58 protein-coding genes are annotated in these 57,671 nt (G+C 41.6%); 16 read left to right on the top strand and 42 right to left on the bottom strand.

Annotated features, from left to right (window positions below):
- Positions 1–55 precede the first annotated feature (55 nt).
- Positions 56–451, bottom strand: a complete 396-nt coding sequence (locus ACFWMP_RS10825) for a VOC family protein (RefSeq protein WP_042189851.1) — start codon at positions 449–451, stop codon at positions 56–58.
- A 42-nt stretch (positions 452–493) separates the two neighbouring features.
- Positions 494–970 carry a DinB family protein gene (locus tag ACFWMP_RS10820; RefSeq protein WP_339242456.1) on the bottom strand — a complete coding sequence of 159 codons (477 nt, stop codon included), beginning with the start codon at positions 968–970 and terminating at the stop codon, positions 494–496.
- Between the two features lie 183 nt (positions 971–1,153).
- Between ACFWMP_RS10820 and ACFWMP_RS10815 the strand changes: the two genes are divergently transcribed.
- The 3 genes from ACFWMP_RS10815 to ACFWMP_RS10805 are packed head-to-tail and all read left to right on the top strand — an operon-like array spanning position 1,154 to position 5,990.
- Positions 1,154–2,281, top strand: coding sequence for a helix-turn-helix domain-containing protein (locus tag ACFWMP_RS10815; protein ID WP_379423675.1), 1,128 nt, complete (start codon positions 1,154–1,156; stop codon positions 2,279–2,281).
- A 41-nt stretch (positions 2,282–2,322) separates the two neighbouring features.
- A complete protein-coding gene (locus ACFWMP_RS10810) occupies positions 2,323–4,164 on the top strand; it encodes an ABC transporter ATP-binding protein (RefSeq protein WP_379423673.1) in 1,842 nt (613 codons plus the stop codon).
- A complete protein-coding gene (locus ACFWMP_RS10805; RefSeq protein WP_379423671.1) occupies positions 4,161–5,990 on the top strand; it encodes an ABC transporter ATP-binding protein in 1,830 nt (609 codons plus the stop codon). Before ACFWMP_RS10810 ends, ACFWMP_RS10805 begins: the two co-directional genes overlap by 4 nt.
- A 42-nt stretch (positions 5,991–6,032) precedes the next feature.
- On the opposite strand, the gene ACFWMP_RS10800 is transcribed toward ACFWMP_RS10805, so the two are convergent.
- On the bottom strand, positions 6,033–6,968 hold the full coding sequence (locus ACFWMP_RS10800) for a LysR family transcriptional regulator (protein ID WP_379423669.1): 936 nt from the start codon (positions 6,966–6,968) through the stop codon (positions 6,033–6,035).
- Positions 6,969–7,124: 156 nt separating this feature from the next.
- On the opposite strand from ACFWMP_RS10800, the gene ACFWMP_RS10795 reads away from it, so the two are divergent.
- On the top strand, positions 7,125–7,742 hold the full coding sequence (locus ACFWMP_RS10795) for a histidine phosphatase family protein (RefSeq protein ID WP_042189861.1): 618 nt from the start codon (positions 7,125–7,127) through the stop codon (positions 7,740–7,742).
- Between the two features lie 64 nt (positions 7,743–7,806).
- Here ACFWMP_RS10795 and ACFWMP_RS10790 read toward each other — a convergent pair whose 3' ends face one another.
- Entirely contained in the window at positions 7,807–8,052 is a 246-nt protein-coding gene (locus ACFWMP_RS10790) for a hypothetical protein (protein WP_042189863.1), read from the bottom strand.
- Positions 8,053–8,190: 138 nt separating this feature from the next.
- Positions 8,191–8,742 carry a polymer-forming cytoskeletal protein gene (locus ACFWMP_RS10785; protein WP_341124612.1) on the bottom strand — a complete coding sequence of 184 codons (552 nt, stop codon included), beginning with the start codon at positions 8,740–8,742 and terminating at the stop codon, positions 8,191–8,193.
- A 311-nt stretch (positions 8,743–9,053) separates the two neighbouring features.
- Here ACFWMP_RS10785 and ACFWMP_RS10780 point away from each other — a divergent pair, with 311 nt between their 5' ends.
- Together ACFWMP_RS10780 and ACFWMP_RS10775 are read left to right on the top strand one after the other, a co-directional pair.
- The gene (locus ACFWMP_RS10780; protein WP_042189867.1) at positions 9,054–9,965 is read left to right on the top strand and encodes a LacI family DNA-binding transcriptional regulator; all 912 of its coding nucleotides are present in this window, start codon (positions 9,054–9,056) and stop codon (positions 9,963–9,965) included.
- A 49-nt stretch (positions 9,966–10,014) separates the two neighbouring features.
- On the top strand, positions 10,015–11,280 hold the full coding sequence (locus tag ACFWMP_RS10775; protein WP_339242469.1) for an MFS transporter: 1,266 nt from the start codon (positions 10,015–10,017) through the stop codon (positions 11,278–11,280).
- 23 nt (positions 11,281–11,303) lie between these two features.
- On the opposite strand, the gene ACFWMP_RS10770 is transcribed toward ACFWMP_RS10775, so the two are convergent.
- The 11 genes from ACFWMP_RS10770 to ACFWMP_RS10720 form a co-directional block, all read right to left on the bottom strand.
- On the bottom strand, positions 11,304–12,056 hold the full coding sequence (locus ACFWMP_RS10770; RefSeq protein ID WP_339242470.1) for a hypothetical protein: 753 nt from the start codon (positions 12,054–12,056) through the stop codon (positions 11,304–11,306).
- The gene (locus ACFWMP_RS10765) at positions 12,053–12,541 is read right to left on the bottom strand and encodes a GNAT family N-acetyltransferase (RefSeq protein ID WP_379423665.1); all 489 of its coding nucleotides are present in this window, start codon (positions 12,539–12,541) and stop codon (positions 12,053–12,055) included. Before ACFWMP_RS10765 ends, ACFWMP_RS10770 begins: the two co-directional genes overlap by 4 nt.
- Before the next feature lie 14 nt (positions 12,542–12,555).
- Positions 12,556–13,587: an aminoglycoside phosphotransferase family protein gene (locus tag ACFWMP_RS10760; RefSeq protein WP_339242474.1), complete on the bottom strand. Its 1,032-nt coding sequence runs from the start codon at positions 13,585–13,587 to the stop codon at positions 12,556–12,558.
- A gap of 23 nt (positions 13,588–13,610) precedes the next feature.
- Positions 13,611–14,375, bottom strand: coding sequence for an ABC transporter ATP-binding protein (locus ACFWMP_RS10755; RefSeq protein WP_379423662.1), 765 nt, complete (start codon positions 14,373–14,375; stop codon positions 13,611–13,613).
- Positions 14,376–14,390: 15 nt separating this feature from the next.
- A complete protein-coding gene (locus ACFWMP_RS10750; protein WP_339242479.1) occupies positions 14,391–16,730 on the bottom strand; it encodes an ABC transporter permease in 2,340 nt (779 codons plus the stop codon).
- A gap of 45 nt (positions 16,731–16,775) precedes the next feature.
- A complete protein-coding gene (locus tag ACFWMP_RS10745) occupies positions 16,776–17,399 on the bottom strand; it encodes a TetR/AcrR family transcriptional regulator (RefSeq protein WP_339242482.1) in 624 nt (207 codons plus the stop codon).
- Positions 17,400–17,551: 152 nt separating this feature from the next.
- Positions 17,552–18,514 (bottom strand): permease prefix domain 1-containing protein, encoded by a 963-nt coding sequence (locus ACFWMP_RS10740; RefSeq protein ID WP_379423659.1) that lies wholly within the window; start codon positions 18,512–18,514, stop codon positions 17,552–17,554.
- A 6-nt stretch (positions 18,515–18,520) separates the two neighbouring features.
- A complete protein-coding gene (locus tag ACFWMP_RS10735) occupies positions 18,521–18,847 on the bottom strand; it encodes a PadR family transcriptional regulator (RefSeq protein ID WP_042189881.1) in 327 nt (108 codons plus the stop codon).
- Positions 18,848–19,002: 155 nt separating this feature from the next.
- On the bottom strand, positions 19,003–19,569 hold the full coding sequence (locus tag ACFWMP_RS10730) for a 5' nucleotidase, NT5C type (protein ID WP_339242486.1): 567 nt from the start codon (positions 19,567–19,569) through the stop codon (positions 19,003–19,005).
- A gap of 87 nt (positions 19,570–19,656) precedes the next feature.
- The gene (locus ACFWMP_RS10725) at positions 19,657–19,854 is read right to left on the bottom strand and encodes a cysteine-rich CWC family protein (protein ID WP_197071231.1); all 198 of its coding nucleotides are present in this window, start codon (positions 19,852–19,854) and stop codon (positions 19,657–19,659) included.
- A 123-nt stretch (positions 19,855–19,977) separates the two neighbouring features.
- Complete coding sequence (locus tag ACFWMP_RS10720) at positions 19,978–20,865, bottom strand: phosphotransferase (protein WP_341124608.1); 888 nt, start codon at positions 20,863–20,865, stop codon at positions 19,978–19,980.
- Positions 20,866–20,984: 119 nt separating this feature from the next.
- Between ACFWMP_RS10720 and ACFWMP_RS10715 the strand changes: the two genes are divergently transcribed.
- The gene (locus ACFWMP_RS10715) at positions 20,985–21,533 is read left to right on the top strand and encodes a MepB family protein (RefSeq protein WP_341124607.1); all 549 of its coding nucleotides are present in this window, start codon (positions 20,985–20,987) and stop codon (positions 21,531–21,533) included.
- On the opposite strand, the gene ACFWMP_RS10710 is transcribed toward ACFWMP_RS10715, so the two are convergent.
- Positions 21,503–22,033 carry a hypothetical protein gene (locus ACFWMP_RS10710; RefSeq protein ID WP_052404355.1) on the bottom strand — a complete coding sequence of 177 codons (531 nt, stop codon included), beginning with the start codon at positions 22,031–22,033 and terminating at the stop codon, positions 21,503–21,505. The two genes, ACFWMP_RS10715 and ACFWMP_RS10710, sit on opposite strands and share 31 nt — an antisense overlap.
- A 107-nt stretch (positions 22,034–22,140) precedes the next feature.
- Here ACFWMP_RS10710 and ACFWMP_RS10705 point away from each other — a divergent pair, with 107 nt between their 5' ends.
- Both ACFWMP_RS10705 and ACFWMP_RS10700 read left to right on the top strand, forming a co-directional pair.
- Complete coding sequence (locus ACFWMP_RS10705) at positions 22,141–22,749, top strand: methyltransferase family protein (RefSeq protein WP_339797232.1); 609 nt, start codon at positions 22,141–22,143, stop codon at positions 22,747–22,749.
- 128 nt (positions 22,750–22,877) lie between these two features.
- Positions 22,878–24,143 (top strand): alkaline phosphatase, encoded by a 1,266-nt coding sequence (locus tag ACFWMP_RS10700; protein WP_339797234.1) that lies wholly within the window; start codon positions 22,878–22,880, stop codon positions 24,141–24,143.
- A gap of 105 nt (positions 24,144–24,248) precedes the next feature.
- Here ACFWMP_RS10700 and ACFWMP_RS10695 read toward each other — a convergent pair whose 3' ends face one another.
- On the bottom strand, positions 24,249–24,779 hold the full coding sequence (locus ACFWMP_RS10695) for a hypothetical protein (protein WP_339797236.1): 531 nt from the start codon (positions 24,777–24,779) through the stop codon (positions 24,249–24,251).
- Positions 24,780–24,833: 54 nt separating this feature from the next.
- Complete coding sequence (locus tag ACFWMP_RS10690; RefSeq protein WP_052404357.1) at positions 24,834–25,367, bottom strand: PadR family transcriptional regulator; 534 nt, start codon at positions 25,365–25,367, stop codon at positions 24,834–24,836.
- Positions 25,368–25,543: 176 nt separating this feature from the next.
- Between ACFWMP_RS10690 and baiCD the strand changes: the two genes are divergently transcribed.
- The gene (gene baiCD, locus ACFWMP_RS10685; RefSeq protein WP_379423653.1) at positions 25,544–27,469 is read left to right on the top strand and encodes a bile acid Fe-S flavoenzyme BaiCD; all 1,926 of its coding nucleotides are present in this window, start codon (positions 25,544–25,546) and stop codon (positions 27,467–27,469) included.
- Between the two features lie 210 nt (positions 27,470–27,679).
- Here the strand turns inward: baiCD and ACFWMP_RS10680 are convergent, their stop codons facing one another.
- The 6 genes from ACFWMP_RS10680 to ACFWMP_RS10655 all read right to left on the bottom strand — a co-directional run bounded on the left by ACFWMP_RS10680 (position 27,680) and on the right by ACFWMP_RS10655 (position 32,601).
- Positions 27,680–28,774, bottom strand: coding sequence for a winged helix DNA-binding domain-containing protein (locus ACFWMP_RS10680; protein WP_379423651.1), 1,095 nt, complete (start codon positions 28,772–28,774; stop codon positions 27,680–27,682).
- A gap of 393 nt (positions 28,775–29,167) precedes the next feature.
- Positions 29,168–29,734, bottom strand: a complete 567-nt coding sequence (locus ACFWMP_RS10675; protein WP_042189896.1) for an NADPH-dependent FMN reductase — start codon at positions 29,732–29,734, stop codon at positions 29,168–29,170.
- A gap of 15 nt (positions 29,735–29,749) precedes the next feature.
- A complete protein-coding gene (locus tag ACFWMP_RS10670; RefSeq protein ID WP_197071232.1) occupies positions 29,750–30,811 on the bottom strand; it encodes an LLM class flavin-dependent oxidoreductase in 1,062 nt (353 codons plus the stop codon).
- 32 nt (positions 30,812–30,843) lie between these two features.
- Complete coding sequence (locus tag ACFWMP_RS10665; RefSeq protein WP_379423648.1) at positions 30,844–31,815, bottom strand: ring-cleaving dioxygenase; 972 nt, start codon at positions 31,813–31,815, stop codon at positions 30,844–30,846.
- 96 nt (positions 31,816–31,911) lie between these two features.
- Positions 31,912–32,379, bottom strand: a complete 468-nt coding sequence (locus tag ACFWMP_RS10660; protein WP_042189900.1) for a MarR family winged helix-turn-helix transcriptional regulator — start codon at positions 32,377–32,379, stop codon at positions 31,912–31,914.
- Positions 32,380–32,475: 96 nt separating this feature from the next.
- Positions 32,476–32,601 carry a hypothetical protein gene (locus ACFWMP_RS10655; protein WP_269321764.1) on the bottom strand — a complete coding sequence of 42 codons (126 nt, stop codon included), beginning with the start codon at positions 32,599–32,601 and terminating at the stop codon, positions 32,476–32,478.
- 307 nt (positions 32,602–32,908) lie between these two features.
- Between ACFWMP_RS10655 and ACFWMP_RS10650 the strand changes: the two genes are divergently transcribed.
- Both ACFWMP_RS10650 and ACFWMP_RS10645 read left to right on the top strand, forming a co-directional pair.
- Complete coding sequence (locus ACFWMP_RS10650) at positions 32,909–33,256, top strand: PadR family transcriptional regulator (protein WP_042189902.1); 348 nt, start codon at positions 32,909–32,911, stop codon at positions 33,254–33,256.
- Complete coding sequence (locus ACFWMP_RS10645; protein WP_379423645.1) at positions 33,243–34,238, top strand: HAAS signaling domain-containing protein; 996 nt, start codon at positions 33,243–33,245, stop codon at positions 34,236–34,238. The genes ACFWMP_RS10650 and ACFWMP_RS10645 overlap by 14 nt, the downstream gene beginning before the upstream one ends.
- A 224-nt stretch (positions 34,239–34,462) precedes the next feature.
- Here the strand turns inward: ACFWMP_RS10645 and ACFWMP_RS10640 are convergent, their stop codons facing one another.
- The 12 genes from ACFWMP_RS10640 to ACFWMP_RS10585 form a co-directional block, all read right to left on the bottom strand.
- Positions 34,463–35,737: an alpha-L-fucosidase gene (locus ACFWMP_RS10640; RefSeq protein WP_379423643.1), complete on the bottom strand. Its 1,275-nt coding sequence runs from the start codon at positions 35,735–35,737 to the stop codon at positions 34,463–34,465.
- Positions 35,738–35,786: 49 nt separating this feature from the next.
- Positions 35,787–36,737 carry an ROK family protein gene (locus ACFWMP_RS10635; protein ID WP_143764145.1) on the bottom strand — a complete coding sequence of 317 codons (951 nt, stop codon included), beginning with the start codon at positions 36,735–36,737 and terminating at the stop codon, positions 35,787–35,789.
- 27 nt (positions 36,738–36,764) lie between these two features.
- The gene (locus ACFWMP_RS10630; protein WP_076300524.1) at positions 36,765–37,457 is read right to left on the bottom strand and encodes a copper homeostasis protein CutC; all 693 of its coding nucleotides are present in this window, start codon (positions 37,455–37,457) and stop codon (positions 36,765–36,767) included.
- 24 nt (positions 37,458–37,481) lie between these two features.
- The gene (locus ACFWMP_RS10625) at positions 37,482–38,936 is read right to left on the bottom strand and encodes a leucyl aminopeptidase family protein (RefSeq protein WP_379423640.1); all 1,455 of its coding nucleotides are present in this window, start codon (positions 38,934–38,936) and stop codon (positions 37,482–37,484) included.
- A 41-nt stretch (positions 38,937–38,977) separates the two neighbouring features.
- Positions 38,978–39,970: an ABC transporter ATP-binding protein gene (locus ACFWMP_RS10620; RefSeq protein ID WP_379423638.1), complete on the bottom strand. Its 993-nt coding sequence runs from the start codon at positions 39,968–39,970 to the stop codon at positions 38,978–38,980.
- Positions 39,967–40,968, bottom strand: a complete 1,002-nt coding sequence (locus ACFWMP_RS10615; RefSeq protein ID WP_042189916.1) for an ABC transporter ATP-binding protein — start codon at positions 40,966–40,968, stop codon at positions 39,967–39,969. The genes ACFWMP_RS10620 and ACFWMP_RS10615 overlap by 4 nt, the downstream gene beginning before the upstream one ends.
- A gap of 13 nt (positions 40,969–40,981) precedes the next feature.
- Positions 40,982–41,893, bottom strand: a complete 912-nt coding sequence (locus tag ACFWMP_RS10610; RefSeq protein WP_042189918.1) for an ABC transporter permease — start codon at positions 41,891–41,893, stop codon at positions 40,982–40,984.
- Positions 41,894–41,962: 69 nt separating this feature from the next.
- On the bottom strand, positions 41,963–42,886 hold the full coding sequence (locus tag ACFWMP_RS10605; protein WP_379423635.1) for an ABC transporter permease subunit: 924 nt from the start codon (positions 42,884–42,886) through the stop codon (positions 41,963–41,965).
- A 113-nt stretch (positions 42,887–42,999) separates the two neighbouring features.
- The gene (locus tag ACFWMP_RS10600) at positions 43,000–44,604 is read right to left on the bottom strand and encodes a glutathione ABC transporter substrate-binding protein (RefSeq protein WP_339242518.1); all 1,605 of its coding nucleotides are present in this window, start codon (positions 44,602–44,604) and stop codon (positions 43,000–43,002) included.
- An 89-nt stretch (positions 44,605–44,693) separates the two neighbouring features.
- Positions 44,694–45,698 (bottom strand): asparaginase, encoded by a 1,005-nt coding sequence (locus tag ACFWMP_RS10595; protein WP_339242520.1) that lies wholly within the window; start codon positions 45,696–45,698, stop codon positions 44,694–44,696.
- Between the two features lie 28 nt (positions 45,699–45,726).
- Positions 45,727–46,890: an ROK family transcriptional regulator gene (locus tag ACFWMP_RS10590; protein ID WP_341044248.1), complete on the bottom strand. Its 1,164-nt coding sequence runs from the start codon at positions 46,888–46,890 to the stop codon at positions 45,727–45,729.
- A gap of 502 nt (positions 46,891–47,392) precedes the next feature.
- Positions 47,393–48,055, bottom strand: a complete 663-nt coding sequence (locus tag ACFWMP_RS10585) for an MgtC/SapB family protein (RefSeq protein WP_042189928.1) — start codon at positions 48,053–48,055, stop codon at positions 47,393–47,395.
- A 208-nt stretch (positions 48,056–48,263) separates the two neighbouring features.
- Between ACFWMP_RS10585 and ACFWMP_RS10580 the strand changes: the two genes are divergently transcribed.
- The gene (locus ACFWMP_RS10580) at positions 48,264–49,229 is read left to right on the top strand and encodes an NAD(P)H-dependent flavin oxidoreductase (RefSeq protein ID WP_339242522.1); all 966 of its coding nucleotides are present in this window, start codon (positions 48,264–48,266) and stop codon (positions 49,227–49,229) included.
- Between the two features lie 109 nt (positions 49,230–49,338).
- Here the strand turns inward: ACFWMP_RS10580 and ACFWMP_RS10575 are convergent, their stop codons facing one another.
- The gene (locus tag ACFWMP_RS10575) at positions 49,339–49,554 is read right to left on the bottom strand and encodes a hypothetical protein (protein ID WP_234532155.1); all 216 of its coding nucleotides are present in this window, start codon (positions 49,552–49,554) and stop codon (positions 49,339–49,341) included.
- Between the two features lie 349 nt (positions 49,555–49,903).
- Between ACFWMP_RS10575 and ACFWMP_RS10570 the strand changes: the two genes are divergently transcribed.
- Both ACFWMP_RS10570 and ACFWMP_RS10565 read left to right on the top strand, forming a co-directional pair.
- Positions 49,904–50,302, top strand: a complete 399-nt coding sequence (locus ACFWMP_RS10570; protein WP_379423631.1) for a DUF2871 domain-containing protein — start codon at positions 49,904–49,906, stop codon at positions 50,300–50,302.
- Between the two features lie 189 nt (positions 50,303–50,491).
- On the top strand, positions 50,492–50,920 hold the full coding sequence (locus tag ACFWMP_RS10565; RefSeq protein ID WP_339242528.1) for a VOC family protein: 429 nt from the start codon (positions 50,492–50,494) through the stop codon (positions 50,918–50,920).
- 87 nt (positions 50,921–51,007) lie between these two features.
- Here ACFWMP_RS10565 and ACFWMP_RS10560 read toward each other — a convergent pair whose 3' ends face one another.
- From ACFWMP_RS10560 to ACFWMP_RS10545, 4 genes are all read right to left on the bottom strand, one after another.
- A complete protein-coding gene (locus ACFWMP_RS10560) occupies positions 51,008–53,350 on the bottom strand; it encodes an ABC transporter permease (RefSeq protein WP_339242529.1) in 2,343 nt (780 codons plus the stop codon).
- Between the two features lie 2 nt (positions 53,351–53,352).
- On the bottom strand, positions 53,353–54,126 hold the full coding sequence (locus tag ACFWMP_RS10555; RefSeq protein ID WP_042189939.1) for an ABC transporter ATP-binding protein: 774 nt from the start codon (positions 54,124–54,126) through the stop codon (positions 53,353–53,355).
- A gap of 165 nt (positions 54,127–54,291) precedes the next feature.
- On the bottom strand, positions 54,292–55,560 hold the full coding sequence (locus ACFWMP_RS10550) for a HAMP domain-containing sensor histidine kinase (RefSeq protein WP_339242532.1): 1,269 nt from the start codon (positions 55,558–55,560) through the stop codon (positions 54,292–54,294).
- A 2-nt stretch (positions 55,561–55,562) separates the two neighbouring features.
- Positions 55,563–56,246 carry a response regulator transcription factor gene (locus ACFWMP_RS10545; protein ID WP_076300532.1) on the bottom strand — a complete coding sequence of 228 codons (684 nt, stop codon included), beginning with the start codon at positions 56,244–56,246 and terminating at the stop codon, positions 55,563–55,565.
- Between the two features lie 66 nt (positions 56,247–56,312).
- Here ACFWMP_RS10545 and ACFWMP_RS10540 point away from each other — a divergent pair, with 66 nt between their 5' ends.
- The gene (locus ACFWMP_RS10540; protein WP_339242534.1) at positions 56,313–57,575 is read left to right on the top strand and encodes a serine hydrolase domain-containing protein; all 1,263 of its coding nucleotides are present in this window, start codon (positions 56,313–56,315) and stop codon (positions 57,573–57,575) included.
- The last annotated feature ends 96 nt before the right edge of the window (positions 57,576–57,671 follow it).

Genomic DNA, 57,671 nt, shown 5'->3' with positions numbered 1-57,671 from the left:
TTTCGTTCCAATATATAACAAAAGATATCGATTGAACTCGATATCCTTAGTGAGGCTAATAAACCAGTTCACAATCATGGTGTTCCCAAACATCAAATAAATTACCATCCAGATCTTCAAATACAAAAAACTTACCATACTCACCTTCGTCACTAATGTTTCCGACTTTCACATCTTCACAACTCAAATTGTTATGAAGTGATACGACATCATTAGTAAAGAAAGTGATCACCCATCTTTTCTTATCCCTTACCTCGAACACAGCTCTTGAATCATGATCACTTTGTGTTAAACATAGGATCGGTCTATTCTCTCTAAATAAGCTTAGATTGCCTTCTCTTCGATCCCTAATATTAAAACCAAAATGTTTCACAAACCAAGCTGCAGATTTCTCCAAGTCTTTAACTGGGATCACATTATATGCAATACCTAAAATTCTTCCAACTTCCATCGAATACCTCCTTGACCTTAGACTTTTGTCTACTAAAGATCTCTAAAGACTTTTATCAGCAAATCGATTTAATAGTTTGATTGTATTAAAATGCATCCCTTCATGGTAAAGCGTGAAATTTATGAATTCTCCGATTGTATTTAAGGTTAATCCACTTCCGGTTGTAAGCGGTGTTGCTTGCTCACTTAAGCGATTGTGCATTGCTTCCTGAATACGTTTGGGTTGCTCCGAAAGCATCTTAATTAACACTTCAAGTGTTGGTGGTTTCTCGCTCCACTCTGCAGGTTTAGTACCTTTTGCAAATAATCGTTCAAAGCTTTCCGGCAATTGCATAAGCTCCCTAGCGGAATGAAAAGCGAACTTCTCTTGCACCAAATAAATATGTCCCAAGTTCCATCTAATGTTGTTATTAAAGCCCTGTGGAATGATATCTAGTATTTCCTCGGAAAGTTCTTCAACTGCACGAACAGTAACACTACGTACAAATTCAATTTGTTTGAACACGATTTGCTCCATCATAGCCCCTCCTATTTTTTATCCATAGTTTACCATGCACGACAACCGAATCCCAGCAGTTAGTACGAATTGTAAAATATCCCTTTACAAAAGAAAGCGAATGGTTTATTTTAACATTAAGTAATTATTAAATATTACTTGTATTATCCCAACATTTAAATTCTATAACAAGAAATATCGGAGGTTATGATGGAAGATAACATGAAAGATACCTTACTATCGAACATAAAATTTGCATATAACGAAGCTTTGGAATTCATTGTTTCTATGGGAATGATTGCTTGTGAAGAGCAGTTGCTTAAGGCAGCAGAGGATTACAAACTTGAAATGGACCCACAAGTGTTGTCTTATCATAAAGATGCACGAGCACGGTTGTCACCTCACTCCTACCGAGAACTTCAGTTTTTTTTCCAGTACAACTTTTTTCATAAAGCACTCGATTTTGCTTTCTATGAATCCATTTGTACCTGTCAAGAACCACAAACAGCTGAAGCATGGATAAATCGACTGGAAAAGAGTCCTGCAGAAAAGGTAGTCGCTGAAATGGTATATGGTGTGTATTACGATAAATTAGATGAGTTGCTAGAAGGAAACGATTGGGAAATCGTCAAGAAGGATACCCGCTTAATGGCTGAGCTTGTGGCAAGAACAAAACCACAGCTGGATGTGATTGAAGCGCAGGGGCCATTACTAGAGTGTCTTGCTTATCCCGAAGAAACTAAGCTGCGTTATATGCAGCTTTTAAACCAGTTCTACAAGGATGTCTTTTCACTTTGGAAAGAGGAGTTAAAAAGGGAGTCTGAACAAGCCTCTCAGCGTTATGAAGGTCTGTTCCTAGCGAATCCTGAAAGATTCATTCGTGATATCAACAAAAATGAACCTGCAGTTTATGATGTTCCCACTACTTTTCATGTCAGCTTCTTCTCACAAGTTGGCAATCATGTTCTCTTCTTTTACGCAGGAAGTTCCCGTATCGCATGGGTTATATTCGGCATTTTTAATGACCATGTATTCGGACCGGCTGCTGATCGAGAGAAAACTGAACTTTTTTTAAAAGCATTCTCGGATAAACGACGTTTAGACTTCTTGCTGCTCTTAAGGAATCGCCCTCACTATGGACAAGAAATTGCATCAGCACTTGGCATAACGCCCGCGGCAGTAACTTATCATGCCAACTTCCTATTCTTTTTAGACCTTATCGAACTAAAAAGAACCGACCATCGATTATATTACCATCTTCGAATGGATAAATTGAGAGAATTACTTACCGTCACCACAAAAGTAATGCTCGATGAGGAACCTCCTATCTTTTAAGTGAACCACAGCAATTAAAACCATAGTGGGGAGGGTCTAAATTGAATGAATCTACAAACATAGAAGCAGACTCGATCAAAAAATCCAAAGTAGTTTCTAACACTTTTATGCGTTTACTGAAACTTGGAAAACCCTATTTAGGCTGGTACCTCATATTATGTCTCTTAGCTGCCGTCGTTTCCCTTGCAACAGTTGGGATAGCCGAATCTTTACGACGTATAATCAACGCTGCTACGAATCAGAACATGTCCTTTTTAATGTCTGGTGCTATCTTTGCTCTAATAATCGTTATTGTAGATGCTTTAGCCAGCTTCTTATTGACTTACTTATCAGGTGTGCTTGAATTCAAGTCGACCTCCAAGCTTCAGGTATCACTGCTAGCTAGATTATTAAACGTACAGATGAAAGATTTGGATCGTTATCATTCTGCTGATCTTATTAGTCGTATCAATGATTCTGCCCCAGCTGCTCAGCAAGGTATCAATCAGAAGACCATTGAACTATTCAGTAATCTGATGCAAATTACATTTCTCCTAACTTATCTGCTCTCACTCCAATATGTCTTAACGCTCGGAACTATATTGATTTGCTCGCTTGTTCCACTTGTGATGATTCCCTTCACTTCCCGCCTACGTTCCATGCACGAGCAAAGACAGCAAATTGAAACCGCTCAACAAATGTTTATTCAAGATACGGTACAGGGTGCTGAGGTTGTGCGTGCCTTCTCCCTTGCACCTAAGCTGCATAATCAATTCACACAACGTGTTAGGCAATATTTCAACATTCATTTACCTGTCACACGCTTAGAAGCTGTGGGCTATAATATGCCCTTTGCCGTTATTCTTAGTGGATTGCTATATGTTCTCTCCTACGGCGGATATCTAGTTATCCAAGGGAGATTGGATGTGGGAGCAGTGGCGGCATTTCTGATTTGTTTCGAGCAAATTACAAACCCTGTATCAAAGCTGGCTAATCTATGGACAGAATTACAAGCCTCGCTGGCGCAAGGTAAACGATTGTTTGAAGTCATTGATTTACCAGAAGAAGACGCAAGCCGTGAATGTAATCAGGAAGATTCTCATAAAGAAATGCCGATGAATAACAACCAAGCAATTAGTGGCTTGTACCCTATCACCTTTGAGAATGTAGGTTTTCTTTATGGTAATCATCAAGTATTAACTAACGTAAATCTAACCATAGAACCAGGTAAAGTAACTGCGTTTGCCGGTCCTAGTGGCAGTGGAAAAAGCACCCTCCTTCAATTAATACTCGCAACCTATGAACCTAATGAAGGGGTCATCCAATCTGGTAAGTTGCCGTTAAGCAGCATTCCCCCTCGGTCTTGGCGTAATCATTTGGCTTATGTTTCTCAAGAGCCTTATCTGTTCACTGGAACCCTATATGAAAATATTGCATGGGGAAGACCTGACGCAACCTATGAAGAAATTATTAAAGCAGCAAAAAGTGCGGGGATACATGAATTTATTATGAGAACCCCACTTCAATATCAGACTTCTATTGGGGAACGGGGCCATACCTTATCTGGCGGTGAAAGGCAGCGGCTATCTATTGCCAGAGCGTTTGTCCGAGCGCCTAAGCTTCTCCTTCTTGATGAACCCACAGCTGCACTTGATAGCCATAATGAGGAGATTGTCGGCCAGGCCCTGCAAGAACTCATGCATGATCGTACAACGGTTGTTATCGCACATAGATTATCTACCATCAGAAATGCAGATCACATTTATTATATGGAGGCGGGTTCTATTGTTGAAGCTGGGACTCATCTGGAGTTAATGACTTTACAAGGACGGTATTACAATATGGTTGAGACCTCAATGAAGAAGGCTGATATTTCTGCTCTGGTCAGGGAGGTAGAGATATGAATGAGATGGAATCCAAGAATCTTAAACTGGGGTATGCTCTGCGTAGATTAATCTCTTACGCTAGTCCTTATCGAATTGGATTTATTGTGGCTGTACTCCTGCTCTCTGCTAAACTCGTAATGGACATAGGATTTGCAGCCATTCAGCAAGTATTTATTGATACGATCAACAACGCCAATATGGATGCATTAACACGTATAACTGTAATCTGTGCCATTGCATGTGTCATCATTATCTGCTGTCTTATGGTGCAGCATTACTTCCGTTTTGTTATGCAAAGTCGGATGGCTTGGGATATTCGTGCGAAGCTGTTTGACAAAAGTCACCGACTTCCATTTCGTTACCTTCAGTCCATGCATTCAGGTGATTTGACTTCGCGTAACACTAAGGATGCAGGGATGGCCATGGGGATGATAAACAACATCGTATACGATTTAGGCTATAATCTACTTCTCTGTTTCATTTCCTTTCTATATTTGGCTAAAATGGATGTCTGGATCGCCCTGTTAGCTCTTGGATCAGGCCCCCTTGTTTTTCTTTCCGGACGTTTCTTTGATCGCAGATTACGAAAATTATCTACTCAAATATATGCAAAAGAGGCGGAATTACGAGGAATCTTACAAGAAACGCTTCAAGGAATGAAGGTCGTTAGAGCCTTTTCGCTTGAAGAAACTCTCTTAAATAAATATGCGTTAGAACGTGAGCAGTTAAGAAGAATGCAGCTGCGAAAATCGCTTCTAAATGGTCTCTTATGGCAATCTTCTGCCTTTATCAACAATCTCGTAATGGTGACATGCGCCGCTTTAATTGCGTTATCAGCTCTAAGTGGCGGAACATCAGCAGGTGAAGTACTCGCTTTTATTATTTTGATGGGTAGGGTTCAATGGCCTTTTGTCCATATGTCTCAAACATGGGGAGGTGTCCAGGAGGCTTTAGGTGCAGCTGACCGCATATTCGCTATACTTGATGCACCGGATGAAGGAGCTACTCGTCCTTTGCCAGAATCCAGCTCATCAACATTTGCTTCCGTAGAGGTCGCTGCATTACAAATAGAGGATGTCCACTACAACTATTCGGGTAAACCGGATAATGAAGCCTCCCTATTTACAGGGCTTAATATTCATATACAACATGGAGAAACTATCGCGGTTGTCGGGCCAAGCGGGTCAGGGAAGACGACGCTCGTTCGATTATGTAATGGACTTTATGAGCCTACTTCAGGAAGCATCACGGTTTATGGAAAGTCTGTACATGATCAGCTTGAAGAAGCACGAGCAATGATTACTTATGTTCCCCAAACCCCTTATTTGTTCTCAGGAACTATACGAGACAATATCGCCTTCAGTTCTAGTACAGCTAGCGAAGAGGATATTCGAGAAGCCGCTCGGCTCGCAGGTGCAGAAGAGTTTATTACGAAGATGCCCCATGGTTATGACACTATCCTAGGTGAACATGGATCGACTTTATCTGGTGGACAAAGACAACGCATAGCCATTGCCAGAGCTTTTCTTCGTGATGCTCCACTCCTTCTTCTAGATGAAGCAACTTCCGCACTCGATAACGAATCTGAGCGAATGATTCAGCAATCGCTTGATTTGTTAATGAAGAATCGAACCACATTGGTTATTGCACACAGACTATCCACCATACGTGAAGCATCTAGAATTATCGTATTAGATCAGGGTTCGGTTGTTGAGGAAGGTACACATGAGTCTTTATTAGAAATGAATGGGCTATACTCACAATTATATAACATTCAATTTAAATCATCTGAAGCAGAAAACATTAGTGAATCTGAGTTGCTTCAATTACATTCCAATCTTTGATCTCAGTTCAATGCATACATCGTAATTCATAAGTTATTTTAATTAAGGTGTATGCGTTGGAACCGAGTATAAATTATCCGCTTCTTTTAATTGTTTCATGACGAGCTTAATAAATGACTGGATATAGCTTTCTTGAAGCTCTTTCTTTCTGTGGCTCATCCATATCGAATGCTTTGAGATTACATTTTTCATTTCGACCTTGGCTAACATACCCTGATCAAGATAAGGCTTAGCTAACAACGCAGATACAAAACTAATCCCATAACCGGCAATCACGGCTTGAATAACCTCATTTACTCCATTAAATTGAAGTTCGATCTTCGGTTGTTGTACCTTTCTTTCTTCACATAATTGTACAATTCTCTCTCTGGCTGCGCTACCTTCCTCCCTCATAATAAATGCCTCAGCCATCACTTCCTCAAAGCTAACCTCCTGCTTGGCAAAAGCGTGATTTGAAGAAACTACGAACACATACTCGTCCTTGTACAACTCATGATGTTCGAATAAACCTATATTATGTGACGGAAACGCCATATCACTATAAATCGCCACGTCTGCTTCAAAGTTATTTAATTGTTCCATGACTTCATGAGAATTAGTAGTAGAAATCTGAATTTTAACCTCCGGAAAAGATTGCTTGTATAATGATGCCCACCGGGGGATGAGTATGCTTGTGGCCAGATAATTACCTGCAATCCGAATATGGCCCGCTGGAAATTTATGATAATCCTCAATAATCTGCTGTACCTGTTCACCCATAGCAAATAACTTTTCAAGTGGTTCGATCAGTTTTCTCCCAATCGGTGTTAGCACCATTCTCTTTCCTATGACCTCTAATAATACGATATTATTCTCCCGTTCAAATTTGCGGATCTGCGCTGATATAGCGGGTTGACTAATGTGCAAACGTTCGGAGGCTTTGGTCACACTCCCTGTTATCGCAACATAATAAAACAATTTTAATACATGATAGTTCATCCTGATTTCTTCCTAACTATATAAAATAAATTCATTGTTTAACGGACCTTCGGCTTTCTTATTATAACTATACATTATGAATATTAACTATTATATATTGTTTATTTATAATTATTTATCTTATACTTACAACTATTCAAAAGGGAGGTTTCGTTAATGAAGGAGACAGTATTATTTCTAACCCGTCACGGGCAGACCGAATGGAATTTGCAGAAAAGAATGCAAGGACATCAAAATTCGGCGTTAACAACCTTGGGTGAACAGCAAGCGGAATGGTTGAGAGAACGTTTGGAAGGTGAGAATTTAGGAGCCATTTATTCTAGTACTAGTCCAAGAGCATTGCATACTGCGCAGATTTTACGAGGAAATCGGAGTTTACCGATTCAACAGCAAGCTTCATTAATGGAAATTAACATGGGCATTTGGGAAGGAATGAACACAGATCAGATTGAACAAGAATATCCATTACAGTACACCCATTTTTTCACCAGACCTGATCTTTTTATTCCTCTAGCCCCAGGTGAGACCTATAGTCAGCTTGAACAAAGAGTAACGCCGACTATTGAGCGTATCATTAACGATAATGAAGGACATGAGGTACTTATTGTCACGCATCGGATGACCCTGAAAGTCATTATGGCTCATTTTCTCAATAAATCATTGCAGGAATTAGGGGAACTACCGGATATTCTCTCTACAGCATTGTGTAAAGTAACCCTAACTGACAACAATACAACTATCGATCTGTACGGCGATACTTCACATTATCAATAAATCCTTCTCAAAAATAAAAAAGGAAACTCCGATTTAAATGGGGTTCCCTTTTTAGACTTCAATTTTAAATTTCCACACTTTTGATTGTAAAGCTGCGGACCTTCATCCATTTTCCTGAAATAAATTCGTCAATTGTTTTCGTCTTCGGTCTAACACAAAAACGATGCTTGCTCCCTTTATCAAAACCAACCGCTTCAAAAATCAGGCCGTCACCTATTTGCTCCTTAAAGAACACTTGCTTAAGTCCCAATCTATTTAACATTTCAAGCTTTACACTTTCGATATATGTGCGTGAATACTCCTTAGACATATGTGTTCCTCCTAGTAGTGGTAGTAATATTATAAATTCAATATTAAGAAAATCAACCGAAGATCACATAATCACAAAAAGAAAAAAGCCAACCCATAGTCTATGGATTGGCTTCTACTATATAAGTTGATTACGAAATTATTTAACTTCTGTTGTTCCAGTCACTTTTCCATCAATAACAGCTGATGTTTTCAGATCTTCGCTCGCGAAGTAGAGGTTACCATCAATAGTGGCGGTTTCAGGCAGAGTAAAGCCTTTCGCTTCTACATAAACATCGCCTTTAATCGTTCCGCCTTCAACTTTCAAATTCTCACTTTGTACTGTAAACTTTGGTACGGTTAGTGTATAAGTAGCAGTGATCTTGTGATCAGCATCTTGCGAATAAAGGGCAATCTTACGGTAGATATCGCCATCTGCGGCTCCTTTATTACGGAATTCTCCAGCTACAACAACCTCATCAGGAATCGTTACATCATTTAGAATCGCAACAATCCAGTTTCCATCTTTGCTAACAGCCTTAGTAAATGCATCTGCTTGATTCACGATCGAAGCTGTAGTGACAGCATCTGTCTGCTCAGCAGCCGGAGCTGAAGTTGCCGCCGAATTAGTTGCTTTATCCTCATTTGCTCCACAACCTGCCAATACTGCTACCGAAACCCCAGCCACTAAAATCATTTTAAATAGTCTCATTTTCGATTCCCCCTAATTTTGATTATGAATTAATTATATATTAAAATTCTTAATAATTAAGTGAATAATTTCACAAATTTGTGTCAGTATCTAAAGCGGTTTCACAGCGTTCTCTCTTCTCGATTAAGATTTGTTCCCATGAGTCACGTCTCTTCTCGCTGACTGATTTAGGTTCTTACATCTATTTACCCAAATTATAAAAATGAACACAAGCATCATTTGCTTCTTGGTATAAAGTCAATCGTTGACTCTTTTCAAGTGTTAATGATAATATTTGGAAATAAATATCTCAGCAAGGGAGAAGTTTACTGGTGAAAAAGACTACAATGAAAGACATCGCGCTACAAGCTAATGTCTCCGTTGCGACTGTAAGCTATGTTCTGAACCGCGTAGATAACCAAACCATTCCTGAGAAGACCCGCAATCAAATTCTGTCACTTGCCGAAGAACTTCATTACATTCCTAATCTAGCAGCCCGTTCGCTTGCCAATAAAAAAACGGGATTAGTAGGGATACTTGTCAATCATTCTGCTTATATGCCTCCTTGGAAACTCTATGCCCAGTTTACCTTTATCCGTGCTTTGGAACAGCGTTTAACGGATGCCGGATATCATACGCTGTTATATTCTCTTGGTACTGACCATCCTTCTCTGAATATCATCGTCGAAAGAAAGCTCGAAGCCGTCTTTCTGATCGATGTACACGATGAATCCTTCTATTCGATTTCCAAACATTTTGTAGAAGGCATCCCTTTGATTTTGATCGACAGCATGATTGAAGATAAGCTGTTTAAGCAAGTTCTTTACAATTATCGTTCAGCTCTACAAAAGGTAATGCCGGAGGATCTTTCACAGGTTTGTTTAATTATGGAGAGCTTCAATAACTCCCTACTCACTAGCTTTATCCAAGACAATCTTCCTTTACCTGAGAAAGCAATATTCAAAGTTCAAAATATGGAGGAATTGAATACAATCTTATCGGAGGGGATTTACAAAGAGGCCATAGTTATTAATGAGTTTATCGGAAGTTGTGTTGAAAGATCCGGGGTATTCGCACGTCTTTCTGTTCTATGTACCTGTAATTGCCCAGAAATGCTTGGAGAAGACGTTCAGAAATTCATATTCACTGGGGATAAATCAGCCACTGCTTTTGAACTAATGGAGGAGTTATTACATCGTCCTGACTACTCCAAACAAGAGAATAATCGTTATTTTGTTGATTAATTTTTTTTCGATATTCACTTAAGCGTTTAAGTCGAGAGGAGATTTACCCATGACAGATCCTGTATTAGCAAAACATGCATCCACCACCGCTCAATCCTATCCAACCCTTTGGGGAAACCGGAGATTTATGCTGCTACTCAGCTCCTATTCCATTTCTTTGTTTGGAAATACCTTTCACAGCATTGCTTTAAGTTTATGGGTACTTCAGACGACCGGAAGCGCTAAAATGATTGCCATTATTACGATAATCAATCTATTGCTCAGTTCTTTACTCGGATCGATAGGAGGCACACTCGCAGACAGGATCAATCGTAGAACCATTATGTTAATCACTGATTTGATAAGCTGCGGTCTAGCAGTTACGCTTGCTCTGACCATTTCCATGTCTTCTACATCATTCATTATCGTGGCCATATTAACGGGACTTACGACAGTCTCAGCATTATTCCAATCCCCTGCGTATCAAGCTTCAATTACCACTGTAGTTGGAAAAGAACATGTGCAAAAAGCAGTCGGGATTCTGAACCTGTCGGAGAACATCTGTAGGACGATTGGGTATTCGGCTGGAGGTATTTTTGTAGCAAGTTTTGGAGCGGCAGATGCCATATTATTTGATGGAGCTACATTTTTCGTTTCCTTTCTACTAGTTCTTGCTGTCCGCTCCCTTCCACTCCCAAACCGAGTGAATACCGGACCTAAAGAAGAAAGAAAATTCACACAGGATCTTGCGGATGGCGTTCGTTATATTTGGAAATACCCCTTCGCCCGAGCAATAATCATCATGCTTCCTACGCTCACTTTGTTCTTTATGCCTTCACTGATGCTAACGCAAGTTATGGCCGTCAAAGTATGGAATTCTAGTCCCTTTCAGTTTGGACTCATGGAAGCCTGTATTCCACTAGGTTATATGATTGGTTCCAGCATGATCTTGTTTCTCGGCTCCAAATTAAAGAATCGCGGCTTCTTTATCATGACTGGACTGCTATGTCTGGGTCCCCTGTACCTCCTGCTATCGTTCGTCACTACTGCTGCCTTAGCCATTCCCATCATTCTTCTTATTGGCTTTATGTTCTCATTCTGTACATTGCTGATAAATACCATCCTCAGGCTGGAAGTTTCGGAGGATATACAAGGTAGAGTCTTCGGTGTACTTGGGTCCATTATGAGTGTAGCACCCTCACTTGGTCTTACAGCCGTTTCATTCCTGTCCGATCACTTCAGTCCAGCCCCTGTCATGGGTTCCATCGGAGTCCTGCTACTACTATTTGCTTTATTAACCTTGACCAAGTTAAAGGTGATTCGAAATTATAAGTAATTTCAGAACATATCTTATGACCGTTATCGCCCGTTTTTCCTAATAACGCGCCTATTATGAAGCTCGATCAGTAATTGAACAACTATAATGATCAATAGAAAGATTCCCACGACACCTGTTAAAAATGGATAAATTAGAGGGAAAAATACACTTGGATAGCTTTTAGTAATATCCGAATAGTAGCCCATACCCATAAGTGATGTACCCGAGAACTCGATAAGCTTCACCCCTAGATGATTGTCACTTCTTTGAGCATAACTCAGCACCTTTTCTTCTATACTGCCATCATGTGAGATCGTGTTTATTTTCCATTTTCTCTTTTCCATCGGCTGACTATCATCTGTAAGTCTTTGGACTATATTAATTTCTTTCTCGCCAGTCTTTCGATCCGTAACAGTGAGAATATCTATCCATGAGAAATATCTGCTTCCTCGTTCCCGATTAGACAACCATATTTCATCAGGAGTTGAGATTTTTTGACCATTTAATAAAAACTGAACTTTCACAATATCTCCAGGCGGGACACTCTCCTCTTCATCCCAAAGGGTCAATTCTGCTTTCCTGCCTGTATTTTCTTCCTGGATCTTAATATGCTTATCATCAACCGTTAGTTCTTGAACGTTTAACGTATTATACCCTTTCTCAGCATGGTTGATCTCATAACGCTGATTGATTTGATCTGAAATCATATACTCACGGATATAGTTGAACAACGGGCTGAAAGAAATCGCTAGCAAGAAAAATGAAATCACCGATAAATAAATTATTTTTTTCATAATGAATCCTTGTGAGCGATCGTCAGCTTGAAATTTTGTCTTGAGCCACCTTCGAGGCCATTTGGAACCCCATCCTGCATAGGGAAGAAACCAAACTTCTGATAAAATCTTCTAGCAGGTTGGCCCTCTGGATGATCCTCACCAAAAGTAGTAACGAATATCTCTGCTGGGGTTTCGATACTTTCGATAATATAGTTAAGAAGGGCTGTCGCGACACCCTTATTTCTCTCTATGGCTGAAACAGATAACCAACCAATCTTGTAATTAGGGGCATTGGATGAAGAGAATAACACAGCTCCAAGTAATCTTGAACCTGGCGAACCATTGTTTTCTCGTACACAAAAAGCGCTTTGTCGCCTGATATTTTTTTCTAATGCTAGAGTGAAATTCGGATCATCTACCATCGGCCCAAAAAGGGACTCCACCTCTGCCGCTAGCTCCAGCCATCCTCTTATATCCTCCATAGTAGCTTTTACTACATTCATATATAAGTTCTCCTTTAGTAGTCTTGGTTACACCATTCGATACACTGAGGAATAAAGTTATCATAGTCATTTAAAGCAGTGATTGTATTTATTACTTCACGGGTTCCAAGTTCTCGCTCTGTATCATCCGTACTCTCTATTCCAAGTGACCGTCTGATATTATAAGCTAACCATTCTAGCTTCCCATGAAAACCATAGTTGAGCACATCGGACCAGTTAGCATAAATCTCGCCGCCATGATCGCGGTATGCATTAATAAGCGTGCAGAAAGCATCTTTGCTTACACTTCCCGATTCAAAGCCTGACCAATAAAGTGCTACATCTATTAACTCTTGGGTTGGATGGATAGGTCCTGCTGCTTCCCAGTCAATAATAATGGGTATCTGATGCTCATCCCATAGTACATTTTTTTGATCTAAATCCCGATGGCTGATCACCATATGATTCAATAATTGTTCCGCTGAAGAATCTACAAGTTGTTCCCAATGATTTATTTGGTTCAGGTTATCTAATAGCAAGCTAGACCATTCCAAACCATCCTGTTTTGCTGTTAGTGCATATTCATTCCAACAAACAGTGGATGTATTTACTGCCTCAAGATTTCCATTAGGATGATGATTAAGAAGTGTAGCGAAATCGATCTTATGAATTTTAGCAAGGTTTTCGCCAATCTTTTTACAACACCCTATATTAATACCTCCTGATGGCAATGCCTTACCTTCGACCCATGGAAATAATAAATAGAATTGACCCTCGAATTCATGCATAAAACTATCTTTGGATACGATGGCCGGTACTGCATTTATCCCATTTTGATAAGCCATATTTGCAACCTTTTCAGAAAGAGTATAGTTGTACATAGCTGTATCCCGCTGCATAATTTGAGGATTTAAAGCTTTCACTGCATAGAGCGCTTTGTCCGTTTGTAGACGATACATTCTGTGTAGAAGACCACCTGTTACCTGTTCTGGTTCATTTTTCAAATGACCTAACTCGTATTTTGCACATAGCATTTCGAAATTTAAGTTATAATTCAGATTTCCCATGTTATGTATCCCTTTCCTATCAATCAGAATCCCAACTTCAATAACCAAGCCGACAACTTCTCTTCCCGCTCTTTTAAGTCCCCATTTATGCGATTGAATTTACCAAGCCATTGCTCAGAAGCTATGCTGCCATCCAGCATATACAGGACACGTTCTGCCTGAGCAGCGACTTTCGCATCATGTGTAGCCAGTAGAATCGTTGTACCGGTCTGATTAATATTTATTAATATCTCCATAATTTCACTAGCAGCTTTAGAGTTCAATGCACCTGTTGGCTCATCACCAAATAGAATATCAGGCTCATTGATGATTGACCTGCAGATCGCTGCTCTTTGCAGTTGTCCACCCGACACTTGTGTAATATCACGCTCAGCGAGTGCAGAGATTCCGGTTTTTTTCATTAACTCAGCGGCTCTGTTATTGATGGTTCTACGACTAACGATTTTAGCTCGATAAGCGGATAAGATGATATTGTCCCGAATAGTCAGGTTTTTTAAAAGATGCATCTGCTGAAAAATAAATCCCATTTGATTTAAACGCAGTTCAGCTAATTCACTCTCAGAAAGACCACTGATGTCCTGCCCTTTAAAAACAACACTTCCTGAAGTCATCCGGTCCATACCGCTGATCGTATAGAGCAATGTTGATTTCCCTGAGCCAGAAGGCCCCATTATAGCTACGAGTTCTCCCTTTGATACCTGTAGATGAACATCTTTTAATACCGTCTGCGGGGTTCCTTGCCCGGTTACAAAGGTTTTATTTAAACCCTTCGTCTCTAATATGAACATACTACCACCTCACCCTCATTCGACAATCAGTTTAGATAAATTGGATTTCTTCATCGATATCGTGCTTACTACGGTTGTGAGTGCTACAATGAGCATGAAAAAAAGAGGGAGAACAAGATAAGCTATTACCGGATTAACTACAAACTGTATTTGGGATGCTCCCATAAAGGATCCGAGTAATTGAGTGAATTTTTGACCGATGGTATTAACTGCAAAGGTTCCGAGAATGATTCCAAGACCAGAAACCAGTAGCAGCCTTACCTGATATTGCTTTCGAATATCTTCTAACGTAAAGCCAATGCTTCTCAAAATTGCAATTTGCGAGACGTCCTTCGCTAGCAGCATTTTTAGAAATAAAGCTGTAATCAATACTGAAATTGATATCGAGATAGCAATGGATAAGCCAGTGACCAGCTTTAATTGGCGAATCGTATTCCCGAGCGTCTGAGATAAATAGCTTTCTAGATGAGTAACTTTGGCTGGATAAAATAACTTTGCATATTGATCCATTTTCTCCTGAACGGAAACATTCGGATTCACATCTAAAGCTACGATATACCATAGCACGGACTTCGGGTTATAAGGTAATCGGGCTTTTGCAGTTCGACCACCGTTCGTTATATCTTGGTAGATCCCGCTAACCGTCAATTTTTTCGAAGTGCCATCTACCTCCAAAAGAACGCTATCCCCTACCCTTTTGTTCCATTCCTTGGCATTCAGATCAGAAAGGGCAATCTCATCCCCACTTTCAGGGATTCCTCCGTTAATATAGGTGAGCGGAAAAATAGAGAAATCTCCTGTTTCAACATTGATATTCTCCCATACGCCATCGCTGCCTAGCACTTTAAATCGAGAAGTAATTAATGGTGAGAATTTAGCTATTTCGGAGTCCTTATTTAGCGTCGTTATCAGTTCATTAAATCGCTTCTCTATTTGATCAGATGGCTGCAAATCTATTCTCATGTCACTCTGACCTACACCCATATAAGAAATAAACCGAGGAGACTGAAGGGTATTCAATATATTTACTGGTACAAGAATGATAAACAGACAGATCACAAATACGAAGAATAGCAATCCGAACATGGTGAAGCGTCCATAAACATCCTTTAGGCCAAGAAAAACATTCACATTTATATGCCTGCGCTTACTCAGCACCATTCTACTTTTATTGCCTTTCAACTCCCCCACAGTCCCTGACCTTAAAGCCTCTACTACTGTTATACGATTAAACCTTCTAAGAATAACTCTGCAAAAGAACACAATCATGCCGAAGATCAAACCGACCGCTAAGACTGGAACAATAGGCTGAAGTATCGTTTTCGGAGCAGTCCCCAAGTACAATGTGATATTCGCTGTAAACAATCGCACCACACCCAAAGATAATAAATATCCTAGCAGTGAAGCGCATGCTGCCATAACCATATATTTTGCCAAATAGATCCTTCTAATATCTCGCTGTGAAATCCCAATTGCTTTCATGACGCCAATCTCTCTATAATCCTCCTCTAAGGTCGCGATCATCGTAAACCTTAAACATAGGACGGCAATAATCATAAGAAGGATACTTACCAAAATAATGACAACTGCAATAATCCCATCTGTCAGCGCATTCAGCGTCTTAAACAAAGGATAGTCTATCATTGGTCCTTTACCGGGCATATCTGAGGATTGATAGGTATTCCGGAACTCGCTAAGTCTACTTAAATCGGTGATTTGAAATTCAATTAAGTACTCAACTTCTCCATGGTTCTTCTTAAGTACATTATAATCCGTGTCATTTACGACAAAGCGCTTAGAGCTAACAATAGCTGGATTCATTTGGATGTCTCGAACAAAATCCGTAACCATAAATTTTTGATCTAACTGTCCATTGGAAAGGGTAACCTGATCACCAATCTTCAGATCATTCTGCTTCATATAATAAATAGGAACTGCGATTTCTCCTTCAGCTACCCTAATCACTTGATTCTCTAAATTCAGCAGCAAATCAAATGATGGGTTCTGCTTAACAAAACCTATATCCATTACGCTGTTCTCTTCCGACTTATTGCTGTTACCCAAGACAATCTGCGAGCCATCTATCCTTAGCATTTCTACTGTTTGTTGATTCTTAACAAGTGGATTTGTTGAGGCGAATTTTTGAATACCTGCGTTATCTATTGGACCAGCATGCATTTGAACAAAATGGGGAGCCTTTGATTTATCCAGCAAATGACTTAAAGAACCGGTCAATTCCATAATGACTTGAGAAGCACAAGCAGCAAGCAAGGCCGATAACATCATAAAAATAATTAAGACGATCGTTATAATTTTATTTCTTTGAAAATCTTTTTTCACAATGTGTAGCAGCATTGACGATCTCTCCCCTACGTCTCATTCATCCTCCCTGCACGGACCTTACTCAAACATTTGCGTTACGTAGGAAAAGCTTCCTTTTTCAGCTCCCAACGTAGTCTCCATAATATAAATAAAGCTCTGAATTTTGAGAATGATCTCTTCCGGTTGCCACTTGAAAATCCCTTCATCCAATAGAAATTGTGAGGCGACCAACAGAAATTCCATCGTTTCTTTAGGATAAGGACAGTGGAACAAGCTCTCCTCGATTCCCTGCTCAATCACCTCTGTCAACACAGGTGTTAGCTTCAAAATAGTTTCAGCCAAGCTTTTCTGATGGATTAGTGCATTCTCAGCTTGATGAAACTGTTCAATCATGTGACCTTTTCTCTCCGAATCAGGTTTCTGTGCCATTATGATTTGTAGTAGCTTTTCATGTACGGAGAGCTTTGAATCAGCAGCAATGATCTTCGCAACGTCTACTCCAGCATCGATGAATCGTGTGACCACTGCTTCCATAACCTCCTCCTTCGACTTGAAATAATAGTAGAACGTGCCCTTGGCAATCCCGATCTCCTGCAAGATGTCGTTCACTGTAGTTCTCGCATAACCTTTCGTAAAAAAAAGCATTTCTGCCTTATCTAATATTTCATTTCTGCGTTCTTCCGCTTCTTTGGAAATTCTCATTTATTCTGAGTCCTCCTTTTTATAGACCGACCGTCGGTCTATTCCATTTAAATACATTTAATACATCATGTCAATGATGTTCCAGCAAATTGGACAAAAGAAAAAAGGTAACCTCCAAAGAATGAGGTTACCTTAATGTGCAGTCAGTATAATCAGGAGACATTTTTGCGCTTTAGAATATGATACACATTGCTGAACATACCGGACAGGATGCCAGCAATTGGGAATACAGCCCAGTTAACGTCCCATCGCCCATAGACAAAGCCCGTAAACAGAAAAATCGCCGTCGCCAACGGCCACAACACAGCCCCAACAACTCCAACAAATCGGTTCTCTTCCTGCTTCTCTGCAGTGATGTTCGGCTCCTCCAGCAATTTCGTATAAGTTCCCTGAATATTCCCGTAATAGATGAATAGAAACACCGCCACAGCCGCAATAAAAAGAAAAGCAGCGACTCCATATGGAGCATAGTCATCGTTGACATAAGAAGTTGCGAAGATAAAGGTCGGCGACAGCACACAAAGACAGACGCCCACAATCAAAGCAAGGCGATAAGTCGGAGCATAAAGGGCTTGACTGCGCTGAAGCGCCGTTTTGAGCGCATAAGGTAGCTGAAAGCCTTGCTCTAGACTTTCGAAGCGCTCGAGTTTCATGCCGCTATGAATGAACATCCCAACGGCCACAGCGACCAGCACGAACATTCCGACCATCCCCAGCATTGAACCTTTATCAGCCATATCAGCATTATTTTCAAACAATGTACTAAGAGTAATCAACAGCGCCACCCCGCATGCGCAGAGAAAAACACCGAGACCGGTCCATAATCCGGAGCTACGTTTGGCAGCCGCATAAGCATAAACCTCTTCTTCACTCAGCATGGGCACAGTCTTCTCCTGTCTGGCTGGATGGATGCCTAGCTCAGCAGTCAGCTCCTCAATATTGCCGAATTCCGAAATAACGATACCGATCGCCTCATTCTCAGACTTACCATCCCGCTTCAGCTCCAGGTACTTATCTTCCATCCCGGACAGCAGCTCCTGCTTCAAACGCTCCAGTTCCGGAGTCTTCGGCAGACCTGCAAACATATTATCCAGATATACTATGATCGTCTCCATGCACTATCACCACTCCTTGATAAATTGGTTTACAACTTCCTGCGTAACCTTCCATTCCTCACATTTTTCTCGGTAATAGGCGAGACCCAGCGGGGTAATCCGGTAATATGTGCGCCGCTTGCCAAGACTCTCATCCAGATAAAAGGATTCAATGTACCCGTTCTTCTCCAGCCGGGTAAAGGCGGAATACAGCGTTGTCTCCTTCATGACATACTTCTCCTGAGTCAGCTGCCTGATATTCTTAGAAATCTCGTACCCGTAGGATTCCCCATCGAGCAGCATGTAGAGGATCATCGTATCATTGTAACCACGTATAACATCACTGCTGATCAAAAATGGTACCCCCTATGATTACTTCATCTGTCGTAGTAGTTGCAGTATACCATAATTACTACGACAGATGAAGTAGTTGCAAAAAAATAGGCAAAAAAATCTAAAAAGCATAAAAAAAGAGAATTGCTCTATGTGAGCAACTCTCCTCAAATCAGCTAGTTTCTTGAATTTTCAAAAATCTGATCAATCTTCTCTTTCGCACCTTCCCAGGAGGTCAATAATGGAAATCCATATTGTTCACGGGCTCTCAAATTCCATGGATGCGGAATACAGAGTACTTTCCTTCCGTCCTGCAATGCAGGAACCAAGTTGTGAACCCCGTCATCGATCAGAAGATCATAATTAATAAGATTCTTTCGTTTGCATGGGAAGAAATTTTCGATGGGAATAAACGGCATATGCTTCTGCAGCCAGTTCCATTTTTCAACAACTGCATTGGGCTGGGCCGCCGTAACAATAATAACATCATAAGCATTGTGCAGTTTCTCCATTTCACCTACAACATGCTCGTCGAATAATTCAAGCTCCTCATATAAACCAGGCCGCCCATAGAATACATCTTGTGTACAATCTGGATGACGTAAATGATCCGTATTCCAATCAAGCATCTCCTCGTACTTCAGTACATGAGTGGGGAAATCATTGTTGTTATGGTATATAGCTCGTTTGACTAGATGGCATATCGTGTCATCCATATCAACTGCAATTATAGGCTTTCTCATCTGTGTCCCCCATATGTTTTTTTATATTACTATTTAAGTATACACAATATAATTACTGTTTTCGTCTTGAGTTAGTTAAATTTCAATTTAATGTTTTTTAAACGCCTCTACGCATCTTTGACAGATACAGGCTTTACCACTCAGTTCCAAAGGTACCCTTTCTAGTAGTTCTGCAGGAATTTCCGTATGAAAACACCAACAATCACCACTATTAGCACCACAATGATTTAATTCTTTACATAAAGGACAATACCGTTGTTCAACTTGTTTATTTTTTATTTCCAAAGCTTCTACTCCCCCATACGATTAAACATTTCTCTTCTATTTAGTTACCAAGCATAGGATTATTCAATAAAGCATGCACAGCACTTTCCCAACATGCAATAAAGTCATTCACATTTTTTCCAATCATTTCATTCCTTCTATAGATCTTTGCAATACCTCTATACTTTCCTGAAGAAATGCCTTATTGTTCTCAATTCCTCTGGTTTTACACCAAACTACCGCACTAAAAGCATCATAAAAATTATAAAACGGTATAATATTTTCGAGATCAGGTAAAGGATGAATCGATTCGTAGCCTTGCACATAAGGGAGCCGTGTTAGCGGGTTTACTTCCCAGACGTATCGGTTTATTTTTGTAAAATCAATTTCGGAGGAACCACCACGAGCGCTCTCGTAATCAATTATACCAACGACTTCATTATCTTTTATTAATATATTGCCTGGTCGAAAATCCATATGAACAACACAAGGCCCATCAGGTTCAGGTAACACCGAATATACGCTATCAAAGTGAGTAATACATTTCTCAAATAAATCAGGATGAAGGAGTTCCTTACAAGGTTCTTTCCACTTTTCAAAATTATTTTTCAGGTATAATCTCCAGCTATTGTTCTCTACCATCTGAAAACCATCGGATCCATAACATCCATACGCTGGCATGGTAACTTCATGAAGCATGGCATGATAATTACCGATTTGAAACGCCAGACTCTGATCAATGTTACTCGTACAAGGCACCCCATCTATAGCGGAGAGAAGCAATGCACCGACACTTCTATTATCTCCGTCCCAGAAATCCAATACTTTTGGAACAGGTATAACACCCTTTAGTCTTTCAAGCATCTCATATTCGCGAACCAGTTTATCCCTGTTGTATGGAATTTTCACGTATACGTTGTCTAGATTATTAAGAGTAAGTTTATACACTTCAGAACTAAACGACTCTGGAACAGACTCTATATTCAAAACACTCAGCTTAAAAATTTCAATTAATTTATGTATGGATTTCATACGACTACCTCCAATCTCAAGGGAAAGGTGCTCTGTTCACGGTTGTGAACTCCCTATTCTTGCATTAAGATAGAGAACATTAGGAGTTTCTAAGGAACTCAACCGGGAGATTTGAACAGATGAAATTTAAGAATCACAGCTTTTCAGGTATCATTCATAGTGATCTGCTTGCTACCCAAGAGCTTCTATATAACCCGTGCAATCTTGATTGCTCTGACCTCATTCATGAACCACATAATGCTGATTATGGGGCGTATATATTTAATATAAACGCGCAATCCATTAGATTCCGTGTTGCAAAAATCACACCTACAAAGATCGGGCAGTTTGTCACGTTATGGGAGAGAATTGGAGATGGCCCCATCCAACCCTATGATATATCAGATCCTGCTGATCTCTTCGTTATAAGTACGCGCAATGAAAATCACTTTGGTCAATTTGTATTTCCAAAAGCTGTGTTAGGTAAACAAGATATATTATCCAATAAAGGTGAGGGTGGCAAAAGAGCACTACGAGTGTACCCGCCATGGGATAATCCCACGAGTCGTCAAGCTCAAAAAACACAAAAATGGCAGTTGGAATATTTCTTAGAGATACCGGTAATTAAGCCAGCAGACGTTCTTCGTGCGCAAACACTTTACGGTTTTCCAGTAAATCGAACAGTCTGACCTATGTCCTCCACATGTTTTATATCCGCCCATAAAATAAAATAATTGTACAAAGAATCTCCTATTTTCACCGCTTCTGGATATTTCAAAATAATAGCAGCCTGTTGATTCCATTCCTCTTCCTGATCAGCAGAAGGCACAATTAATCGTGCTTTCTCTTCCGCTTTTAACCCCTCTAGTGTCAGTTCAATGATTTGTGGATCAGAGCCATAAGGCTTCAGTTGATGAAATGCATCCTTGTTTGCTACTTCATCGATGGATAACCCCTCTCCAGAAATAGCGGATAATTGAAAAAATCCGTCGTTCCCCTGATACCTCTCAGCATATTCTGGATTTAGTTCCCACTCGGAGGGATACTTCAAAGTGACCTTATACTCTTTTGAAGTATATGTTGACAACCCCGATGGCTTAACCAGCATTCCGATTCCAGTACTTACTAATGCAATAGCCGCAATAATCAGGACCCCTAACCACCATCTTTTATACGTTGACGTCTTCACATTATCCCCCTAAATCAATATTTAGTTGACATGCACAGCATCAGGAAATAAGATATAAGCAAACATATGAGCAATCATTCATATGTATTGGTGAGGAGGAAATTACAATGAGTAATCTAAAAAATATCCTATCCCTAATTCTTTTCTCCATATTCCTTATTTCTTACCTTTTGAAGCTCCTTATACTTTACAAAAAGAACCACATTAAAGGAAACGTATTAGCTAAAGGAAATAAACGATCTATGATCCATTATACCGAGCTGTTCGTTAAGACTACTACTTTTGTGTGGGGAGCAGCGTGGTTTACGTTTTCCTTAGCGGAGTCATACATAGTTACACTAGTAGGAGAACATTTTAATCATCCGGCGATTCACTTTATCGGTGTTGGTGTAGTAGCCCTCGGATGTTCCATTTTCATACAAGCAATGATTGCCATGCGTACTTCGTGGAGAGTTGGGATTGATAAGTCTACTGTAACAAAACTCATCACGCACGGTATATATAAATTTAGTAGAAACGCCGCATTTGTCGGTTTTGATCTCATGTTTCTTGGATTGTATCTTATGTATCCAAATTCATTAACACTAATTATATTCTTTCTTAACATTGTAGCCATTCATTTACTTATTCTTCAGGAAGAGCAGCATTTAAAATCTGTATTCGGAGATGAATATATTCAATATTGTAATAATACACCTAGATATATTTTATTTTGAAATCTTGCCTACTGTAAATCCTATGCTTTCAAGCACGCCACAATTTACATTTTTTACAATATCCGAAAACATTCTCTTAATGTAATTACTATAGTATGAGGTTGTAAACATACATTAGGAGGGAAATTATGAAATCACCGAAAAAGTACGGCGTTAAGACGGCAATTGTAGCGACTGCAGCAACTGCTCTCTTCGTTTCCAACGTAGTCACTACACAAGCACCAAATCAGGCCAATGCAGCTTCATCAAACACAAGAAATGTGATTCTGTTTGTCGGTGACGGAATGGGTACTGCCCAGCGCAATGCCATCCGCCTAGCTACAGTAGGTGAAAAAGGAAATCTAGCGATGGATTCTATGCCATATGCTGGACTAATTCATACAAGCTCCACTGTCCCTGTTACAGATTCAGCTGCTTCAGCCACAGCCTATGCCAGCGGAGTCAAGACATATAACGGTGCCATTGGGATGAATGCAGATAAAAAGTCCGTACAAACCATTATGGAATATGCAAAATCAGCAGGGAAATCTACAGGCGTTGTAACTACCAGCCAAATTACTGATGCTACAGGCGCCGCCTTCGGTGCTCATGTTGAAGATCGCTCCAAACAAAGTGATATCGCTCTGCAGCTTCTGACCAAGAGCAAAGTTGACGTTCTTCTCGGTGGAGGCGAAGACTTCTGGTATCCTGCTGGGAATCCAGGTAAGTTCGCAGATGAGCCAGCTGAAGATCCTTCAGAGAAGAGCAAAGGAACGCAAGGGAACCTTGTAGACAAAGCTAAACAGCTTGGATACTCCTACGTAACGAACAAAACCGATATGCAAAAGGCGAAAAGCGGCAAGCTTCTCGGGTTATTTGCAAATGAGGAAATGTTCCAGCAAAAGCCAGAGGGTGAAGGAGATATCTACAACCCGGTTGTATCCCTGCCTGAAATGACGAAAAAAGCGCTAGACACGCTTGCAGCAAATAAAAACGGATTTTTCCTGATGGTTGAAGAAGAGGGTACTGACGAATTTGCACACCAAAACAATGCCAAGATGACGATTAAAGCGGGACAAGAGTTAGATAAGTCCGTACAGATTGCCAAAGATTTCGCTAAAAAGAATCCGGATACCCTTGTCCTAGTTCTCGCCGACCATGAAACAGGTGGATTCTCTATTGAAGCCGTAGATGCTGAAGATGAATCAGGTGACGGCATTTCCAAAGAAGATGGTCCGTTTGCCATCGCTAACTCCAAACAGAATTTCGTTGTAGACTGGACAACTTCAGGTCATACAGCAGTGGATATTCCAATTACGGCCATGGGCAAAAACGCTCAGTTGTTTACAGGAGTATACGAAAATACCGAAGTATTCACTAAGGTTGCGCAAGCCATGGGCATTAAAGTGAAATAAATAGATCGAACAACATAAAAGACTAGCCAGACTTTCTGGTTAGTCTTTTTGATTGATGAATCGCAATCCCGGGTTCTCCCTTATACACTATTATGATCTCCATACCTACTTAGCATCTGTTCGAATAACAAACGTGATTTCCTTAGTCTGGTCTAGCCACTCGCCTGTCAGTCGAAATCCCCGTATAATTGCCCCTGATTCATAATCCTTACTATCTGAACTAAGAAAAGCCGCCATATTCGAATCGAGCTTAAAAGTAGCTGTCTTATCCGCCCATTCAACATTTACCGGCTCTGCTGTTTCTTTTTTATACTTTAAAGTACCATTATCTTTCAAAATATAATCTGTCAATTTGTAGCTGTTTGGGGCTGTATTGCTAAATTCGATTTCTATGATTTCTCCAAGCTTCACATAGGGAATTGAAACATCCGGTTCAGTCATAAGGCTTTGGAAAGATACATTAACTTCTTCTGAATTAGTGTTCCTTTCAAGTGGCTTTAAGACAGATTGAATGACTCTCCCCTTGGTTGTAACCGTTACTTCCTTAATTACAGAATCACTTGCCTGTTCTTGATCGCAGGCTGAAAAAATAAACAGGAGTACAAGACCAAGGGTTAATAAGTATACTTTTCTCAAGGAAAACCCCCTTCTTCATTTCAGTTACAATGATGATCGACAGCGAGATACGAATCAATGCATATCCAAGGCGTCCAGTTTATGGGAAAGCTCATGGATTAACTCTAGCTCATGTAATACCATACTTCGGGTATAAAAATATAGCTCTTCAGAGTAATCCAAATCTTCACCGTTCCCAACCACTAGGGATAACTGTTGTAAATGTTCCAGCTTCTCTTTCATGTAAGTCTCTCTGTAATCAAGTAATCTTCGGCGGGCCTCCTGATCCAGTAGCTCATAATAAGCAAGACGAATAGACCATTCATTATCAATACGAATAGTCTCCAGTGAAAATTCGTTCAAGCAGATATGAAACCGCTCCTCACCCTCGGCTGTGATGGAATACACATACCGTTTAGGCCGGTTTTCCTGCATTTCCGTTTTTTTAATCACCCAACCTCGCTTTTCAAACAATTTCAGCTTCGGATACAGCGAATTATTATTAACGATTTTATCGTTACTCATTACGAAAATGATATTTTTTTTAATCTCATAACCATGTTTTGACCCTTTCATTAATTGAGCCAGAATCAAGACTTCAATATCCATATTCATCCTCCGAACTACCGGACTTCATTTCCGGTCATTTTCTTATCTTACCTCAAGGACTGCATTTGTGCCAAATACTTCGTGATTTTATGCACATACTTTTATCGTTCCGTTCGATAGTATAGGTTAAAATAACCTAGTTATTTTTAACCTGTGTATAGAGAGGAAGTTATAGCATGGAATTCGCACATTTGTTCAGCAGAGGTACGATAGGAAATATGGAGCTTAAGAACCGGGTCATTTTGCCTGCCATGGGAACAAAAATGAATGCTCCGGGTGGGTATGTCAGCGAGCGCTTGATTGATTACCATGTAGCACGCGCAAAAGGAGGTAACGGCTTAAATACAGTTGAAGTAACAACCGTTCACCCAACGGCTGCTTCTGAGGATGCTCCAGCCATTTTTGATGATAAATTCATTCCTGGTATGACCCAATTGGCTCATGCTATTCGTGATGCAGGCGGCAAAAGCTGTCTTCAGTTATGGCATGGAGGGAAAGTAACTCCCAACCTGATTCAAGTCTCCTCCTCCCCTGTCCCTTTCGAGGGTGTAACACATATCCCCCGAGAGCTGGAGAATCACGAAGTTAGTGAGATGGTTCAAGCTTACGCAGATGCTGCTTCACGTGCGAAAAAAGCTGGATTTGACAGTGTAGAATTCCATGCTGGTCATGGTTATTTGCCACAACAATTTCTAAGCCCAGCGATGAACTTCCGTCAGGATGAGTACGGCGGTTCCTGGGAGAATCGTTGTCGCTTTCCGCTCGCTTGTATCCGTGCCATTCGAGAAGCCGTTGGACCTAGGTTCCCTATCTTGATGAGAATCTCTGCTATCGAAGATCTTCCCGGCGGACTTACACTGGAAGATATGAAGCTCTTCTCGAAGCTCGCTGAGGATGCTGGTATTGATGCGATTAATGTATCGCGCGGCGTTCCAGCAGGCGCAGCTATTAAATATGAAGTACCACCTATCGATTTACCTGTGGGCTTCAATGTAGATAACGCAGCACAAATTAAATCCGTGGTTAACATTCCAGTTATAGCTGTAGGTCGTATTAATGATCCAGCTATTGCTAATCGAATTATTGCCGAAGGACTGGCTGATTTCGTAGCTATTGGCCGCGCTCAATTGGCAGATCCTGAATTCTGTAACAAAGCATTAGCTGGACGCGCGGACACCATTGTTAAATGTGTGGGTTGTGATCAAGGCTGCTTCGATGGATTCGTAAATCCGAAGGTGCCTTTCATCAGCTGTGTATTTAATCCTGCTACCGGAAGAGAAAGTGAATATGAATTACAACGAGCGAGCACACCAAAAAAAGTACTTATAGCCGGTGGTGGGCCAGCCGGATTAGAAGCAGCAATCACACTGAAACGTCGTGGGCATTCTCCAATTTTATGCGAAAAAAATGACATTCTAGGCGGACAGCTTTATATCGCTGGTGCCGCACCGCGTAAAGAAGAAATGACCGCGGCTGCTCTGAATATGGGAGAGACCGCTAAACGTGAAGGTGTAGAAATCCGAATGAATACGGAGGTTACTCCAGAGCTTATTCAAGAAATTAGTCCGGATGAAGTCATTCTTGCAATCGGATCAGCCCCGATTATTCCTCCAGTAGAAGGTGTTCTGAGTAGTCATGTTGTAAATTCACATGATGTATTATGGGGAACAGCTCACCCTGAAGGTCGAGTTGTTATTATTGGAGGGGGTTTGGTCGGTCTCGAGGTCGCTGAGCTCCTGGTCGAACGCGGAAATCAAATCACTGTTGTAGAAATGCAAGCCGATGTAGCAAATGATCTGGGTATCCTTCGTAAAATCTGTGTAATGGAAAGCTTATATGGCCACGGTGTTAGATTAATGACCAACAGCAAGTGCATGACGATCCAAAAGAATAGCGTGATGGTTGAAAAAGATGGGGAGCTTCTCAGCCTGCCAGCCGATTATGTAGTAATCGCAGTAGGATCACGCGCCCTAAACAAACAACCCCTTCAGAACTTCTTGGAGGAAAGCTCCATTCCTTATCATGTAATTGGGGATGCAGTACAAGCTCGCAGAGCGCTTAATGCTATTTGGGAGGGTGCAGAATTAGCTAGACGAATTTAGTTCATATAGTCAATTAGATTTATGAATAAACCCGGCAGGTCGCACCTGCCGGGTTGCGTTCTTATCAGAACTATCTGAAAAATCAACTTTCAGGGGCTAATAAGTGCGTTAGTGCCTGCACTTGTTCCATATGTATTCGTCTTCTATAAAGCACCTTAACTCGCCCTCATTCATGAACTTGATCTTCACCCCTGAACGATATTTTCATTCTCATGTCAATGTAGAAGACACGCTAAAATTGAGTATCGGCAGCCCGATAAAAGCAGCATATCTTTCAACAGCTTTAAACACAGCTTCTTCAGCATTTCCAAGTTCTCTAAATGGATGAATGACTATCTCAATTCCTTTTTTCTTAATCGAACGTTTCCATGTACCTATAACTTGGCCACCAACAACAATCATAGGCAGGAAAACACCGTTGTTGCCAGGAACAATTAAAGGAGCCGTCTCAGGTTCAAGTACAGCACTCCGGTCTTTATAACCAAGAATGTACTCATCGAAACCTGGAAGTAAATAGATACCTGACTCTTCATCCGCTGAAACTACTCGATGGTTAGACATCCAATGCTCATTGCCATTTATATCTGTCGATTGAAGTTCTTTTTTCACAGATTCTAGCCCTCGTCTGGCATCTGTAAGGGTTATGCCTGCCCACCAAGCGAAGTCCTGAACGGTCGCTAATCCACGGGCTGTAAAATACCGCAAGGCGAGTTCTTGCAACGATTGTTCGTAAGATAGCTCTCGGCAATCTGGCACCCATTCCTCTAACAATACAATCGTTTGCTGTTTACCATTCATCGGACCAAAACAAATCAGTCCTTGATAGGCACTATTCCAGAGCATGTGATAACCGCGTTGATTCCCCGTGTAGATGCCTTCCTCTTCTATTAGCTGAAGTAGGACCGAACGATCCATTTGCTTCCCGCCCTTTAGAGCATCCACAATAATTTTTCTACAGCGCTCCAGTGTCTGATCATCAAGTCCAAGCTCAGCCATTCGCCGCTTCGTTTGTGATGCTAAACGCGGTGCAGAGAGCTGTAGCATCCATTTTACATCTTCTGCTGGGACGAAATGAAGCGTACCTCGCAGCGTCCAAGTAAGAATAATCTTGCGGTCAGCGATTGCACGCTCTATATCAGCTAATTTCGTAGCAGGAGAACGTAGTCCGATGGCCCAAACCGCCTGCATATAGTCTTGCGCTTGCATAGCCCCCATTTTTTTCACGACCTGCTCTGGTGTGTGATGTAAAGAGCCTGCAATCATTTGATTATACAACCTACTATTTGCAATAAGATTATTCGTCACACTACTCCCCCTTTTCAGAAATGAATCCTCAAATTATATACTTCCAGTTATTTAACAAAATGGTTAAGTTCTTGCTCATGTCTATGTCGATATTACTATTGATTCTATTGAAATACGAGATTAAATTAGAATATGAACTCCATTCCATTGCATAATGTGCAATAGAAAGTCATATACAGACCTCAAAAAAAGGTTTCTGTTGCACTTCGTACATTAGAATTTGCTGAAAACCTTCAAAAAAGAGTTTTAACCTATATTTAATTGTAAAAAATGCAACAGAATTCAGATCCCCTTTCTTTTGGATCCATTCTGTTGCACGAAATACAACGTTAGGGATAAAATACCCTTTTAAATTACAGACTGAAGGTATTTTCTTAAACAGAGCCCTTCTTTTTAAAAGAAAAACGCTGCTTCTTCCGCTTGCTTCACTTGCTGCATCGCATTCGTGGTGTTCACCAATTCATTAGCTAGTCGATTCAGTCTAAAAATAATATCATCATCCACAATTACTTTCCGGTCATATTGTTTCTCTTCAATAAAAACATACTTAGGAACCACCACCGCTCTCATATAAGAGAGGATCGGTTTCAGTTGTTGTTCTGCCACTAAGTAATGTTTTGAAGAACCTGCAGTTACTACAATACCGATAACTTTATCCTTAAACCCATTAACCGGGAGTAAATCAAATAGATTCTTAAGTGTTCCTGGAATCGAAGCTTGAAAAACTGGGGTGCCAATGATATACGCGTCGGCGGCCATGATTTTCTCCAGAACAACTTTGGTATCACCTGTATAATCCATGTAGCTGCGTCCATCACTAAATTCCAGCTTATAATCTCCTAGATCAATTAGTTCTACGTCGAAATCCGGATGCTTTTCTGTGATGTTGTTAAGTGCTTGCTGTACAGCAATTCTAGTCTTCGATCCAACAATGGATCCTGAAATCCCAATGATCTTCATACTATCCCTTCTTTCTTATTTCTTAGCTGTAGCACGTCTTACGGCTGGTGCTACTTCAGATGCGAACAGGTCAATCATTTGTTCCACTTGAGCATAAGGTAACCCACCGACATCAATCTGAGCTAGAAAACGATTATGGCCATACATCTCATGTTGATAGAGGATCTTCTCCACAATTTGTTGCGGGCTTCCCACGAGCAGTGCATTTCTCACACTCATCGCTTCCGCAAATTGTTCTTTCGGATAGTAAGACCCACGAAGCTCTTTCATCAAGTGATTGATATATGGATAATAATCGCGGAATGCTTTTTGTGAGTCCGGATCAATATACATTAAAGAAGTTGTGCTGATGGGAAGGTCTGCTGGATTAAACCCTGACTCTGCAGCAACCATACGATACGCGTCTACAGAACCTTTAAAGGCAGATGATGGTCCACCAAGGGTGGTCAGCATCATCGGGATCCCCATTCTTCCCGCCTTAATTGCACTTGCTGGAGGTCCCCCAACCGCTCGCCAAATTGGCAGCTTTCCATTTAAGGGCTTAGGGAAGATTTCCATATCATTTAATGCAGGGCGGAATTTCCCTTCCCACGTTATGCGATCGGACTCATTTATTTTCATGAGCAATTCAATTTTCTCTTCGAACAATTCTTCATAATCTCTTACGTCATAACCAAAAAGTTCATAGGCCCCGAGACGCGATCCACGTCCAGCAACAATCTCTGCTCTACCGCCTGATAACAAATCCAATGTTGCAAAGTCCTCATATACACGTACAGGATCTGCTGTACTTAGTACAGTTGCTGAACTGACAAGCTTTATACGTTCGGTTGCATTTGCAATGGCTCCAAGGACAACCGAGGCAGCTGAGGTAATGAATTTCGGTTGATGACTCTCGCCTACCCCAAATACATCTAATCCAGCATCCTCAGCTAATTTGGCAGCAGCTACGATCTCTTGAATCCGTTGTCGTTCACTAATTGCTTTTCCTGTTAAGGCATCTGTGGTGTGATCACCTAACGTGTATAAACCTAGCTCCAACCCTTTTTTCTCATCGATTCTATATTGTTCCATCATGATTATGTCCTCTTTTCATAGTTGTATTAGGTTTAGCGGATAGGATGAAGCTTCGATTCAATCTCTTCACGACGTTCTTCCAGAAATGAAGGTAAGGTCAAATTCTCTCCTAGCGCGTCAAAAGTTTCATCAATCTCAAATCCCGGGCCTTCTGTAGCAAGCTCAAAAAGAATATGGTTCGGATCCCGGAAATACAAGGAATGGAAGTAATAACGATCAATGACCCCTGTATTTTTAAAGCCTGCAGCAGTGATCTTGGCAGCCCATTCGGTTAGTTCTTCGATATCCTTCACTCTTATAGCCACATGATGGATGCTCCCTTTACCCGGTCTCTCCCGATCTTTGTCATTTACTTCTTTGACCTGGAGCTCGGTGTATAAACCACCCTTCCCCGTTTCATATATATCTACCATAATCTTGGAATCACCCATGGAGGGTACTGTCCGAACTTGTGTATAGCCCAAGATATCTTCCAAAACCGTCTTTGTGCGGCCAGCCTCACTTACAGTCAATTCAACGGGTCCTAACCCAACGATGGCATACTTTGGAGGGATGTCTTCTGTAATCCACGGCTCAACTAGCTCGATACCGTTATCTTTTTCAGCCGATACTAAATGGACCGTCAATTCATCTCTATCATAAAAAGTAAGCGACTTACGTTCCCCGATACTTACAATCGCTTCATGAGGAACTTCAAAAGAATCTAATCGACTAGCCCAATATGACAAGGCTTCATCGCTAGGAACAAGAAGGGAGAAAGAACTAATACTGTTCGTCCCTTTGCGGGTCTGACCTGCATTTGGCATTTCAAAAAAAGATACTTCGGTTCCAGGAGCACCATTACGATTTCCATAAAATAGATGGTACATGGATGGATCATCTTGATTGACCGTTTTCTTTACAAGTCTCAGTCCCAGGACCTCTGTATAAAACCATAAGTTTTGTTTAGCGTCCTTAGTAAGCATAGACACATGATGTTGTCCGTTTATGGGTTGTTGTTTCATTTTAAAAACCTCCTAATGAGTTTTGTTGAATTTAAGTTTACTAGTATACTGATGAGGAAAAAAGTAAGCTTTATTATCAATAAAGCTTTTGCGATACTACTGAACACCTCGCGGAAGTCGATTCTCATCTTGGCTATGGCGATGAATCTTTTTAAGCATGCTGTAAAACACTTTCTTCTCCTCATCTGTCAGTGGATCGAATAACGAGGCTTGGAAATCCGATTGCAAGGGCAGTACCTTCTCAATAAGTGTTTGGCCCTTTTCCGTTAAAGTAATGTACTTCACTTTCCAATCCTGTTTGCGTTCAATCCATCCTTCTTTCTCTAATCTGCCAAGCATATGGGATACCCCACCTTTAGTAATGGTTAGATGCTCGGCAATTTCCATCTGTGTTACAGGCTGATGTAATAATATTTGTACCAAGGTATCGAATTGATTAACTGTTAAATTAAATTGCTTCAAGAATTCATTGGAAAGATCGTTACTATTCTCATATACCCTAACCAGCCGCAACCAGATCAATAAGCTTAATTGGTTATCTTCAGTGAATCCATTGTTTCTCATTTGGTCACGTCCATCGTTTGTTTATTTTATGTGTTAATTGATTTGTTAATATGAGTATACTAGTAAACTGACAAGGAGTCAAGCTCAGTAAAAATCCTACACGCTTGCCAAATACCACTTCGGAATATAGGTTTGAAAATCATCATACCACTCCAGAACACTCTCCGCTCGGCTCAGCATATTAGTAACTTCCCTTTGACCACCCCCTATGAACCGGTTCAACTACCTCCCCTTTAGAAGCATTAGGGATGTCACTAAAAAATGGAATCATTTCACAACCTCCTTTTAATCAAACTGCTTCACAAAATAGAAAAATTTTCTTATTTATTTCTCAGAAGATTATTTTATTCAATTGATGTTGGAACAACAATAGTGTATGATGCATAGTATAGATCAAATACTGTATGACACATAGTAAGTATAAGCGGCTTCGACGTCCTCTCAAGGACAGCAAGCGTTTAAACCTAAAATATAAGAACAATTTATAAGAGATTATAAATCCTTATATTTTAAATAATGAGGTGGGTGAATGAGTACTTTATTAAATTCTTTAATCACAGAGCTTAGAAGAGGTACGTTAACGCTAGCAGTTTTAAGTCAATTACGAACACCCCAGTATGGATATTCGCTCGTTCAATTGTTGGAGGAATCCAGCATCATCATCGATCAAAGCACCCTATATCCATTACTTCGCCGATTAGAGAAACAGGAATTAGTGACGAGCAGCTGGGACACATCCGAGAGCAGACCCCGTAAGTATTATGTTCTAAGTGACTATGGCGTAGAAATTTTTTTACAGCTAAAGGAAGAATGGCTTAAGAATTCGAAAGAGCTCTACGGCCTATTACAAGGGGAGGATGACCATGAATCTAATTGAGATTTACATTCATGAAGTGACTCGGAGGTTACCGGAACAAAATCGGGAGGATATCGCTCTCGAATTACGATCTATCATCGAGGATATGTTACCGGATGATTATGACGAAAAAGAGGTAAAAGCCGTCCTTACAAAATTGGGCAATCCCGCTATTTTAGCTAGTGAGTATCGCGATCAACCCATGTATCTCATCGGCCCACGCTATTTCGATTTATATGTTACGTTGTTAAAAATGATTATACCGATCGCTGTAGTTGTTTCTTTAATCGCTCTGGTTGCTGATTACTTGATTGGCTATAGCGGCGATAAAACAGTTGCGGATATTGTTACTGCAGTTATAAGTACAGGAATTGGAACCTTCCTAGAAGTAGGAATCCAAGTATTTTTTTGGATAACTGTTGTGTTCGCTATTATCGAACGGGCGGATAAAGGAAAGGAAGGTCATCCACTTACTACAAAATTAAGGAAATGGACTCCTGATGATTTGAAGGATATCGCGCTTGTCCATAAGAAAAAAGCAATTACAAGCTTCGAAGTGTTCGGAAGTTTACTGTGGACTGCCATTTGGGCTACTGTTTATTTTAATGCTGAACACCTGATCAGAGTCTATAGAGGCGGTGAAGGCGCACTTAACTTCGTAGCCCCAGCTTTTAATCAGCATGTGTTACTTGATTATTGGCCTATTATTCTTATTGTGATCGGATTAGAAGTCGCATTAACTATATATAAATTAATCAAGAGACAATGGACTAGAGAATTAGCATTATGTAATACGGCCCTCGAGCTCATTGTGCTTATTGTATTCGCTATTATCCTTATAAATCCGAATGTATTTAACCAAGAATTCATTAACTACATGTCTAATTTATTAACCACTACAGCTAACCAGTTTGAAACGGGGCTAGTAGGTGGAGGAATAGCAGTCTTGATTTTAATTGCGGTCCTCAATATATATGAAGGCTTCCGCAAGGCTCGCCTTTAGTATGCACAGAACGGCGATTCTCCTGTTATTTGGAGAATCGCCGCTTTGTATTCTGATTCGTTGGCTGCCTGCTTCAACAGCTTTCACAGTGTCAGTCAGCACCCTCTAAGTGTTACGGACCCAGAGGACGTTATTTGCGAATTTCCAGCCTTTAAAACAGAGTTTCGGACAATAGAGTGCCCCAGCAGCCATTCATGACTTATGGGACACTCTATCTGGTTTAATTAAAGAAGCTCAAGCTCAATAACCGTATCCATCTCGTCGGGAAGCTTAGCCCCTTTTAATGTAATAAACGCTCCACCGTCAACATCCGAATATTCCTCAGCCATCCAAGGCACCTCCACCTTTAGCTCGGTACCATCACGTAGTAATCTAGCCTTTTTAATCTTCCCTTTCAAGCCTTGGAAATAGATCGGGCCAATTCCACGGTCGTAGACGTGTGCATACAACTTCTTGCCCTTTTGCGTATAACGTCCCCACTCTGGCTTAGGCAGCGAAGACTTCCCGCATCCATAAATACTTTCGCCATTAAGGCGCATCCACTCCCCAACTTCGTCAAGGATAACCAGTGATTCCCGTGTCATTTCACCTTTAGCATCTGGTCCAACATTAAGGAGGAGGTTGCCATTCTTACTGATACATTCGACCATTGAGCGAATGACCTGCTGGGTTGATTTATAATTTTTATCTTCGGAATGGTAACCCCAGTTATCATTAAGTGTAATGCATGCTTCCCATGGAATGGATTGACCATTCACGTCAACAATGCCACCGGGAGGAATGATCTGCTCTGGAGAAAAGAAATCCCCAGCATATTCTTCTGGCTCGGCCGCGCGGATATTCCCACCCAAACGATTGTCGATAATAATATCCGGCTGGATAGAGCGAATCATACGGATTAGCTCCGTTGCTTTCCATTTCTCTCCGGTCATATTGTCGTAGGAGAAGTCAAACCACATGATGTCGATTTTTCCGTAATTCGTCAACAGTTCCTTCACTTGTCCATGCATATACTCCAAGTATCGATCAAAATCAATCGGCTTGTCTTTAGCCGCTTCGTTATCCCGATCAGGATGCGCTTTATCACCATATCCAGGGTAGTCATCATGATGCCAATCAATAATAGAGTAATACAGACCTACAGCAATACCTTCCGCCCGGAAAGCGTCTACATATTCTCGAACGAGATCACGTCCAGCAGGCGTGTTAGTCGCTTTAAAATCTGTTAGTTTGCTATCAAACAAGCAGAATCCGTCGTGGTGTTTGGTCGTAAGAACCGCATACTTCTGCCCCGCTGCTTTTGCTGTGCTGGCCCACTTCTTCGGGTCATATCGAGATGCGTCAAATTCATCGAAATACGTCATATAATGCTCTCTACTCATTCGCTCGTTTCCACGAATCCACTCACCTCGTGCTGGAATGGAATATAATCCCCAATGAATGAACATACCGAATCTATCCTGTAAGAACCATCTCGTTCTTTCTTCTCTTGTACCCATCTCTTCAGCCCCTCCGTTTACGCTAGCTTTGATAAATAGTTCAGATAGTCTAGACGGTATGAAATAATGCTGCAGCGCCTATAAGACCTACATCATCCCTCAGACCTGCTGATTCAATAGTATAAGTTCCTTTATACGGCTTCATGACAAGTTCCTCTGTTTTCTCTCTCAGCGCTGGAAACAGTAGTTCACCAGCTTTGCTTACGCCTCCACCAATTACAATGCGATCAGGATTAAACGTATGTACCGCGTTAGCTAATCCAATCGCCATATAATGAATCGTTCGCTCAATCACCTCGACAGCCACCGGATCTTTTAGTGCCATCGCTTCGAAGACGTGTCGAGAATTAATCTTTTCACCACTTCTACTAGCCAGCTCTGTAATCATCGACGTTCTGCTCTCCATACTCCGCAGTGCCATATCCCGAATCGCTGTACCCGAAGCAAATACTTCCCAGCATCCATATCTTCCACAGCTACATTCCGTTCCGTTCGGGTCAATAATATTATGACCGAGTTCTCCTGCAAATGAGTTCGTTCCGAGCAGTAGTTCACCATCCATAACAATTCCAGCTCCAATTCCTGTGCTGAAGGTAACATACACCATGTTGTTCGAGCCTTTACCAGCCCCTCTTACATACTCGCCCCAAGCCGCAGCGTTCGCATCGTTTACCACCTTCACTTCTATGCCAAGTTCTGACTCCATCCAATGTTTCAGTGGAACATTATCCCATTCAGGAAGATTGGTACCGTGAATTACGATTCCATCCTGGCTATTCACAGCTCCAGGAGAAGCCAGTCCGACTCCAATCAGCGGTCGCCCTTCGGATACAGAGCGGATCATTCCGATCATTCGCTGCACCACCTCTTCAGCGGTGCGCGCGCCAGCTGTCTCCATTAATTCCCGATTCAACATGGTACCCTTTGAATCGAATAATGCTGCGGCAATTTTTGTTCCGCCTAAATCAATTCCTACTACATAGCTCTCAGCCTTATGCATAACCATTCACCTTTTCACTATCTATTATTAGCCGTTCGAATGAATATTCTTAGCTAACGCCCGCAGGGCTACTGGATCGATTGGCGACAAAGCATCTTTGCCATGACGAACAGCCGATCCAAAATGTACTTCTGTGACTCCGGTCTGTTGAATAAACGATGTAATACCTTCTGGCTTCAAGCCACTTCCAGCCAAAATACTTATCGAACTACCTCTTGATTCCTCTACTAGCCTACGCATAGCGGGAATGGCTTCAGGTGCCGGACCTGGTCCAGCAGAGGTAAGTATACGAGTGATTTGCGGGTAATTACAAAGCGTCCGATAACCTGCAATTTGGTCCTCCAGCTCGTCAAAAGCACGATGGAAGGTTACTTGTAAGCCATCTGTCAACGGCAATAATATTTCAAGCGCATGCTCATCGATCTTTTTTTCCGGTGTTAATGCGCCAAGAACAACTCCCGAAGCACCACTGGCTGCAATCTGCCTGATCTCTGCAGCCATGGTCAAAATATCATCCTTGGAATAGTTAAATGATCGACTGTGCGGACGGACCATAACAAAGACAGGAATGCTAACCGATTTGGCTACCTGCTCCACCAACCCTATTCCTGGTGTTAATCCACCTTCCGTAATGGCAGTAATAAGCTCAAGACGATCTGCGCCATTCGCCTCAGCCGTCAGAGCATCATCCATACAAGTAGCGATGATTTCCAATCTCATAACTTTCACCCACTCTTCCAGTTGTTAATGATGCACTTGCTTCATGACATAATCGGCGAGCAGACGTGCACCATATCCCGTCGCTCCAGCTTCAGAGTACCCCACATCCTGTTTGTACTGTACCGTCCCAGCCATATCAATATGAACCCAGCTCATAGATTCTGCTACAAAGCGCCGAATAAATAGGGCTGCTGTAATCGCACCTGCAAAAGGGGAAGTACTAACATTGCGGAGATCGGCGTAATTACTCTGGAGATCTGCTTCATATTCATCCATTAACGGCATGGGCCACAGTCGTTCTCCATTGCGCTCACCAATCTCAACTAGACTCTGCGTTATATCTGCATCGCCCCATATGCCCGCGATGCCTAATCCGAGCGCCGCACCGACATTTCCAGTTAAGGTAGCGATATCAATAGCTTGGGTTGCTCCGATATTCGCGGCATGAATAAGCGCATCCGCTATGATAAGTCGACCCTCGCCATCCGTATTCGCAACCTGAACGGTTAGCCCGTTAGGGTAGCGGATAACAGACGAAGGTAACATCGCCTCAGCATCTGGCACATTATCAACGACTGGAATAAGTGCGGTCACATTTGCATTTGCACGCTTCCGTATCAAAATATCCATAGCCCCAATTACAGCAGCCGCACCACCCATATCCATGCGTGCATCGCTGATATCGCTAGCCGTCTTCACATTCATGCCACCTAAGTCAAAGGTTACACCTTTACCTACCAGTGCTAACATCGGTAATTCAGGGTTACTCTTGTAACGAATTTCAACTAGGGCTGGAGCGTGCTTACTCCCCGCTCCAACTGCGAGCAACCCATTCATCTGAAGTTCCACAAGCTCCTGTCCTCGATAGATATGGACTTTCAAAGCAGCATCATCACGGTCGAAAAATTCTGCCATCCATTCCGCAAAACGATCAGGGTTCAGTGTCCCAGGTACTTCATTCACAAGATCGCGAGCAACTACAGCTCCTTCAGCGCGTATCTGTGCAGAAACACGTACAGCTTCCAATTCAATCGATGACAGCTCAGGCCAATCTATCGATTGAAGCTGTAAATCAACAGAGCCTTCCACCTTGGTAGTTCCCCGATAAGTTTGGAAACGGTACAAGCCGAGAATCCAGCCTTCCATCCAAGCTTGTAATTCATCATCAGCAGAAATATCCTTATTCCTATTTATAGCCTCGGATGCTAAACGAACAAGCGAAGCACTTCTGCGTCCTTCCTTCAGAATTGCACGAGCAGCAGCTCCACCCGCTCGGCGAATCCTCTCAAGCGTAATATCCTTGCGCTTTCCCATTCCTACCGCTAACACATCAGACTCTTCCTCAGTGCGAGCATGTAACCAAGTCACACTGCTGCACTGTTTGTGGGGCGATCCCAGCTTAAAAGGAAAAGACTCCTCGTCATAAGCTAAATAGACAATAGTATCCGCCACATTAGCGGAATCGAATAAGATATTCATCGCTGTCCCTTCTTTTCCGTAAAGTTATCTCACAATTTCAGCTACCGCTCTAATTTCAGCATTTCTTCATCAAATAAATGACACGCAACCTCATGACCTAGTTCGACTTCTCGGAATATCGGTACATGCTGCTTACAGATTTCCATACAGGAAGGACATCTTGTATGAAAACGGCATCCCGACGGTGGATCAACCGGACTTGGAAGATCTCCCTTCAGAATAATGCGCTCCTTCTTTAAGGTAGGATCGGGTACAGGTACAGAAGATAGCAGTGCTTGTGTGTATGGATGCATTGGACGATCATACAAGGTATCCTTATCCGCCGTCTCTACGAGCGAACCAAGATACATAACTCCGATTCGATCACTAATATGCTCAACAACACTTAGATCATGTGAAATGAATAAATATGTCAGGCCATACTCTTCCTGCAGATCCTGCAACAGATTTAGCACTTGTGACTGAATCGATACATCCAGTGCTGACACAGGCTCATCCGCCACGATTAAGCTTGGGCGAACAGATAACGCCCGGGCGATTCCAATCCGTTGTCGCTGCCCACCGCTGAACTCAAAAGCGTAGCGCTCGGCGTGGATACTATTCAATCCCACTGTCTCTAGTAACTCGCATGCTAGTTTATCCCGTTCTTTGGACGAGAGCTTTGTATGAATGAGCAGAGGTTCAGCCACAAGATCCTTCACCTTCATCCGTGGATTAAGCGAAGCATAGGGGTCTTGGAACACCATTTGTATATCTTTACGAATAGGCCGCATTTGATTGTCTGAGATATGGCTAATATTTTGACCCTTAAACCACACTTCACCGTCATTCGGCTCCAGCAAGCGAGTCACTAATCTACCCGTAGTAGATTTACCACAGCCACTTTCACCCACAAGGCTGAACGTTTCTCCTTTACGTATAGCGAACGAGATCCCATCAACTGCGTGCAAATATCTAGTAGTTCCGAAAAAGCCCTTCTTCACCGAAAAAAACTTCTTCAGACTTTTAACTTCAATGAGTGGAGTCTCCTTCACAAACGTTCCCCTCCTTCCGTGTTCTCCTGCTGTGTAAGCCAACAACGACTCTTTCGCTCTAGTCCCTCAATCGGGAGTAACTCTGGCTCCTGCGAGAGACAACGCTCTGTGACATAATCGCAGCGTGGCGCAAACTTACAACCTGCTGGCATTTGTGATAGATCAGGTACATTCCCTTTAATGGAATCCAAGCGACGTACGTTTTGACGCAGCTTAGGAACGGATTGAATTAATCCCTTCGTATATGGATGCTGCGGTCTTGCAAATAGTTCATGAACGGAAGCTTCCTCCACTACACGACCAGCATACATAACAACTACACGGTCGCATAGTTCTGCTACTACACCAAGGTCATGGGTTATGAGCAGCATTCCCATATCCTGTTCTTCTTTCAGGTGCTTCATTAGATCAAGGATTTGAGCTTGAATCGTTACATCAAGCGCCGTTGTTGGTTCATCTGCAATCAGCAGTTTCGGGTGGCAAGACATCGCCATCGCAATCATTACACGCTGCCTCATACCGCCAGAGAGCTGATGCGGATATTCATCCACCAAGTCTTCCGCACGTGGTATACCAACTAACCGCAACATATGAATGGCATGTTCACGAGCCTTCTTCCGACCATAACCCAAATGCAACATGATCGGCTCCATCAATTGCAAACCAATCTTCAGCACAGGATTAAGCGAAGTCATCGGCTCCTGAAAAATCATCGCCATTTCATTTCCCCGTATCTGGCGCATCTCTTTGTCCGTAACCTTTGTCAGATCCGTTCCCTCGAAACGAACAGAACCGCCAGAAATTCTGCCTGGCGTATCCTTAAGGAGCCGCATAATCGACAGTGAGGTAACGCTTTTGCCACAGCCGGATTCTCCAACTAGACCCAGCACTTCACCTTTCTTAATCACAAAGTCAACACCTGCAACTGCCGTTATACTTCCATCGCCGCGTTTGAACTCCGTTTTCAGCCCTTGTACTTCCAGCAAATTTTGAGTCATGTCTTGTCCCTCCTTAGTTTTTCATTTTGGGATCAAGAGCATCGCGCAGTCCGTCCCCGACCAGGTTAAATGCAAGCACTGTCAAAAATATAGCTAAACCCGGAAAATAAACGATATGTGGAGCTATACTTAAATAATCGCGCCCCATGCTTAACATTGCCCCCCAATCGGGCTCCGTTGGCTTCGCACCCATACCAAGAAAGCTCAGTGACGCAGCGGCTAAGATTGCCCCGCCAATTTTCATGGATAGATTAACGATGATACTAGGGACTGTTTCAGGAAAAATATGTCGCCAAATGATTCTTCGATTCTTTGCACCCATTGAACGGGCAGCTTCAACAAACAATGTTTCCTTCGCAGACAATGTTACGCTCCGAATAATGCGGGCGAACGAGGGTGTACCGAAGACTGCAACGGCAATTACAACATTGGATAAACCAGGCCCAAGTATAGCGACGATCCCAATGGCAAGCAGTAAATCAGGGAATGAGAACAATACGTCACTGCCACGCATAATAATCCGATCCAGCCAACCGCCATAATATCCACTGACAAGACCAAGGATGGTTCCAAGTACACCTGCAATCAATACGGAGCTCAGACTGACCGCCAAAGTCAACCTTGTACCATCAATTAAGCGACTTAGAATATCACGGCCGTATTCATCCGTTCCCGCCCAGTGCTTGGCAGACGGACCCTGCATTAGCGCATCATAGTTCGGTTCATCAGGATTATAAGGGGTCAGAAATGGCCCGAAAATGGCAATTAAAAAAAGCAATATGATAAAAAATGCAGCCACAAGGGGCATCTTTTGTTTGCTGAACTTGCGAATAAAAACACCCGCGCGGCCTTTTGTTTTCTCCGGGGCTATTACCTCTCCGGGTATAGGAGAATTGGTTCCCATTACCGCCGAATTGTCGCTCATGATATCCCTCCTAATCCTATATTCACCCTATAGAAAACTATCGTAATTCTGCCTCTCAGTTACTCTAGCTTACTGAGAAAACCTGATTTTCGGATTGAGTACGCCATACAATAAATCTACAATTAAATTGATAAGAATAAATTGTGTTGAAAACAGCAGCAGCAAAGCTTGAATAACTGTATAATCCCGGAACAAAATGGAATCCACCAGCAGTCTACCAAGGCCAGGAATACTGAACACTGTCTCAACCATTACCGATCCACCAAGCAAGAACCCAAATTGAAGTCCAGCTACAGTAACGACCTGTATAAGAGAATTGCGCAGCGCATGCCTGCTAATAACAACATACTCGCGTAAGCCTTTCGCACGTCCAGTACGGATATAATCTTCCCGTAACGTTTCTAGCATCGATGACCGCGAGTAACGAGCCAGCATCGACATAATTCCCATTCCAAGTGTAATGGAAGGAAGAATATACGATTTCCATGAATCCACACCACCGGTCGGAAACCAGCCAAGCTCTACCGAGAAAATTTGAATGAGTACCAAACCTAACCAGAATCCAGGAATCGACATCCCTGAAATGGCTGTCAATGTGCCTAAGTGATCAGGCCATCTATTACGATAAACCGCTGAAATAACACCAATTAGAAGACCAATGACAAGCGCCCAAGCCATGCTGAGAAACGTTAACCACAAGGTAGGCATTATTCTACTTTCTAGCATATCGGTTACTGGAATCCCTGAACGGATCGAATTGCCTAGATTACCACTTAGTAGATCACCCATGTAGTTTATGTATTGATTCCACAGCGGCAGATTGAGACCTAGTTGCTCTTGAATGCCATGAATTTCTTCAAGTGTGGCGTCTTTACCCGCAATAAGCCGGGCCGGATCGCCCGGAATTAAGTGAATAAACAGAAAGACTAATACCGATACAATGAATAGCAACGGAATAACCCCGAGGAGTCTTTGTAAAGCATATCTACCCAACTCATAAGCCCCCTTCAGTATCGACAAATGATTTAGTTGAGGCCGCTTCCTACCATCCTTAAGAAGCGGCCTCGTTCAATTCTTGGGAAATCAAATCTTGCGTTTGACTTGAATTATTTCACTTCTGCATTTAGGACATTAATGGAACCATCCGGGAAAACTTTGACACCTTCCAGATTCGATCTTTTGCCTGAGATGATTTGGTCAACGCCCATGAATGCCCACGGAGCATCTTCCCATACTGTTTTTTGAATATTTGCATAAATGGATTTAGCCGCTTCTGGATCAACAGATTTGTTTGCTTCAGCAATCCATTTATCTACATTTTCATTTTTATAATAAGCTGTATTCGAGCCAGCTGGTGGGAACATTTCACTACTGAACAAACCTCTAGTAGCACCATCTGCATCACCGGAGGATGGAGACCAGCTGACATACCACATTTGAATTTTTGCTTCTTCAGGTGTTTTAGCAGCGTTAATTTGGTCGGATAAAGTACCGCCTTCCATGGACTTCACTTCTACTTTAATGCCTACAAGCGCTAGCTGTTGTTGGATAAATTGCATACCCTTCATAGTTTCGGATTCATTCTCACCCCAAATTTCGGTTTCGAATCCGTCAGGATATCCCGCTTCAGCAAGCAATTGTTTAGCTTTTTCAATGTCATAGTCATAACCTGTTTGTGGGGAATAATATTGTGTTTTGGATGACATCGTGGAATCAAGCTTAGCGCCAAGACCCGATTTCACCACCTTGATATACGCATCTTTGTTGATAGCATAGTTAATGGCTTGACGTACCTTTACATCATCGAAAGGTTTCTTCATCGTATTCAAAGTTACATAACGAACAATGGTTGAATCGATGGTATCTATAGTAATTCCTTCAATGCCTTCAACCTCGGATACTTGCTCGGTAGGCATTGGATAAATGAAATCAGCCTCACCAGTCTTCAGCATCGCAATCCGTGATCCATTCTCTGGTACGGGTCTAAAGGTTATACTATCCACTTTCGGCAAGTCCTTTTGCCAGTAATCCGGATTCTTCTCAACAACTAGACGATCACCTTGCACCCATTCTTTGAACTTAAACGGACCCGTTCCTACAGGTTTTTTCGAAATATCAGCTCCGTTTTCTTCTAAAGCTTTTGGGCTAATAATAGGTGCCATAGCAACTTTATTTAAAAATGCGTTGTATGGCTCGCTGAGTGTAATAACCACGGTTTTGGCATCAGGAGTCTCCACTTTTGCTACCTTTGCAAAGCTTTTGCGCAGTCTCAGATTGTTCTTCTCATCTTGAATACGGGCGATGTTTACTTTAACCGCTTCAGCATTGAAGTCAGTACCGTCTTGGAATTTAACGTTCTCTTGTAAGTTGAACGTGTAGACCAACCCGTCTTCACTTATGGAATGGCTAGCAGCAAGGACAGGAACTACGTTCATATTCTCATCAAAACCCATTAGACCTTCGTACATCGTTCTGGCAGCGCTGATTGAATGTGTATCGCTTGCGTTATGAGGGTCCAGCGTAATAAAGTTAGCATTGATGGCAATTACAATGTCTTTATCATTTTTTGTAGTTGGGGTGCTAGTTTCCGTTCCACCAGCGGTATTGCCGCCTTGTCCCTCGTTGTTCGCTTTGTTGCCGCACCCTGCAGTCACTACTACTGTAATAAGCAGCAGCATGAACATTGACCATACTTTTCCTTTTGCTTTCATGTTATACACTCCCCTTTAGAAACGATGTATTAGAAAAGCTCCCAGTCCGATTATTCATGAGACTTGAAGATTATTCTCGATCCTTATAATCAGACTTCCCATTGGAATACAGCACGTCGCTCGCCCACAATTGTACCGCCATCATTGACAATAGTGTTCGGCACGAGTGCATATAAACGATCAATCGTATCTTGATTGCTATAGCCTAAACGTTCCAGAATCGATGCGATGATACAAGGCCATACTTGCTCGGAGCCATCGGATACTTTTAGCGAGATACCGATTCGTTCCTTTCGGAGTCCAATCCCATATACACCTTTAGCGCCGCCCTTTGCCGTCAGATTATCATCCTTTAGAAGCTCCGAGCAGACGAATTTCGTATCTGCAATCATCACCGGATTATCGTTCATAAGCTTTGCAGTCGCAGCAGCTGCGTTACGTATTTCCGTATTCTCAATCAAATCAGGACAAGCTAGCTTTAAATATGAATAAGCGATTTTATGAAGAGGGAGTGCGAAGATAGGAAGACCACAACCATCAATCCCTTGAGGAATGGATTCCTTCGATACTTCTGCGATATAAGCCATGATATCAATGATCTCCTGTTGCACGGGATGGTTAGGATCATAATAAGTATCTATATCCCAACCCATATATTTGCTAAGGCCCATTAACCCTGCATGTTTACCTGAGCAATTATGAAAGATTTTACGAGTGGGCTCATTCGCCCGATGGCGTTCTGCCTTGGCTTCCTCATTCAGTGGGTATGTAGAACAACAATGAAGTCCCTCTTCTTTTAATCCCATTTTCTGAAAAAGAGATTCAAGAGCTTCAATATGAAAGGCCTCTCCCCGATGCGAAGCAGTAAAGAGTGAGGCTTCCTTACTTGTCAAACCGTAAACCTCATCGATCCGACGCTTCATAACCGGTAAAGCTTGGAATGGTTTAGCAGCTGAACGAAGATAGGTCATATGCTCCGGATTACCTGCTTTATACAAAATATTACCTTTCTCATCGACCACGCTAACTGCACCATAATGGACATTCTCCAGTAAGCCACCGCGATATTCTTCTACTAATGTTGTAAACCCCATCTGTACAACCTCCTTCGATGTAATTATTTTAATCCAATGCGAAAAAACGATTTTGCGATAGTAGTCCAGATCCAATAATTACACCATTCTCGTTCAACATCGAACGATGAATGGAGAAAGACCCACGAAGGGGTTCCCATGTGAAGCGTGAAAGATATAGCTTCTCGACTGCTTCATAAATATCCGGAAATTTGTCTACGAGTTCTCCACTCAGGATCACACTATCGGGGTTATACATGCATACGACATTGTTGATAGTAATCGCCATATACATGAGCGCACGCTCGATCAAATGAACCGCCCAATGCTCTCCTGCATCCTTTGCTTCAAATAACTCCTCGATCGTGCGAATCGGACGAATCCGATTGGCTTCCGACAACAATGAACTGATATTTATATAGGTCTGTAAGCAACCCGCCTTACCGCACTCGCACATCATTCCGTTAGGATCCACTGTCGTATGCCCTATTTCACCAGCACTGTTCATCACCCCGCGATAAATCTCTCCTTCAAGGATCATCGCCGAGCCAACGCCTTGCCCGAAGCCCAATAGTGCGGTACGGACAGATCCAACAGCAGCGCCTTTGAGGTGTTCAGCAAGAGCTCTAACTTTCAACTCATTATCTACAGCAATTTCAAAACCGGTTAGTTCCTTTAGGCGTTTTGCTAAGGCAACATTCTTCCATCCAAGCTGAACAGAGAAGACAACAATACCTTCTTCGTTATTCACAATTCCAGGAAGTCCAACGCCAATACCGACGATACGCGTTCTGTCAATCACATGCTGCTGCGTCAGTTGTTCAATCGCTTCATTGATTCGTTCCAGTGTCTTGTCTGGACTCTCGTCCGGAGTACGCGGGTATTGCCTGCTGCAGAGAAGCTTACCTTGCAAATCTACGATACCTACAATCATAAGACTGCGATCCAGCTCAACCCCAACCGACAATACAGAAGCGTCAACCATAGCTAGCAACGTTGATTTCCGACCTAATCCTGACGATACCTGATCCGAATCCAGTAGATAGCCCTGTTCAGTTAATTCCCCAACAATTCGACTTACAGTTGTAGGACTCATACCCGTTTGTTTGGCGATGGAAGCGCGAGAAATTGGTTGTTGATTTTTTATGATTTCGAAGACCGTCAAACGATTTTGCCGCTTCATAAAATCCTGATCGTGCTTTTTCACAGACATTCTCCTAATTATTTTCTTCAGTGCATTAATCAAACTAATAAAACTATAAAAATAAGAAAAAATTTGCCAATTAAGCTACGCTAATGTATTATTTGATTAAATTTCAGTTTAGTTTCTCCAGTGATGGGATTAATAATAAAGGCTCATTGATTGTATGTCAATATAAATGACATATTTTTTTATTCGAAATAAATGAAAGCGTTTAATATGTGATTTTTATAACAATCTCCAATAAATACATAACACAAACATAACATCAAAGACCAAAACCGCTCTCATAATAGACCGGGCGGAAACTATAAATAGGAAAAACTTAATTTAGAGGTGGAGGAAATATCTTAAAAATAAAAGAGGTTTGGGGTCGATGCAGAAGTTTTGTGAATCTGAATATTGGAAAAAAGGTAGAATCGTGCGCGGATTGATAGTGAAATGGAGATTGCACCCGCATCAAAAGCAAGTTCTTCATATAGAAACCAACTTTTGATGCGTAGTGTTAAAAAAATTATTGAAACTCTACTGCCTTAACAGACGCGTCCTCTTGTATCAATGACAACAATTTCACAGCATTAAACGATTCAGGAAATTTTACGATAATTTCTAAATTCAATTCGGAGGCAAGACTATTATTTTCAGCGTGAAAGCTTAAAATGGTAATATTTTTTTCTTCAAGGAGCTGTTGAATTCTACTCACGGCTCCTTCTGAATTAGTCAGACAGATCACAATCTGTTGCGTTTTCGGTGAGGCCAGCCAACTGTAGCGGCCATGCAAAATCTTTTGTCCAAGTAAGATAATAATTGTTGCTCCTCCACCAAGAATATATAGGCCCGATCCAATCGCCAGCCCTAGTCCCGCCGTTGCCCAAATCCCCGCTGCAGTTGTCAGGCCCTTCACAGTGTGTCTATGCATGAAAATCATTCCTGCACCAAGAAATCCCACTCCACTTACTACCTGGGCAGCTATACGTGCGGGATCGAGCTTAACATAGGACCAATCAGCTTGATCCTGAAATCCATATTTTGAAATGATCATCATAAGTGCAGCACCTAAAGCAACAATAAAATGCGTTCTAACTCCCGCTTCTTTCATCCGACTTTTTCGTTCAAAGCCAACTAAAACACCACAAATTCCAGCTCCAACTACACGAAGCAAATATTCAAACTCCATACATAGTCCTTCTCTCCTTATAATATTGCTATTTATTGTATCATAAACGGATTTCTATATTTCTCCCTCCTATAATATGAACATGATATTTAACATAGTTTGAGCATGCGCACAGTCACATCTGCAAAGATTTAACTGTGATACCTTTATAACTGTTACTCCAGTAGACATTTTATAACGGTCTACAACTAGTGAAAGAGGTGCGTTTATGAAACTGCCAACAATCCAATTTGGGCATATTAAATCCAAGGTTCCTGTAATTCAAGGGGGTATGGGCGTAGGCATATCCTTAAGTGGCTTAGCTGCTGCTGTAGCCAATGCAGGCGGGATCGGCACCATTTCCGGTACAGGAATCACCACTGATGAACTGAGAATGCATATTCGCAAAACAAGAGAGCTCTCAAAAGGGATTGGATATATCGGTGTGAATGTTCTATTCGCGATGAAGGATTTTGCTGATAAAATGAAGGTCGCTTTGGAAGAAAAAGTGGACTTTATTATTTCTGGAGCCGGGATTTCCAGAGATATTTATGCTTGGGGTAAAGAGTATGGTACTCCTGTGGTGTCTATTGTTTCCTCCGCCAAATTAGCCAGAATATCCGAAAGACTTGGTGCTTCTGCAGTCGTAGTGGAAGGATTTGAAGCCGGGGGCCATTTGGGCACAGAGAGATCCATGTTCGAAATTCTTCCTGAGGTTGTAGAAGCCGTTTCAATTCCGGTTATTGCTGCTGGTGGGATTCTGACGGGAGATGATATCGCAAAAGCCCTTCGGATTGGCGCTTCTGGTGTTCAGATGGGGACTCGTTTCGTGGCGAGCCATGAATGTGATGCTCCTCTGGCCTTTAAGCAAAAATATGTAGATGCTCAGCAAGGTGATACTATTCTAATTAAGTCTACAGTTGGGCTAGATGGCAGAGCGATTCGTAATGAATTCACAGAACGTATTAGTGATGATGCCAAATTAAAAATAGCAAAATGCTCTAATTGTCTAAAGGTATGTTCGCATCGCTTCTGTACCATGGAATCCCTGCTAACTTCGCTTAGAGGAGATGTTAAGAACGGATTAGTGTTTGCCGGGTCCAGAGTTCATGAGATTAAAGAGATATTGTCCGTACAGCAGATTATTGACAATTTAATGTATGAGTATCAGGGAGCATTGAACCCCGCAACTTAAGATTGTAATACGATACTTATGCGATGATAAAAAAAGAACCCTTTGTTGTATGCAACAAAGGGTTCTTTTTAAAATGCGTGTTTATAGTTGACTCTATATCAGCATAGCCTTACATCATTCCACGAGTATTAGAAATGCCCTCTTGTTGATGACAGCTCTTATACATTTGTTCTAGTTCGGAATCACCTAAGTTAGGATGTCTTTCTTTCATAAAGGGCAACATCTCTTTAAAAGTGCTTGGAGCAAACCCGGCAGCATAAGCTGCTGTTCCAATTCCAAATGACAAAATAACAACACAGATTACTGCAAATACTCCTCTTTTCAAAAAAACCATCTCCTACTTTATAATACGGAAAAAATCAATACGAAAAAAATTTGCTGAAACCAACATGCACATCAGACCCATTCCCATAACTAGAATGGCTATGATCCAATCCGCTTTTTTCATATTCATCCTCCCGTGCGATCGAACACCCTGAATCCAATGAATAGTGGGGTTCAATAATATTAATGATTATAGATGAATATTGTGTGGAAACTATGTGGGACATGCTTAAGAGATTATTTTTTGTCAATTCCGTGAAATTAATCACTATATAATCATTTGTTCATACTGCGTTCTTATTTGAAAGATATGATTTCAATATAACAATAAACATAAAGGAGTCATGATCATGAAAAAATTGTATTACACGTCTTTTTTCTATGCCATTCTTGGTTTGATAGCAGGTGTTGCTTATCGTGAAATTACCAAAATGAATGATTTCGAAGGAAACACCATCTTAGTTGCACTTCATACTCATATCCTTGTACTGGGCTTTTTCTTCTTTATAATCGCATTGATCCTAGCCAAGTTATTTAATATCCATGAAGCTAAATCCTTTGGCGCATGGTACATTGTATATAACATTGGTCTCCTGATCACGATCGGTACTATGGCCACTCGCGGGATGCTGAAAATTAACGGGAATGATATCAGCTTCTTACCGCATATTGCAGGTCTCGGTCATGCCATAGTAGGTGCTGGTATCATTTGGCTACTAGTTCTGCTCGGTAAACGAATTAAATCATAGGAAAAGAGCCGCTGGATCATATTCCAGCGGCTCTTTTGATTAGTCATATTTAAGTTCATACCAAATGAGACTATAAGTATATTTGTTTATACACTGGTAAATGATACAATATGGAAGTCGCGAGATATCTTAAATTTTAACTTTAAACTATGCTTTCGATGCCAATAAAACTTTTAAGGAGTGAAGTAAATGTCTATCGATGTTTATCTGAATTTCAACGGGAATTGTCGTCAAGCCGCAGAATTTTACGCGGAGGTGTTTGGCGTTGAACGTCCACAAATCATGACCTTTGGCGAAGCACCACCTGATCCCAATTTCACTCTTCCTGAAGAAGCCAAAGATTTAGTTATGCACACTCGCTTGAATATCGAAGGCAGTAATGTAATGTTCTCTGATGTTTTTCCGGGCATGCCTTTTGTGGAAGGAAATAACATTAGTCTTTCGGTAGTTAGTAAGGATTTGGATGGCATAAAAAAATATTTTCATAAGCTTAAAGAAGGCGGCAAAGTAGGTATGGAATTACAAGAAACCTTCTGGAGCTCGTGTTATGGTAGTCTAAAAGATAAATTCGGCATCGATTGGCAATTCAATTATGATGACGGACGAATGAATATGTAATAAAAATAACAACGAGTATGGAGTGGCTACGAAACCTATTAATACAGGTGCGGCCTACCTCCAGCTCGTTGTTTCTTGTTCAAGCGCTTAGTCCATAATTAAATCATATACACTGACCTTCCGAATCCGTCTTGCAACTAACATGGATACCACATAAGCAACCACTAGAATGACAGCACAGAGTAGAAGCACTTGAGGCAGACTAACCGCCAGCTGAACGTTATAAATGCCTAGACTTGAAAGCAATAATACAAACGCTGAATCCGAGAAAAAATAACCTGCTAAACTCCCCAATAATACTCCAACTACAATCACCGGAAAAAGACTGAACGTAATCTGTGTCATCAGATTAAAGGTTGTATATCCAATACCTTTAAGAATACCGAATTCCCGCTTACGTTTCATAATCAACGTCTTAATCACCAAATACAAAATTAAACTAACCACTATAATTGTGACCGCGGTAATGACTGCTGTCATAGAAGATACTGCTGAAGTGAATGTACTAAGCGTGCTTTCTAACATGTCTAAAATGTTCGTTACGATCCATTGTCCAGGGAGACGTTCTTCAAGCTTTTGAATGAAGACTTGAGGATCTTCCCCTTCCTTTAAGTATACATTAATGGACTGGACGGAATAATTCGGCTGCAATTTTCTCATTCCATCTTCTGTTATGGTAGCAACCATACCTAACTGATTAATCTGCTGGCTAAGACCAGTCACCAAATAATTTTGGGTTACCCCATTAAACGTAACTGGAATCTCGTCCCCAATCGATTTATTTTTCATTTTTGAGATTACACCGGATACCGCAATTTCATTATCAAAAATGGGCTGCCTACCTTTATAGACCGTCTGCGTCTCCAGCTTGGCATAATCATCAGATACACGGATCATAAAACTGGAATCATCTATAGAAGCTACTCTACCTTCCAATATGGAGATCTTCTGAACCTCAGGCATGGCCTCTACTTCTGCAAATATCTTTGGATCATGATCAGCTTTTTTTAGATCAAGTTGCAAATTGGTACGTTCTAGACCCACTAAATCTAAAACGGCTGAAGTATCCCCTTTAAAGTTAAAATTAAGGATGGAGCAAAATATACTCGAAAAGGTCAATCCTGCAACGATCAGCACGATCATAAAATTCTGCTTGGTCTGTCTAAATAAAGACTTCAGACTTAAGGCGAATTGCAAATTCAATGAAGTGCTCGCTAGCGGAAAATGATTTTTCTTAAAATTGTGGGTAAGAAGCCCGCTCTGAAGAGCTGCTATCGGAGTAATCCTTCGAATCTTTCTACTAGACAGGTAGGCAACTAAGAGAATCAGTACCGTAACGATAAGCAAACTCAACAAAGCACTTAATAATTCAAAAGTTGTCGGCCACAACAGTCCAACCGAAGACGAAATCATATTACCTACTAAGGGCATGACTAGAACAGAAATCAAACTTCCCGGTATGGAGGCCATTATAGACACTGAGACGAACTGTAACAGAAATGAGGATATGATCTGCCTTGACGTATAACCGTTCGCTTTCAAAACACCGATGTTGGTTAGGTTATCCTCAATATTCCCGAAGATCTGAAACCTGATCACAATCAACGAGATTACAACCATAATCAATGCAAATACAATCAGAATAGCGGCTAAAATATTCACAAAAACGCGGTTACCTTCGAGCCCCACATCAGTTCGCATGACTAAAAATGAACTTGTGTTTCCAGATCCAAAAATCTGTTCACTCAACTCTTGCTCCAGCTTGACTTCTTTCGCCCGTTCGTTTAATTGTACAGATAAAAAATTAAATTGAACTTCTTTCCCAAGCCGTTCCTCTAATTGCTTATAACCTTCATCGTTTAAAAATATTTTCAAAGCCCCATTCGTCAATGTCCCAAAAAGGGGTTCCTCCGTAAATCCACCGATGGTATAAGTAAATTTGTTGTTATCGTATTCAAACGAGATCGTATCCCCAAGGTTATACCCTGAGCCTCCGTGAAAGATATACGGCAAATAAATTGTATTTTGATCCGCAGGTTCCAACCGAGAAGTGGTATTAAATAGTCCCATAGAGCGCTGCGAATCCTTGTTAAGAATCAAGAAAGCAATAGCTGTATTGTTTCCCCCGTAGTTTATCTTTACATCAGGTAGCAGAAGCGCCGCCTCATTCTCCCATGTTTCAGTATAAGGATAGCTATCCACCAGAGATTCATAATTCTTCACATTCTCATTTAAAGGAAAATAAGCGGTGATATCAGGTGTATTTAGCTTCGATATTTTTTCTTGCTGAAAAGAATTAAGCTTCAAGCTGACCGTGAGGCCAATGTTCAGCAGCAGCGCAGCAATCATAATCAATACGAAGAGCGTAATCGTTGCACTTTTTCTTTTACGAATATTGGACCAAGCAAGCTTTCCTATTAAGCTTCTCATCCCTACCACCCCAATTCGGTCAGAAAGGACTGTAATTGCTGCTGCCGTTCAGGTCCACTATCTTCGCTATAAGGGGAAAGGCGCAAATCTCCGATGACTACCCCATCCTGCAGATACAAGATCCGATTACCACGCAGCGCAGTTTTGAGATCATGGGTTACCATAATTATGCTTTGCCCCTGCTTATTTACCTCGGTTAGGACACGCAGTACCCCTATTCCTGCTGAGCTATTTAACGCTCCAGTCGGCTCATCCGCAAAGACCGCTTTTGGACTGTTGATAAGGGCCCGGATAATACCGGCACGCTGAGCTTCTCCTCCTGAAATTTGCGCTGGAAACTTACCCCAGATGGTGTCATCCAGGCCTACATCTAAGAGCAGCTTTTTGGCTTTTTCCACAGCCCCAGCTCTATCCTTTTGGACAAGAAAAGCACTTGATAATACATTGTCGAGGACACTCATTGAATCGAGCAGATGGATCTGCTGAAACACAAATCCACAATTCTTCCGCCGGAATATCGCCAGCTGATCATTACTCATCGCCGTAATATCTTGACCTTCAAACAAGACCTCTCCAAGCGTTGGCTTATCCATTCCCGAAATGGCGTACAGCAGTGTTGATTTACCAGAACCAGAGCTGCCCATGATAATCGTGAAATCACCATGATATAAGGTCAGATCCAGATTTTTTAATACATGCTGCTGAGTTCCTCCATGGGAAAAGGTTTTTCCAAGCTTATGGGTCTGCATCAATACTTTATTATTCACTTCGTTCATGTTGAACACTCCATTTACGTTCATGCTCATTAATTGCGCTAATAGTAACCCTAGCTCTACGCACATTATAATGGCTGCAATCACAGACTCATTCGTAATTGCAACCTAATCGTACGTTAAATGTTCTTAACATGTCTTTGTGCAATCCTTAACGAATTCTTAATTCTATCCTGCTAAAGGAATCAGCAGCTTTACAGTAAATCCATCCTCCCGATTGGAGCATACAATGTCGCCCTGCATTTTTTGCATCATATAACGAGAAATGTACAGACCTAGACCTGCACCGTTCTGGCTCACGGCCAGACTGCCCCGAAAGAATTTATTGAATATTAATGGCAATTCCTCCTCAGGAACACCAGGACCATAATCCAGAATATCAACTTCCAGATAATGATCCCTAATCTCGAATGTAATATCGATGGGTGTACCGGAGAAGGCATACTTATAGGAATTGTTCACCACATTATCGATGACCTGCTGCAGCCGTAAAGGATCCACCATAATAATGCAGTCTGGCACAGATGCAGCTGAAATCCGTTCGTAGAAGTTCACATTATTTATAATTTGGGTCAGCAGGTGACTATGCTCCTCCGTTAAGCTGACTTTTAGTTCATTCAGTTCCTCCAAGGTGGAATGGAACATGTCTGTGACCAGACGATCAATCTGATCCGCTTTGGAATACAAGGTATTTAGCTGTCTGCTTGTCTTCTCATCTCTTGTGCTTAATAACATCAGTTCCGTAATCGCCTTCATCGAAGCGACGGGTGTCTTAATATCATGACTGAGACTAGCAACCAGCTCCTTCTTACTCTTGTTCGCTAAATATTCACTGTGTCTAGCCGCCGCAAGCTCTTCCCGCATCATATCGAAGCTTTCGGTAAAAGCACCAAATAGATGATTACGATCCATCTCCAGAGGCACTTCAAGATCGCCTCTTGCGATATGCTTTGCGAATAGCTGCATTTTGCGAAACGGACGAAGAATGGATCTATTCAGGAACCAAATATAGAGGATGCCTAGAATTGTAAGCAAAAGCAGCATCGCAACTGAAACTTGTATAAATTGTTGTTTCATATGTATAAAAATCGTACGGTAATCATTATTAATAATTACTTTACCCACCAGCTGATCCTGAACAACAACGTCGACTAAGGTATCCCGATTATTGATAGCTTCATTAACGCTAACGGAAATCGCATTTTCAGTCTGATATTTTAGCTCACCAGAAGTATCAATAATGGCGAAATCATAGGGACTTTCCTTGTACAGTTTCGGCTCAAGCTTATCCCAATGCTGCTCTGTAAGCTTAACAATGGTATTGATCGCCACTCGGTCTGTTGAGGTCTCCACCTTCAAATTAAATATCAGGAATATGAGAGTTATACTTGCAGCGAGTATAGTGAGCATTAGCGCCAGTAGCAATTTTTTAGTCATCACTATTTATCCTCAAAAGCATAACCGATGCCCCATACGGTACGGATGTACTGCGGATCGTTAGGATTCTGCTCAATCTTCTCACGAAGATGACGGATATGTACATTTAAGGTGCCATCTCCCGCAAAAACATCCCCCCATACCCCTGTAAATAGCTCCTCTTTAGGGATTACCCGATTTTTATGCTGGATCAAAAACTTTAGCAATTTATATTCCATTGTTTTCAGCTTGAGGGGTACGCCGTTAAGACTTGCCCTTCTGAGTTCGGGATCAATCTGGATGGGTCCGGATTCAAGAAGGGAGGACTCGGCTACAACTTCGTTGTTGTACCGTTTAAGCACCGCCTTTACTTTTGCCAGCAGCACTCTCAGGGTATACGGCTTATGAATATAATCATCTCCCCCGATATCTAGCGCAATTAATACATCATCCTCACTGGAGCGGGCACTAATAAACAGGATGGGAATCCCGGTCGTCTGACGCAGTTCTTTGCATAACTGGAAGCCGGATTCACCACCTAAATTAATATCTAGGAGTAACATCGACACCTGATGCTCACTCAAAAAGCTCCGACAGGCATCGGCGCTCGTAACAAATGCGGTTTGAACATCAAACAAATTAAAATATTCGCAGGTGGTCTCCGCAAGCTCAATTTCATCATCAATAATCAAACAATCATATCTCATCGATTTCTCTCCACTTCAACTGAATTTATTATTATGTTAGAATATGCCTTTAAGGAGGGGTTACCTGTGGATACACAGTTCCAGCGTCTGGAGCACTATTTAGATAAATACGAACAAAGCTGGCCATTAAGTGGCACAGTCTTAATAGCTCAGCGTGGAGAAATCAAGTTACATAAAGCGTACGGATATGCGAATCTTGAACATCAGGTCCCCAACACTTTAGATACCAAATTCCGGATCTGGTCACTTACCAAATCATTCACTGGCATGGCTATCCTGATGCTAAAAGAACAAAAACGTCTCAGACTGGAAGATCCAATCCTAAAATATCTCCCTCAGCAGCATGTACTAGAGGGGATTACCATCCTTCACCTGCTAGGACATACCTCTGGTATAGCCAACTACACTTCCATACCCGAATATAATCAAAAATTAAATAAGCTAAAGCTGACTCCACAGGAGATGTTACAGCTATTTGTGAGTCAGCCCCCTGCATTTATGCCTGGCACTTCATTTGCCTATAACAACTCAGGTTATTATTTGCTGGGGATGATTATTGAGAAGATTACAGGGATGACATTTGAAGATTATATCACTACTTTTATATTACAGCCTCTGGGCATGGTAAATACAGGAGTTTATAACAATCAGCAGATTATTCAAAAATTAGCCTCACCTTATCATTCTTCTTGGGGAGAGTATACTCAGGGGGAATACATAGATATGAGTTCTATCTTATCTGCTGGCGGGATGTATTCGACCGCTGCCGATCTTTTCCTGTGGGATCAAGCCTTATACTCCGATCAATTAGTGTCTCATAACACCCTAGAGATGGCTTTTCATTCCAGTAACCTCAAATATCGATTTGGTTGGTTCTTGGACGAACGTTTTGATCGAAAAAGAATGTATCACGGCGGTGCCTATCGCGGCTTCCGAAGTGAACTGCATAGATACCCTGAAGATCAAACAAGCATAATCATGTTGACTAATTATGATTGCGTACCCGTCACTAAGTTATCGGAATCGCTAGCTGGATTAGTCTTCGGCGAACCTGTAAGGGTGCCGATCTCTCCGCAAGCCTACCCGCTTGATGATAGCATTTATGCTTCATATATGGGAACCTATGAGGGATATGGCTGCAAAGCGAGCGTGGAGCGTAGTGGGCAAGCTTACTATTTTGTCTGGAATGATGTAGAAGTCACTCCCTTTTATCCAATCTCGGAAACAAGATTCCATCATACGAAGCATGATTCAGAATATGAATTTAAGCGGAATGTACAGGGTGAGCTTTCATTTCTGGGAATGCATAAAAAACAAGACAAGTCTTAAATAAACTGTACCCTATCGAGTAGACACTTTTAAAAAGTCTCTCGGTAGGGTATTTTTGTTTATAACGAAGAAGATAGGGAAGAGGAATGGTATGAG

Origin of the sequence: Paenibacillus sp. NPDC058367, from assembly GCF_042723305.1 — a bacterium.
GTDB lineage: Bacteria > Bacillota > Bacilli > Paenibacillales > Paenibacillaceae > Paenibacillus_AQ.
Note: the sequence above shows the minus strand (reverse complement) of the source record. Positions and strands in the feature narration are given on the sequence as shown.

Coding starts and splice junctions, on each gene's coding strand:
- ACFWMP_RS10765 (WP_379423665.1), bottom strand. CDS start 12,541: ATGAATGTAGTAAAAGCTACTATGGAGGATATAAGAGGATGGCTGGAG.
- ACFWMP_RS10590 (WP_341044248.1), bottom strand. CDS start 46,890: ATGTCTGTGAAAAAGCACGATCAGGATTTTATGAAGCGGCAAAATCGT.
- ACFWMP_RS10690 (WP_052404357.1), bottom strand. CDS start 25,367: ATGGATATTGAAGTCTTGATTCTGGCTCAATTAATGAAAGGGTCAAAA.
- ACFWMP_RS10755 (WP_379423662.1), bottom strand. CDS start 14,375: ATGTTCATATTAGAGACGAAGGGTTTAAATAAAACCTTTGTAACCGGG.
- ACFWMP_RS10775 (WP_339242469.1), top strand. CDS start 10,015: ATGACAGATCCTGTATTAGCAAAACATGCATCCACCACCGCTCAATCC.
- ACFWMP_RS10785 (WP_341124612.1), bottom strand. CDS start 8,742: ATGAGACTATTTAAAATGATTTTAGTGGCTGGGGTTTCGGTAGCAGTA.
- ACFWMP_RS10795 (WP_042189861.1), top strand. CDS start 7,125: ATGAAGGAGACAGTATTATTTCTAACCCGTCACGGGCAGACCGAATGG.
- ACFWMP_RS10625 (WP_379423640.1), bottom strand. CDS start 38,936: ATGAATATCTTATTCGATTCCGCTAATGTGGCGGATACTATTGTCTAT.
- ACFWMP_RS10670 (WP_197071232.1), bottom strand. CDS start 30,811: ATGATGGAACAATATAGAATCGATGAGAAAAAAGGGTTGGAGCTAGGT.
- ACFWMP_RS10820 (WP_339242456.1), bottom strand. CDS start 970: ATGATGGAGCAAATCGTGTTCAAACAAATTGAATTTGTACGTAGTGTT.
- ACFWMP_RS10565 (WP_339242528.1), top strand. CDS start 50,492: ATGTCTATCGATGTTTATCTGAATTTCAACGGGAATTGTCGTCAAGCC.
- ACFWMP_RS10740 (WP_379423659.1), bottom strand. CDS start 18,514: ATGGAGACGATCATAGTATATCTGGATAATATGTTTGCAGGTCTGCCG.
- ACFWMP_RS10550 (WP_339242532.1), bottom strand. CDS start 55,560: ATGACTAAAAAATTGCTACTGGCGCTAATGCTCACTATACTCGCTGCA.
- ACFWMP_RS10560 (WP_339242529.1), bottom strand. CDS start 53,350: ATGAGAAGCTTAATAGGAAAGCTTGCTTGGTCCAATATTCGTAAAAGA.
- ACFWMP_RS10585 (WP_042189928.1), bottom strand. CDS start 48,055: ATGGAGTTTGAATATTTGCTTCGTGTAGTTGGAGCTGGAATTTGTGGT.
- ACFWMP_RS10650 (WP_042189902.1), top strand. CDS start 32,909: ATGAGTACTTTATTAAATTCTTTAATCACAGAGCTTAGAAGAGGTACG.
- baiCD (WP_379423653.1), top strand. CDS start 25,544: ATGGAATTCGCACATTTGTTCAGCAGAGGTACGATAGGAAATATGGAG.
- ACFWMP_RS10660 (WP_042189900.1), bottom strand. CDS start 32,379: ATGAGAAACAATGGATTCACTGAAGATAACCAATTAAGCTTATTGATC.
- ACFWMP_RS10645 (WP_379423645.1), top strand. CDS start 33,243: ATGAATCTAATTGAGATTTACATTCATGAAGTGACTCGGAGGTTACCG.
- ACFWMP_RS10705 (WP_339797232.1), top strand. CDS start 22,141: ATGAGTAATCTAAAAAATATCCTATCCCTAATTCTTTTCTCCATATTC.
- ACFWMP_RS10730 (WP_339242486.1), bottom strand. CDS start 19,569: ATGAGAAAGCCTATAATTGCAGTTGATATGGATGACACGATATGCCAT.
- ACFWMP_RS10815 (WP_379423675.1), top strand. CDS start 1,154: ATGATGGAAGATAACATGAAAGATACCTTACTATCGAACATAAAATTT.
- ACFWMP_RS10715 (WP_341124607.1), top strand. CDS start 20,985: ATGAAATTTAAGAATCACAGCTTTTCAGGTATCATTCATAGTGATCTG.
- ACFWMP_RS10675 (WP_042189896.1), bottom strand. CDS start 29,734: ATGAAGATCATTGGGATTTCAGGATCCATTGTTGGATCGAAGACTAGA.
- ACFWMP_RS10640 (WP_379423643.1), bottom strand. CDS start 35,737: ATGGGTACAAGAGAAGAAAGAACGAGATGGTTCTTACAGGATAGATTC.
- ACFWMP_RS10745 (WP_339242482.1), bottom strand. CDS start 17,399: ATGAGAATTTCCAAAGAAGCGGAAGAACGCAGAAATGAAATATTAGAT.
- ACFWMP_RS10665 (WP_379423648.1), bottom strand. CDS start 31,815: ATGAAACAACAACCCATAAACGGACAACATCATGTGTCTATGCTTACT.
- ACFWMP_RS10805 (WP_379423671.1), top strand. CDS start 4,161: ATGAATGAGATGGAATCCAAGAATCTTAAACTGGGGTATGCTCTGCGT.
- ACFWMP_RS10570 (WP_379423631.1), top strand. CDS start 49,904: ATGAAAAAATTGTATTACACGTCTTTTTTCTATGCCATTCTTGGTTTG.
- ACFWMP_RS10825 (WP_042189851.1), bottom strand. CDS start 451: ATGGAAGTTGGAAGAATTTTAGGTATTGCATATAATGTGATCCCAGTT.
- ACFWMP_RS10770 (WP_339242470.1), bottom strand. CDS start 12,056: ATGAAAAAAATAATTTATTTATCGGTGATTTCATTTTTCTTGCTAGCG.
- ACFWMP_RS10600 (WP_339242518.1), bottom strand. CDS start 44,604: ATGAAAGCAAAAGGAAAAGTATGGTCAATGTTCATGCTGCTGCTTATT.
- ACFWMP_RS10800 (WP_379423669.1), bottom strand. CDS start 6,968: ATGAACTATCATGTATTAAAATTGTTTTATTATGTTGCGATAACAGGG.
- ACFWMP_RS10580 (WP_339242522.1), top strand. CDS start 48,264: ATGAAACTGCCAACAATCCAATTTGGGCATATTAAATCCAAGGTTCCT.
- ACFWMP_RS10790 (WP_042189863.1), bottom strand. CDS start 8,052: ATGTCTAAGGAGTATTCACGCACATATATCGAAAGTGTAAAGCTTGAA.
- ACFWMP_RS10635 (WP_143764145.1), bottom strand. CDS start 36,737: ATGCATAAGGCTGAGAGCTATGTAGTAGGAATTGATTTAGGCGGAACA.
- ACFWMP_RS10595 (WP_339242520.1), bottom strand. CDS start 45,698: ATGGGGTTTACAACATTAGTAGAAGAATATCGCGGTGGCTTACTGGAG.
- ACFWMP_RS10630 (WP_076300524.1), bottom strand. CDS start 37,457: ATGAGATTGGAAATCATCGCTACTTGTATGGATGATGCTCTGACGGCT.
- ACFWMP_RS10545 (WP_076300532.1), bottom strand. CDS start 56,246: ATGAGATATGATTGTTTGATTATTGATGATGAAATTGAGCTTGCGGAG.
- ACFWMP_RS10610 (WP_042189918.1), bottom strand. CDS start 41,893: ATGAGCGACAATTCGGCGGTAATGGGAACCAATTCTCCTATACCCGGA.
- ACFWMP_RS10615 (WP_042189916.1), bottom strand. CDS start 40,968: ATGACTCAAAATTTGCTGGAAGTACAAGGGCTGAAAACGGAGTTCAAA.
- ACFWMP_RS10720 (WP_341124608.1), bottom strand. CDS start 20,865: ATGAAATCCATACATAAATTAATTGAAATTTTTAAGCTGAGTGTTTTG.
- ACFWMP_RS10750 (WP_339242479.1), bottom strand. CDS start 16,730: ATGCTGCTACACATTGTGAAAAAAGATTTTCAAAGAAATAAAATTATA.
- ACFWMP_RS10760 (WP_339242474.1), bottom strand. CDS start 13,587: ATGGGAAATCTGAATTATAACTTAAATTTCGAAATGCTATGTGCAAAA.
- ACFWMP_RS10700 (WP_339797234.1), top strand. CDS start 22,878: ATGAAATCACCGAAAAAGTACGGCGTTAAGACGGCAATTGTAGCGACT.
- ACFWMP_RS10555 (WP_042189939.1), bottom strand. CDS start 54,126: ATGAACGAAGTGAATAATAAAGTATTGATGCAGACCCATAAGCTTGGA.